A 57671-nucleotide genomic window follows, 5' to 3' on the forward strand; every position below is an offset into this window, starting at 1 on the left:
GGAATGATCTGTGTTAAAAACCTATTGTTTTTTGTTAAATTTTCATCTAATTACAGCAATATAAATTTTGATGATTTTCATCATAATATTTCTTGTTTTTAGCAATAGAGAAAATCTGTTTTATTAATTTATTTGCTAATGCTATCTTAATTACTCTTTCGGGCTTTCCTTTTGCTTTTAATCTTTTATACATCTCAATACAATGTTTATTAACTTTTTTTGCAGACCAAGAACAGAGGTATAATAGTTTCCTTATTTGAGGTTTTCCCATTTTACAAATATGTCCTTTTCCTTTTACACTAGTACCAGATTGATATAGCCTAGGACTAAACCCAACAAAAGCTGTTAACTGTTTATGGCTTTCAAACTTTGTGAAATTATCTGTAATTACACTCATCATTATTGCTGTTTTTATTCCGACACCTGGTATTGTTTTTAACCTTTCTATTGTTTCTTTATATGCTGTAACACCTATCTTTTCTATTTCTTTTTCAAATTTATCAATACGTCTTTGTAACAATATTTCTACTTGTTTTAATTCTCTTTTAAGACTACTGGTTAACAATCCTGTTGCTTGAAAAGATGCTAACTGCCTTTTGGTTTGATGTATTTGTTTTTTAAGTAACTCTAATGCTGTATATAATTGTTTTATTTCTGTACTTGACTTACTCTCTGGGCTCCATTTCTTTAAATCATATTGAGTTCCATATTCTGCAATAGTTCTAGCATCTTTTTTATCTGTCTTTGCTCTGTATAATCTTGTTTGACTGTAACGTCTAATTATTAATGGATTAAGGACACAAACCTTGTAGCCAAAAGCATTTAAATAGCTCGCTAATTGTACATAATAAGGACCACTTGCTTCCATCACAATCCAATCATTTTCTTCTATCAAGTTTTTAAAACAATCAAAACCTTTTAAATTATTCTTAAATATTTTATGTTCCCATTTATCTTTTTTTAAAAAAGAAACATCAAATGTTTGTTTACTAATATCAATTCCTATAATTTTACTCATATCAAATATGTTTATAGAAAAGTTACTACTTTACTTATCAATCCTAAATGCAGACTTTAATGTCTAATGATCTGTTCAAGTTTTTAGTAGTAAAGGGTAAAGTGATTAGCATTCCGAACGGTCTTCTATGACAAATGACAGACTATAATCTTAACCTTTACCCTATACTTTTCTTGTTAATATTAATTTTAAATGTAATTAATTCTAACAAAGTATTTAACACTTGACAAACATAGGATGTCTAATGATCTGTTCAAGTTTTTAGTAGTAAAGGGTAAAGTGATTAGCATTCCGAACGGTCTTCTATGACAAATGACAGACTATAATCTTAACCTTTACCCTATACTTTTCTTGTTAATATTAATTTTAAATGTAATTAATTCTAACAAAGTATTTAACACTTGACAAACATAGGATGACATTACTTTTTTACACTATTGATAAAATTAGTAACCAATTGCTCACCAACATCTGTTAAAATAGATTCTGGATGAAACTGAACCGCAGAAATTGGAAATATTTTATGTTCAATTGCTTGAATTAACCCATCTTCATCTCTTGCTGTTACTTGTATTTCTTCTGGAAAACCTTCGTCTGTTGCTGCCCAAGAATGGTAACGTGCTGCTAAAAATGTTTCTGGAATATCTTTAAAAATAATGGCTGAAGGGTCTGCGACCCTCATTTCTGTGGCAACTCCGTGAAAAACGTCATCTAAATTGATGATAGTTCCTCCAAAAACCTCTGTAATGGCTTGTAACCCCAAACATACTCCGAATATTGGTTTTACACCTGCGTAGGTTTTTATTACTTCTTTTAAGATTCCTGCCTCATCCGGAATTCCTGGTCCTGGCGATAACATGATCATATCGTAGTTTCCTACCTCTGCAATACTGATTTCGTCGTTTCTAAAAACTGCGGGAAAATTTCCTGTAATTTTTTCTACCATGTGAACCAAGTTGTAGGTAAAAGAATCGTAATTATCTAAAATTAATATTTTCATTTTAAAAGCTTTGGGCTCTTTGCTCTTAGCTTTTAGCAAATTGCTAACGACTAACAGCTAATAGCTATTTTTAAATATTCTCTGCTAAAATCAACGCTTTTTTTAACGCCGCTAACTTGTTATTTACTTCTTGTAATTCTTTTTCTTCATCGGAATGAATTACGATTCCTGCGCCTGCTTGCGAATACAAAACGTTGTTTTTACTCACAAACGAACGAATGGCAATGGCTAAATTTACAGAACCATCTATACCGATAATACCTACTGCTCCTCCATAAAATCCACGGGTTTGATTTTCATATTTGTCTATCAACTCCATTGCTTTGTACTTTGGCGCGCCACTTAAGGTTCCGGCAGGAAAAGTGTCTCCAACAATTTCTATTGGGTTTCCTTTAATCTTACCTCTAACCGTAGAAACCAAGTGAATTACGTGGCTAAAATACTGTACTTCTTTAAAAACCTCTACCGTAACTTTATCGGCATGTTTGCTTAAATCGTTACGGGCTAAATCTACCAACATTACGTGTTCTGCCGTTTCCTTTTTATCTTCGGATAATTTTTTACCCAACTTAATGTCTTCTGCCATATCGTCCGTTCTTCTAAACGTACCTGCAATAGGATTGATAGTGGCTTTACCTGCAGAAATTTTAATTTGTGCTTCTGGTGAAGATCCCATTAATTTGAATGAACCGTAATCGAAATAAAATAAATATGGCGACGGATTGATCGAACGCAACGCTCTATAGACATTAAACTCGTCTCCTTTAAATTTTTGTTGAAATTGGCGTGACAAAACCAATTGAAAAACATCGCCTCTTTTACAATGTGATTTTGCTTTTCTAACATATTCTTTAAATTCTTCGCCTGTTGTATTGGAAGTTTCTTCGCCTACAATTTCGAATTTTTGTGTATTAAAAGCTTGTGCATCTATAATAGTCTGAACTTCTTTAATACGAGATGCTGTACCTTCTTCTATGTTTTCTATCAATGTCATTTCATCATTAAAATGATTGATAGCAATAATAAAACGGTAAAAACTGTATTGCATTTCTGGAATTGCAGAAGGTGCTTTTGGGTTTTTAAATTGAATATTCTCAAAATACTGAACAGAGTCAAAGGTTGTATAACCGTACAATCCGTTGAACGATTTTAATTCGGCTGGACACTCTAAATCTATAGCATTGGTAAACTTATCAAACAACTCATAAAAGTTTTTGTTGATAGGTTGCTGATCTAGTTGTGTTCCTTTATGAGAAACAGAAAACTCATAATCGTCCACTTTCATCGTTAAAATGGGCTCTACCGCAATAAATGAGAAACTTTCTTCTTTACTATGATAATCTGAACTTTCTAACAACAAAGTGTTAGCGTATTTGTCTCTAAAACGCAAGTACAAACCAACCGGTGTAACGGTATCTGCAATCTTTGTTTTATGAATTGTCTTAAATTGTAATTTCTTCATTTTATAAAATTAAAAAAGGCTTATCGTGAGATAAGCCTTTTTTTTATATTAATTATATATAGGATTAGTTCTCACTTATTAATTAAGAGAGTTCCACCACCATATGTTTTGTTGTTTCATCATTGAGCTACAAATTTAGAAACCAAAATCTACTTGAACAAATTTTAAGGCACTTTTTTTCTCTTAACTAACAAACAATAAGTATCTAAAGACAAAAATGACAATAAACTTACATTAACAAATTAATTTAAATAAAAAAGTTATTATTTATAACTAATTATTGATTTTATGTTTATTTAAAATACAAATAATCGGTTTTTTGTATTGGAAATAAACAATTACTATAAAAATATAAAGTTATGTGCGGAATTGTATGTGCGTTTGATTTAAAAGAGACATCTGAAGTTTTAAGACCTCAATTATTAGAAATGTCTAAAAAGATTAGACATCGTGGGCCTGATTGGAGTGGAATATATAGCGACGATAAAGTAATCATGTCTCACGAAAGACTTGCTATTGTAGATCCTGCATCAGGACAACAACCTTTATTTAGCGATGATAAAAAATTAATTTTAGCCGCTAACGGTGAAATATATAATCACAGAGAATTGCGCAAACAATTTGATGGAAAATACAATTTTCAGACAGCTTCTGATTGTGAAGTTATTTTAGCTCTTTACAAAGAAAAGGGCGTTGATTTTATTGATGAAATGAACGGTATTTTTGGTTTTGCATTATATGACGTTGAAAAAGACGAATACTTTGTTGCCAGAGATCATATGGGAATTATCCCTTTATATATTGGTTGGGATCAAAATGGAACTTTCTATGTTGCTTCAGAATTAAAAGCACTTGAAGGAATATGTACTAAAATTGAATTATTTCCTCCTGGGCATTATATGTCTAGTAAAGACGGTGAATTTGTAAAATGGTACAAAAGAGATTGGTCTGAATATGAGGCTGTAAAAGAAAACGAAACAAGTATTGCAGAAGTAAAAAAAGCGCTTGAAGACGCAGTTCACAGGCAATTAATGAGTGATGTCCCTTATGGAGTGTTATTATCTGGCGGTTTAGATTCTTCTGTGGTATCTGCCATAGCCAAAAAATATGCACAAAAACGTATTGAATCGGGCGATGAAAAAGACGCTTGGTATCCACAATTGCATTCTTTTGCTGTAGGACTACAAGGTTCTCCTGATTTAGCTGCCGCACAAAAAGTCGCAGATTTTATTGGCACTATACATCATGAAATAAAATTTACAATTCAAGAAGGTTTAGATGCTATAAAAGATGTAATTTATAATATAGAAACTTACGATATTACTACAATTCGATCTTCGACACCAATGTACCTAATGGCAAGAGTTATTAAATCTATGGGAATTAAAATGGTGCTTTCTGGTGAAGGTGCAGATGAGATTTTTGGAGGTTATTTATATTTCCACAAAGCACCAAATGCAAAAGAGTTTCACGAAGAAACGGTTCGTAAACTAGACAAATTACACATGTACGATTGTTTAAGAGCTAATAAAAGTTTGATGGCTTGGGGAATTGAAGGTCGTGTGCCGTTTTTAGATAAAGAGTTTATAGATGTTGCGATGCGTTTAAATCCGAAAGACAAAATGATCAACGGTGAACGCATGGAAAAATGGATCATCAGAAAAGCATTTGAAGATATGTTGCCAGAAAGTGTTGCTTGGAGACAAAAAGAACAATTTTCTGATGGAGTTGGCTACAGTTGGATTGACACCTTAAAAGAAGTTGTTGAAAAAGAAGTTACAGATGAGCAATTGGCAAATGCAAAATTTAGATTTCCAATTCAAACCCCACAAAATAAAGAAGAATTTTACTACCGTTCAATTTTTGAAGAACATTTTCCAAGTGATGCAGCAGCTTTAAGTGTTCCTCAAGAAGCAAGTGTTGCTTGTAGCACTCAAATCGCTTTAGAATGGGATGAAGCCTTTAAAAACATGAACGAACCATCTGGTAGAGCAATTGCCAATGTGCATGATGATTCCTATTAAAAATACATTCTCAAAACTTTAAAACTAAAATTAATTAAAATATAAATTTTCTAATTTAGAGATAAATTAAAATGTGTTTCTTATTTTTATAGAGAATGTTTGCTAACAAAACTCAAAAAAAAAAGACATGAAAATTAAAAAAATACTTGTTGCCAACAGAGGAGAAATTGCCATTAGAATTTTTAGAGCCTGTACAGAAATAAACGTAAAAACAGTAGGGGTTTACACCTTTGAAGATCGTTACTCACTTCACAGGTACAAGGCTGATGAATCTTACCAAATTGGAGAAAACAACGAACCGTTAAAACCGTATTTAAATATTGATGAAATTATTAGAGTTGCATTAGAAATTGGCGCTGATGCAATTCACCCTGGCTACGGTTTTTTATCAGAAAATTCGAATTTTGCTCAAAAATGTGAGGATAATGGCATTATTTTTATTGGTCCAAAAGTATCTGTTTTAAAATCTTTAGGAGATAAAATAACAGCTAAAGAAGTAGCAGTTGCCAACAACATTCCTATTATTAAAAGTAACGAAAAGCCTTTAAATAACGTTGAAACTGCGTTGATCGAAGCTGAAAAAATTGGGTATCCTATTATGCTAAAAGCAGCTTCTGGAGGTGGCGGAAGAGGAATACGTGTTATTAGAAAATCAGAGGAATTAAAAGGAGCGTTTAATGAAAGTAAACGAGAGGCTTTAAATGCTTTTGGCGATGATACTGTTTTTCTTGAAAAATTTGTAGAAAACCCAAAACATATTGAAATTCAAATTGTTGCCGATAATCACGGTAATATTGTACATCTTTTTGAACGAGATTGTTCTGTACAACGTCGTTACCAAAAAGTAATTGAATTTGCTCCTTCATACGGTTTAAAACAAGAGACAAAAGACGCGCTTTACACTTATGCAATTGCTATCTGTAAAGCTGTAAATTACAACAATATTGGAACCGTAGAATTCTTAGTAGACGATGATGGCTCTATTTATTTCATTGAAGTAAATCCTAGAGTTCAAGTAGAACATACAGTTACAGAAGTTGTAACCAACATCGATTTAATAAAAACACAATTATTTATTGCGGGTGGATATCAATTAGGAGACCAGCAAATAAAAATCCCAAATCAGGAGTCCGTAAAAATAAATGGTTACGCTTTACAATGTAGAATTACCACGGAAGATCCTCAAAATGATTTTAAACCAGATTATGGAGAAATTACTACCTATAGAAGTGCCTCGGGTTTCGGAATCCGATTAGACGCAGGAAGCGTATATCAGGGAGCAATTATTTCCCCTTTTTTCGATTCTATGTTAGTTAAAGTAACTGCAAATAGTAGAACTTTAGATGGTGCTTGTAGAAAAGTTAGAAGAGCTTTAGCCGAGTTTAGAATTAGAGGGGTAAAAACAAACATGCCTTTTTTATATAATATATTACAACACGAAACTTTTAGAAAAGGAGAAGTAACGGTAAACTTTATCAAACAAAACCCTGATCTATTTATTTTTAAAGCACCTAGAAACAGAGCTACAAAATTAGTCACCTAACTAGGTAATGTTATTATAAACGGAAATCCAGATGTTAAAAAAATAGATCCAACAAAAACTTTTGTAAAACCAGAAGTGCCTAAGTTTGACATAAACGCAAGTTTCCCTAAAGGAACAAAAGATTTACTCACAGAATTGGGGCCGGATAAATTTTCTCAATGGTTAAAAAATGAAAAAAAGGTTCATTTTACAGACACTACCATGAGAGATGCTCATCAAAGTTTGCTAGCTACAAGAATGCGTACCTACGACATGTTAAAAGTAGCTGAAGGATACGCAAAGAACAACCCAAATATCTTTAGTATGGAAGTTTGGGGAGGCGCAACTTTTGATGTTTGTATGCGCTTTCTACAAGAAAACCCTTGGGAAAGACTACGTTTATTAAGAAAAGCAATGCCAAACGTATTATTTCAAATGCTCATTAGAGGCTCTAACGGTGTTGGTTATACAGCATATCCAGACAACTTAATAGAAAGTTTTGTGCAACAATCTTGGGAAAATGGAGTCGATATTTTTAGAATTTTCGATTCTTTAAATTGGATGAAATCTATTGCACCTTGTATCGAGCACGTACGAAATAAAACCGAAGGATTAGCAGAAGGTTCCATCTGTTATACAGGCGACATATTGAATCCAAAAAACAGCAAATACAACCTTAAATATTATACAACTTTAGCCAAAGACATAGAAAACGCTGGTGCCCATATCCTAGCTATAAAAGATATGGCTGGTTTATTAAAACCGTATGCGGCTTTCGAATTGGTTTCAGCATTAAAACAAGAAATTAATATTCCTATTCACCTACACACACACGACACGTCATCGATACAATCTGCAACGTATTTAAAAGCAATTGAAGCCGGAGTAGATGTTGTTGATGTAGCACTCGGTGGTTTATCTGGATTAACATCTCAACCTAATTTTAATTCGGTTGTAGAAATGATGAGATTTAATGAAAGAGAAAGTGACTTAAATATCGATTCTTTAAATGAGTACTCTAACTACTGGGAAACTGTTAGGGAATACTATTATCCATTTGAATCTGGCTTAAAATCTGGTTCTGGTGAAGTCTTTAAACACGAAATTCCTGGAGGACAATACTCTAATTTAAAACCCCAAGCACAAGCTTTAGGTTTAGAAGACAGATTTCATGAAATTACTAAAATGTACGGTGATGTTAACTTACTTTTTGGAGATATTGTAAAAGTAACCCCAAGTTCTAAAGTAGTTGGAGACATGGCACAATATTTAGTAAGTAATAATTTAACGGTACAAGATGTTTTAGAGCGTGGCGATACTATTTCGTTTCCACAATCCGTAGTAAGTTTCTTTAAAGGAGATTTAGGTCAGCCAGTTGGTGGTTTTCCAAAAGATCTTCAAAAGTTAATTTTAAAAGATCAAAAACCATATACCGACAGGCCAAATGCACATATTGAGCCTTTAGATATTGAGGCAGCATATAAAGCTTTCAGAAAAATATTTGAAAACGATTTAAGCAGACCTATCGATTTTACAGATTTCTTATCGTATAAATTATATCCAAAAGTTTTTACAGATGCGTATAACAAGCATTTAAAATATGATAGTTTGATTAATTTACCAACCAAAAATTTCTTTTACGGAATGGAAAGAGGTGAAGAGATTATTATCGAATTAGACAAAGGTAAAACTCTTTTAATCACTTTAGATTCTATTGGCGAACCAAATGAAGACGGAATGGTTACCGTTTATTTTAAAGTTAACGGACAAGGAAGAGCGGTTCAAATAAAAGATGAATCCGTTAAAATTAACAAAATAGAACATGTAAAAGCAGACAAAGCAAATAGTAAAGAAATTGGAGCTCCTTTACAAGGAATGCTATCTAGTATTTTAGTGAAGAAAGGTGAAAAAGTAACTAAAAATCAACCATTATTTATTATTGAAGCCATGAAAATGGAAACAACAATTACCGCAACCGAAAATGCGACGATAAAACAGTTAATTCTAAAAGCAGGTGTAATGGTAAATTCTGAAGATTTAGTGATTAAATTAGCCTAAAAACACATTTTCTATAAACTAAAAATCTCGCTTTTCCGAGATTTTTAGTTTTATCAACTCCTACATCAACATTAAAAAATAGCAATTTTAAAATTAAAGTAGTTTTTAAGCGATTTAAGGCACTTTTTTCTTTTTAACAAATGTTGATAATTTTAAACCTCACAAACTTAAAAGCTTTTATTTAATGTTTTAAAAACGTAAATTTGCTACAAATCAAATCGTCTTACAAAAAGATGATTATGTTGCTTCTGGTTTCAATTTCAACAAATAAAACCTACAGAAACAACCATACGTTTAACTTAATTTAAAATAATGAGCGAAGACAATAAAAACAATTATGATGCTTCCAGTATTCAGGCATTAGAGGGAATGGAGCACGTAAGAATGCGTCCATCAATGTATATTGGAGATGTTGGCGTTAGAGGTTTACACCATTTAGTATATGAAGTTGTAGATAACTCTATTGATGAAGCAATGGGAGGTTATTGTGATACTATTGATGTTACAATCAATGAAGATAATTCTATTACGACAAAAGATAATGGTCGTGGAATTCCTGTTGGAATACATAAAAAAGAAGGCGTTTCTGCACTACAAGTTGTAATGACTAAAATTGGTGCCGGTGGTAAATTTGACAAAGATTCTTATAAAGTTTCTGGTGGTTTACACGGTGTTGGGGTAAGTTGTGTTAATGCATTGTCAGATCACTTAAGAGCAACAGTACATAAAGAAGGAAAAGTTTGGGAGCAAGAATACGAAAAAGGAAAAGCTCTTTATCCTGTTAAAACTATTGGAGAAACAGATTTCACGGGTACCATTGTTACTTTTTTACCAGACAAATCTATTTTCGCACAAACAACAGAGTATAATTATGAAACGCTTGCAACTCGTATGCGTGAATTAGCTTTCTTAAACAAAGGAATTACCATCACTTTAACTGACAAAAGAAATACTGACGATGAAGGAAACTTTATTTCAGAAACTTTTCATAGTGACGAAGGTTTACCAGAATTTATTAAATACTTAGATTCTACTCGCGAGCAATTAATTGGCTCTGTAATTTCTATGGAAGGTGAGAAAAATGGCATTCCTGTAGAAGTTGCTATGGTTTACAATACTTCTTATGCAGAAAATTTACATTCTTATGTAAATAACATTAACACTCACGAAGGAGGAACACACTTATCTGGTTTTAGACGTGGTTTAACAGGTACTTTAAAAAAGTATGCTGATGAATCTGGTTTACTTAAAAACGTAAAATTTGATATTGCTGGTGATGATTTCCGTGAAGGACTAACAGCAATTGTTTCTGTAAAAGTACAAGAACCACAGTTTGAAGGACAAACCAAAACAAAATTAGGAAACAGAGAAGTTAGCTCTGCAGTATCTCAAGCAGTTTCAGAAATGCTAACTGACTATTTAGAAGAAAATCCTAATGATGCAAAAATCATCGTTCAAAAAGTGATTTTAGCAGCAACTGCAAGACATGCAGCACGTAAGGCCAGAGAAATGGTACAACGTAAAACAGTGATGTCTATTGGTGGTTTGCCTGGTAAATTATCTGACTGTTCAGAAACAGATCCAGCACAATGTGAAATTTTCTTAGTTGAGGGAGATTCGGCAGGTGGTACTGCAAAACAAGGTAGAGATAGAAACTTTCAAGCCATTTTACCACTTCGTGGAAAAATTTTGAACGTAGAAAAAGCCATGCAACATAAAGTCTTTGAAAACGAAGAAATCAAAAATATGTTTACGGCCCTAGGTGTTTCTATCGGAACAGAAGAAGACCCAAGAGCTTTAAACTTATCAAAAGTACGTTATCACAAAGTAGTTATTATGTGTGATGCCGATGTAGATGGATCACATATTGCTACCTTAATTTTAACGTTCTTCTTTAGATATATGAGAGAAATGGTAGAGCAAGGTTATATTTACATTGCTACTCCACCTTTATATTTAGTTAAAAAAGGACAAAAAAGAGAATATGCCTGGGATGATAATCAACGTGATTTAATTGCACAGCAAATGGGTGGCTCTGTAAGCATTCAAAGATACAAAGGTCTTGGAGAGATGAATGCAGAACAACTTTGGGACACCACTATGAACCCTGAATTTAGAACTTTACGTCAAGTAGTAATTGACAATGCAGGGGAAGCTGATAGAGTTTTCTCTATGCTAATGGGAGACGAAGTTCCTCCTCGTAGAGACTTTATAGAACGAAATGCCAAGTATGCAAATATAGATGCATAATACACTTAAAAACAAACAAACCATACACACTCTAATTCTTAGAGTGTGTTTTTTTTTATATATTAGCTAACATAAAAAACCAAACAACTATTAATTAAAATTCAATAAAATGAAAAAGTATATTTTTTTTTTCTTATGCATATTTTCTTTGTCATTTAATACAAAAGCACAAGATGGCTTAGAAGCATTACTTTTAGCAGACAATGCAGATAGAAGTAAATTAATTAATGCATATGTTAACCCCGCAATGAAAGGTTTAATCTACGGTATGAGTAGCGGATGGTATCATACAGCAAAAGTTCACAAATCATTTGGCTTTGACATATCTATTGGTCTTAATGCATCTATTGTTCCAGAAGCTGATGAAATGTTTAAATTTTCTGATTTAAATTTAAGCTCTGTAACCTCAGTCTCATCTACCGCAGCCACTGTTGCAGGTTCTGAAGATCAAAAACCGATTGCTTTAGTTTCTTTCCAAGAAGGAGGAAATACTTACACAACTCAATTTACAATGCCTGGTGGAGCCAAAGAAAGTTTACCTTTAAATGCAATTCCTACCCCAGCAGTTCAAGTAAATTTAGGTTTACCTGGAAAATTTGAAGCTAATTTACGTTTGGTTCCTAAAGTAGGAAATGATGATGTTAAAGGAAGTCTTCTAGGAATTGGGATTAAGAAAGAAATAACTAGCTGGTTTGGACCTATGGAAAAAACACCTTTACACGTTTCATTATTAGCTGCGTATACCTCAATGAATGTAGATTATGATATACAAAATGGTAGTTCTGTTTCAGGCTCAAATCAAGCTGCGGAATTTAAATTGAATTCATATACAGTACAAGCATTAGCTTCTTTAAATTTTCCTATTATAAATATTTATGGAGGATTAGGATACACTAGCGGATCTTCAACATTAAAAATGCTAGGTACCTATAAATTAGATTATAACGGAGGCCTTACAAGAACACTTACAGATCCTTTAAACTCTAAATTTAATGCAAGTGGCTTCACCACAACAGTCGGAGCTAGATTAAGTTTAGGTTTCTTTAAAGTTTTTGGCTCTTATTCATTACAAGAATACAACACAGCTAACTTAGGTATAGCTTTTAGTATTAGATAAAATTTGTTTTAAGTTTATGAAAAAAAAGACATCAAAATTGATGTCTTTTTTTGTTTGCTCAATCACTTAAATATTAATCTATTATCGTATTTTTGCTAGATAAAATTATTCAACACAATAAAAATATAAAAACATGAAAGTTACAGTAGTTGGTGCAGGTGCAGTAGGCGCAAGTTGTGCAGAGTATATCGCAATTAAAAACTTCGCATCTGAAGTTGTCATTCTAGATATTAAAGAAGGTTTTGCAGAAGGAAAAGCAATGGATTTAATGCAAACCGCTTCATTAAATGGATTTGACACAAAAATCACTGGAAGCACAAACGATTATTCTAAAACTGCAAATTCTGATATTTGCGTAATTACCTCAGGGATTCCTAGAAAACCAGGAATGACTCGTGAAGAATTAATAGGCATTAATGCAGGAATCGTAAAAATGGTATCTGCTAGTTTAATTGAGCATTCTCCAAACACAATTATCATTGTAGTTTCTAATCCTATGGATACAATGACCTATTTAGTTCATAAAACTACAGGATTACCAAAAAACAGAATTATTGGAATGGGTGGTGCTTTAGATTCTGCTCGTTTTAAATACAGGTTAGCAGAAGCTTTAGGAGCTCCTATTTCTGATGTAGACGGAATGGTAATTGGAGGACATTCTGATAAAGGAATGGTACCGTTAACAAGATTAGCAACAAGAAATTCTGTACCTGTTTCTGAATTTATTTCAGAAGAGAGATTAGAACAAGTTATGCAAGACACTAAAGTTGGTGGAGCAACATTAACCGGTTTATTAGGCACTTCTGCTTGGTATGCTCCGGGTGCTGCTGTAAGCGGATTAGTACAAGCAATTGCTTGCGATCAAAAGAAAATTTACCCTTGTTCAACTTTATTAGAAGGTGAATATGGATTAAATGACTTATGTATTGGAGTTCCTGTTGTTTTAGGTAAAAACGGAATTGAGAGCATTGTAGAAATTAATTTAAGTGATGCTGAAAAAGCACATATGCAAGAATCTGCTGCTGGTGTATCCAAAACCAATGGTTTGTTAGATTTATAAAAAATATCATTTTTTTTATAAATAATAATTATAAAAAAATCCAGCCAAAAGGCTGGATTTTTTTATGTTAAAATACCTACTTGTAGGTATTTTTTTTACTTATAAAAATAATTAGCTTTGAATTTTAAAATATAAAATTATGAAAAAAACGATTCTAGTTTTAACCTTGTTCTATTTAAATATAACAAACGCTCAACTAAAATTAGCTATAAAAGATGCTAAAACAAATGAAACAAAAATTAATTTAGTTGAATATAAATACGCTATGATTCATCCCAAAGAGATGAGTGGAACATATTTACTAAAAAAAACAAGTAGTTTTGGCAGCACTAATTTCAACTATGAATATGAAATCAATTTAAACGCTGACGGAACTTGTAAAACCAGATATTACAAGAGCAATATGCGAGTTGGCCCTAAAAACAAAACAACAAAATGTAAATGGGGAATATCTATAGATTCAAAAACAAAAAAACCTAAAACAAAAGAAAAAGAAGGAGAAGTTTGGTATGAAATTATTATAGAATCAACAGAAGGAGATAAAAAGCTACAATATTATGATAGAACAGCATACTATGATTATGTTATTCTAAATTCAAATAAAAAAGCCGAATTACGTTTAATTTTTGCAAACGAAAAAGACGGTAGAATTAAAAAACAGTAAAGGATATAAAATTTCCATAATTACAAAAACCACAAACCCAAGTTAAATAACTCGGGTTTGTGGTTTTCATTTTTTATTTAACGTTAAGACAATCCAGAAATAACTCCATTATTATCTATCGTCATATTTTCTGAAGCAGGACTTATTGGTAACCCTGGCATACGCATCATCTTTCCTAGAATAGGAATTAGAAACTGTGCACCAGCAGCTATTTCAATTTCTCTAACCGTCACAGTAAAACCTTCTGGTCTTCCTATTAAAGATTCGTTATCTGAAAAAGATTTTTGCGTTTTTGCCATACAAACAGCAAAATCGTTAAAACCTAATCTATTGATTCTTTTCAAATTCAACTGAGCTTGTTTACTATACTCCACAGCAGTCGCTCCGTAAATTTCTTTTGCAATAATTTCTATTTTATCTGTTACTGGCGATTTCCAATTATACAGAGGTTTATATTGTGTTGCTTTATTCTCTACAATATCAACAACAGCTGCTGCCAACTTCATTGTACCTTCTCCTCCTTTGGCCCAACCTTTAGACAACACAGCATGAACACCTAAACTAGCACATTTTTCCACTACAAAACTAACTTCTTCTTCAGAGTCTGAAACAAAAGAATTGATTGCCACTACAGGTTCTATATTAAATTTTCTAATATTTTCTATGTGTTTTTCTAGGTTCTTAAATCCTTCAGTAACCTTGCTTAAATTAGGAGTATTATAATCCTCTTTTTTAGCGCCACCATGATGACGTAAAGCTCTAATTGTTGCAACTAAAACAACACATTTAGGATTTAAATTTGCAAATTGAGATTTTATATTTAGAAATTTCTCAGCTCCTAAATCCGCCCCAAAACCTGCTTCTGTAACAACATAATTAGATAATGAAAGCCCCATTTTTGTAGCAATTATCGTATTTGTTCCTTGCGCAATATTTGCAAATGGCCCACCATGAATAATTGCTGGATTTTCTTCTAAAGTTTGAACTAAATTAGGTTTAATAGCATCTTTCAACAAAATAGCCATGGCATTTTCGGCTTTTAAATCTCGTGCAAAAACAGGTTCGTTTTTATAAGTAAGTCCGATAAAAATATCTCCTAGACGTTTTTTTAAATTCTCAAAATCCGAAGCCATACATAAAATTGCCATCACCTCAGAAGCTGGAGTAATATTAAAGCCATCCTGTCTTGGAACACCGTTTGCCGTTCCCCCCAATCCAATTGTAATATCACGCAAAGCCCTATCATTCATATCAATAACTCTTTTCCAAAGAATGGTTCTAGGATCTATATTTAAGTTATTTACTTTATTCTGAATATTGTTATCAATTAAAGCAGACAATAAATTGTTTGCTTTTTCTACAGCATTAAAATCTCCTGTAAAATGCAGATTGATATCTTCCATGGGTACAACTTGCGAATATCCACCACCCGCGGCACCACCTTTCATTCCAAAAATAGGCCCTAAAGAAGGCTCTCTTAAAACAACTGTTGCTTGTTTTCCTATTTTATTCAACCCCTCTGTTAAACCAATAGATACGGTTGTTTTACCTTCTCCCGCAGGAGTTGGTGTAAGTGCAGTAACTAATACTAAATTATTATTTTCTATTTTATCATCATCAATCAAAGACAAAGGGAGCTTGGCCTTATATTTTCCAAACATTTCTAAATCAGCCTCATTAACATCTAATTTTGCCGCAATCTCTCTTATATGTTTTAATTCTTTTGCTTGTGCAATTTCTATATCCGAAAAATGTGTCATTTTAATATTTTAAGTATTGTTTTTTTATCATTTTAAAAAAATAAATATAATCATTTTATAGAGTTGTTAATATCATTAAAATTTAATTTAACAGAAACTTAAAAAAGTCCTCATAAAATATAACAAAACAATTGTTTACTCTACTTTGAAAGAGTATATTTGCACGTTTTAAAAAAAAGAAGTCGACAAAAAATAAAGAACATGCAAAACAAAGGACTTATTAAATTATTCGCAATCCTTTTTGGATTAGTGAGTTTGTACCAATTATCATTTACATTTTTAGCCAACAAAGTTGAGGATGACGCAAAAGTATATGCTGAAAACAAAGTAACTGATAACAACGCAAGACAAAAAGCTACTTTTGAACAAAAGTATCTAGACAGTGTTGCCAACAAAGACATTATAGACTTAGCTGTTACAAAATATAGCTACAATGATGTAAAAGACAAAGAGATGAACCTTGGTCTTGATTTAAAAGGAGGTATAAACGCTATTTTACAAGTATCAGTAAAAGAAGTTTTAAAAAGTTTATCTAATGATTCTAAAAACGTTGCTTTTAACAAAGCCTTAGGCGCTGCAGATGAAGCTCAAAAAAACAGTAATGCTACGTATTTAGACTTATTCTTTGAAGAATTTGAAAAAATTGCTGGCGATACTAAATTAAGTGACCCTTCTATTTTTGGAACAAAAGCTTTAAGTGAGAAAATTTCATTTAACGAAGAAAACAAAACTGTAAAGGTAACTTTACAAGAAGAAATTAACAGTTCTATTGGTACAGCTTTTGAAGTTTTAAGAAGTAGAATTGATAAATTTGGTGTTACACAACCTAACATACAAAGAATTGGAAATTCTGGAAGAATTCAAATTGAATTACCAGGAGCTAAAGATATAGAACGTGTTACTAAATTAATTACTAGTAAAGCTGAATTACAATTTTGGGAAGTTTATACAAATGCAGAAGTTCAAAATTTCTTTTTCTCTGCAAATGCTAAAGTTGCCGAATTATTAAAAGATGACACTGTTTTAGAAAAAGAAAAAGACTCTTCAAAAAAAGACGATATTGATGATCTTTTAGGTGAAACTACAGATTCTACGAAAGTTCAAAAAAATCTTTTTACTTATTTATATCCTAACGTAGCACAATCTCAACAACAATTAAGTTCTTTAGTAGCACAAGCAAAAGTTCTTGATACAGCAACTGTTAATAGCTTATTAGCAAAAAAAGAGGTTAGAGCATTATTACCTGCAGAATTAAGATATGTAAAATTCTTATGGGATTATAAAACAATAACACCTACTAAACCAGCAAACGCCGGTGATGATTATGAAGCAACAGAACTTATAGGTTTATATGCTATAAAAGGAAATAGAAATAACAAAGCCACAATAGATGGTGATGTTATTTTAGATGCTTCACAAGTATTTGACCAATTAAACAAACCAGAGGTTAGCATGACAATGAATGCTTCTGGAACTAAACAATGGGCTAAAATGACTGCAGATAATGTGGGGAATTTTGTAGCAGTTGTTTTAGATGATTATGTTTATACTGCTCCTTCTGTAAACCAAGCAATTACTGGTGGTAGAACTTCTATCTCTGGAGGAACAATGACAGTTGCAGAAGCAGAAGATATTGCAACAGTTTTAAAAGCGGGTAAATTGCCTGCAACAGCTAGAATTATACAAATTGAAGTTGTTGGACCTTCTTTAGGTCAAGAAGCAATAGATTCAAGTTTCTTATCATTTGGTTTAGCAATTATCTTTGTTTTACTATGGATGATTTTATACTATGGAAAAGCAGGTTTATATGCTGATATTGCTTTAGCTGTAAACATCTTATTTATTTTTGGAATACTGGCATCTTTTAACGCTGTGTTGACATTACCTGGTATTGCAGGTATTATCTTAACAATTGGTATGTCTGTAGATGCAAACGTAATTATCTTTGAAAGGATTAAAGAGAGTTTAACTTCTATGAAAGGATTAAAACAATCTGTTGAAGAAGGTTTTAGTATAAAAGGAGCTTTATCTGCAATTATAGATGCAAATATTACGACATTATTAACGGGTATTATATTATATGTTTTTGGTACAGGACCCATTAAAGGTTTTGCATTAACGTTAATGATTGGTATTGCTACTTCATTATTTACAGCAGTATTTATTACTCGTATTTTAATTGATAAGTCAATTAGCAAAAACGCTAACTTAACATTTAACACATCTATTTCTAAAGGATGGTTCCAAAACATCAATGTTGAATTCTTAAAGAAACGTAAAGTTGCATACATCATTTCTGGTACAATTATTATAGCAGGAATTGTTTCTATATTTTCTATCGGATTAAAACAAGGAGTCGACTTTAAAGGAGGACGTTCTTATATTGTTCGTTTTGATCAAACTATGAATGCTACCGAAGTTGCTTCAACATTAAAAGATGCATTTGGTACCGCACCAGAAGTAAAAACCTATGGTTCAGATCACCAATTAAAAATAACGACTGTTTATAAAATTGATGAAGAAGGGCAAGAGGTTGATGAAGAAGTACAAAGTGCTTTATTTACAGGATTAAAATCATACTTAGGAGACACCACATATGAAAACTTTAAACCTGGTTTCGAAAAACAAGGGGCTGGTGTTATGAGTTATATGAAAGTAGAACCAACCATTGCAGATGATATTAAAACATCAGCATTATATGCAGTTTTCGGTTCTTTATTAGTTGTTTTCTTATATATCTTATTACGATTTAGAAAAGTTTCTTTCTCTATTGGAGCTGTTGTTGCTGTTTTCCATGATGTATTAATTGTATTAGGTGTATTCTCTATTACTTATAGCTTTATGCCTTTTGATATGGAAATAGGACAATCATTTATAGCCGCCATATTAACTGTGGTCGGGTACTCTCTGAATGATACCGTAGTAATCTTTGATAGAATTAGAGAATTTACAGGAACACGTCCAGATTGGAAGTATAGTGAAGTTGTAGACAAAGCCTTAAGTTCTACTTTAGGAAGAACCATAAACACTTCTTTAACAACATTATTAGTAATGTTAGCAATCTTCTTATTCGGAGGAGATTCTATTAAAGGATTTATGTTTGCTTTAATTGTTGGTGTAGCAGTTGGTACTTATTCATCATTATTTGTGGCAACACCAATAATGTATGACACTTCTAAAAAAGAAGAAAAGAATAAATAATTCTATTATAACATAATCATAAACCGTTTTCTTGTACTTATAAGAAAACGGTTTTTTCATTACACATGTAGGCCTTATATTTGCAGTCTTATGAAAATTATAAAACTTCACGATTTATACTTTAAACCTTATATAAATAAGGAAGAAATTTTAACGATTGTAAAACAACTTGCTATACAAGTAAAGGCTGATTTACCAAAAGACGAAGCTCCACTTTTTGTAGGTATCTTAAATGGCTGTTTTTTATTTGCTGCAGACTTTATTAGAGCGTTTAACGGAGACTGTGAAGTTTCATTTGTAAAACTAGCTTCGTATAAAGGTACTGCCTCTACAGACAATGTTAAACAGCTCGTAGGAATTAATGAGGATTTAACAGGAAGAACTGTAATTATATTAGAAGATATTATTGATACAGGAAACACACTTCAAGAAATTTATAATATATTTAAGGACAAAAATTTAAAACAACTAAAAGTTGCAACATTATTTTTTAAACCAGATGTATTTAAAAAAGAACTGCCAATAGATTACATCGGAAAAAGCATAGAAGATAAATTTATTGTTGGTTACGGATTAGATTACAATGGCTTTGGAAGAAATTATGCAGATATATATCAACTAACAACACAACCTAAAATGAAAAACATCGTATTATTTGGTCCTCCAGGAGCAGGAAAAGGAACACAAGCCGAATTTTTAAAAGAAATGTATAATTTAGTACATATTTCTACAGGTGATGTATTTCGTTTCAACATTAAGAACCAAACAGAACTTGGATTGTTGGCTAAAAAATATATGGATGAAGGAGATTTGGTTCCGGATGAAGTTACTATAAAAATGCTAAAAGCAGAAGTAGCAAAAAATGCAGAGGCGAAAGGATTTATTTTTGATGGTTTTCCAAGAACAGAATCTCAAGCAGAAGCTTTAGATACTTTTTTAGCTGAAAAAGGTGAACAAATAAACGGAATGATTGCTTTAGAAGTTCCAGAAGATTTACTTGTAGAGCGCTTATTAGAACGTGGTAAAACAAGTGGAAGAACAGACGATACTGATGAAGGAAAAATTAGAAATCGTTTTAATGAATACAATACAAAAACAGCTGTTTTAAAAGATTATTTTGATGCTCAAAATAAATATTATGGCATTAACGGAGTAGGTTCTATAGAAGAAATTACCCAAAGAATTGCTAAAGTATTTGATACTTTATAAAACGTTGAATCGTTAAATAGTTTATTTATTTTTACATAAGTAAACGCATACAGAAAGAAAATGACTGAAGGAAATTTTGTCGATTACATAAAAATTTACGCCTCTTCTGGAAAAGGAGGGCAAGGTTCTGTGCATTTACACAGAGAAAAATATATTACCAAAGGAGGTCCAGATGGTGGTGATGGTGGACGTGGTGGTCATATAATTTTACGTGGAGACAAAAATATGTGGACGTTATTTCATTTAAAATTTAAACGTCATTTTAGAGCAGATCATGGTGGTGCAGGAAGTAAAAGTAGAAGTACTGGACATGATGGCTCAGATATATATATTGATGTGCCTTTAGGTACAATTGTACGAGATGCTGATACCGATGAAGTTATTGTAGAAATTACAGAAGATCAAAAAGAAGTCATATTGTTACAAGGAGGAAAAGGAGGTCTAGGAAACTGGAACTTTAAATCTTCTACCAACCAAACACCAAGATATGCACAACCAGGAATAGATGGTTTAGATGGTTGGTTTCGCTTAGAATTAAAGTTATTAGCAGATGTAGGTTTAGTTGGATTTCCTAATGCAGGAAAATCAACTTTATTATCGGTTTTAACCTCTGCAAAACCTAAAATTGCAGATTATGCTTTTACTACTTTAAAACCTAATTTAGGAATTGTAGAACACAGAAATTCGCACACTTTTGTTATTGCTGATATTCCTGGAATCATAGAAGGAGCTGCAGAAGGAAAAGGTTTAGGACATCGTTTTTTACGTCATATAGAGCGTAATTCTACTTTGTTGTTCTTAATTCCTGCAGATAGTGATGACATTAACAAAGAATATGAAATTCTTTTAAATGAGCTAAAAAAGCACAATCCAGAATTATTAGACAAAGAGCGATTATTAGCCATTTCTAAAACAGATATGCTAGATGATGAATTAATAGCAGAAATTAAAGCTGATTTACCAAAAGGTGTTGAAACTATATTTATTTCCGCTGTTGCTCAAACGGGTTTACAAGAACTAAAAGACAAACTTTGGCAAATGTTGAATTAAGGAAATGTCCTTCCTTTATTTATCATTCTGATAACCTAAAAATACTAACATCCCGTTTTGTCATTTTAACTTTAGAAGAAATTTCATAAGACTGGCAAAATGTTAAAATAAAATTGAGATTCTGACATAAATTCAGAATCTCTTTAGTTTGCAGCAATTTTTATTACGACAAACCTTCCCTAAAAAACTAGATAAAAAGATAATGAGATTCCTCCGTCTTAAAACATAGGATGATAGAAAATAGTTATTCAGTTAACTGAATTTTAATTGGCAATCTATATTTTGTTGTTACAGGAATTCCTCTTTTAATTGCAGGATGAATAATTGGCAATTTCTGTACACATGCTCTTAACAAGCTATCTAGTTCTGGTAATTCTTTTTTTATGTTTTCTGAAGATTGAACCTCCTCTAAAATAATAAGTCCCTTAGAGTTGATCATCATATTAACATATACAGTTTCAGAAATAGCATTTTTAATTATAAAAGAATGTTTCAACAACTCTCCTCCTATTTTTTGATGAATAGAAGTTCTAAAACAATCTGTTTTTTTTGTTTTATCAATAATAGAATCACAAACTTTAAAAGACGGAGACACATCAACAGAAGAAAGATCTACAATTGTATCTAAAGTAATTGTTTGTGAGTTATTTGTAAATGAGAATTTATCACACGAAGTGAAAAAAACGATTACAATTATAAAAGTAAAAACACGCAAAAACATAGTTTTATTTATTGCGTGAATTTACTAAAATTTGTTGAATTCTTAATCTAAACTTTCTTCTGTTAAAAAGTACTCTTTTTTGATCTCTTTTACTCTTCTTTTTACAAAAGCTGTCATAACCTCATCCCTGTCTTGAAAACGATCTAAATATCTAACATAATGTTTGTAGGCTATCTTTTTTTCTTTATAATAATCATCTGATAATTTAGCTAATTGAAACAATGCTCTGTAATTATTGTAATTTTCTTTGAATGCTTTTTCAAAATTATCAATTGCTTGTTTAGGTTTTTTAGTTTCGTAAAACATCATTGCTAAACCATAAAATTCTTCGTCTCGTTTTTCCTTTCCTTTTCTTGTTGCTATTGTATAATTCATCATCGCAGACATGTATTTCTTTTCTTTCATTGCAATGTGCCCTAAATATGTATTTGCTTTAAAATCTTCTCTATCTTTAAAAGATAGTTTTGTGAAATACTTTTTTGCAATTTCTAAGCTATCTAAATTATAATAAGACTTTCCTAACATTGATAAACTATAGGTGTCTTTTTTACTTATGCTATCTAAATTTAATAAAAGCGGAATTGTTTCTAGATATTTCTGTTCTCTAAATAATTGATTGATTTTTAACTTATTGAGATTCACATCGTCCTTATTTATAAGTAAACCTTTTTCTACAAATAATTTTGTAGAGTCTATATCTCTTAACTTATTAAAACTAATGGCTAATCTAGAAATGGCTTTTAAATGAAGTGTGTCTTTTTTATAGGTATCAATAAAGCTATTGATCATTCTATCTCTATCATTTTTAATCGCAAAAGCCAAAGCTAGTTGATAAGAATAATGTGCATTTAATTGGTCTTTACTTATTAAATACTCAAATATTGAAATTGCTTTATCTGCATTTTTTGTAACAAGATATAGTTTTCCTAATTGATATTTTAAAATCAAATTTAAAGAATCTATCTCTAAAATGTCTTCATAAATAGATACCGATTTATTTGATTTTTTTAATCGTAAATAAGCTTTTGCTAATTTTAATTTTGATTGATAATCTTCTTTAAAAACCAATGCTTTTTCTAAATACTCTGCCGTTTTTTTATAATTATCTATAGATTCGTAAATAAGTGCCTTTTTATAGTTTGATAAAAAAGAAGGCTCTTCCAATTTGTCTAATGTTTCTAAAGCTAATCTGTATCTTCCTTTTTCAAACAAACTATCGGCAACAGAAAAAGTTGAAGTTTGTGCTTCAACTTTTATCATACAAAATAATAAGACAAGTAATATTTTTATCTTCATAGATAATCTCTTTTTATTTAACAACTATTACAAAAGGAATTGAATATTTTACACCCACTTTTTCTCCTTTATGTTCACCAGGAATCATCTTAGGTAATCTATTCATTACTTTTAGAACCTCTTTCTTAATTTCTTCATGTGGAGCTCTTGCTTGAACGTCTACAACATTTCCTTCTTTATCTACTTTAAATCCAATATAAATCTTTTTTCTACCTGATGCTAAGCCCAATGTATTAGGTAAATCAGAATCAAAATTTTGTATAAAATGCTTTTGAATCATATTAGAAAAACATTTTTTATCACCTTCTTCACAACCTGGAAAAGTTGGTGCTTTGTCTATGATCATAAATGAAACTTCGTCGCTATAATTAACTGTTTCCTTTCTAGATTCTGTAGTAACAACATATGGCTCTTTATCTCTTAACGAATTTAATTCTTCTAACAATTCCTTAATTCTTTCCTCTTTACTTTGTGGTTCTTCTTTTAAATCTTCCGTTGTACATCCAACATAAAATAACATACTTGCCAATACAGGTATTATTACTAAATACTTTAATTGATTCCTTTTTTTTGATTGTGTTTTTTTCATCATAATAATTCTTTTTTTAATTAAGGTTTTTCTATAAAATTGATTGACAAAAGCAATGTTTTCAACTTGAAAAAAGTTGGATAATAAATTATTTATATACGTTTCTTTTGATGCTGATTTTACTACAATTTGATCAGAAATATACTCGTGTATTAAAGTGATTCTTTTTTGATAGAAATAAATCATTGGATTAAACCACATCACAATTTTTAGCATTTCAAAAAACAATAAATCAAAAGAATGCTTTTGTTTACTATGTACAAACTCATGTGCTATAATTTGATTTTGTTGTGAAACTGGAATTTCCTTTCCTAAAAAGATAAAATGAAAAAATGAAAATGCTTTTGTTTGATGAGGAATTAGTACTAATGTAAAGGCTTTCTTTTTTTCGATTTCTGATTTTCTAATTAAATTAAAAATTTTGATAAGTTTAATTAAGAATAAGATTGCAAACAAGCTTACCCCTACTAAAAACAAGATGTTTACATAATTTATTGACTGATAAAATGTAGTATCTTGAATTATTTTTTCTGGCGATAAAACAATTTCTGGTAAATAAATAATAAACTCTTGTGGTATTGCTTTTTGAAACGTTGGTATTTTAATAAACGGAATTAAAAAAGACAATATAGGTATGCTTAATAAATACCACCTGTTTTTTGTGAAAAAAGTTTCTTTACTTAAAAAGAAATCATAAATCGCTAAGAATAATACCTGAAATAAAATGACTTGTAAAATATAATTAATCATAATTTTTAGATTTGACTGTAAATTGCAACTGTTAAACTGCTTACTTTTTATCTTTATTCACTTCCTTTAAAATAGATTCCAATTCAGAAATATCCATTTTGTTTTCTTTTACAAAAAAGGAAACCATACTTTTAAATGAACCATCAAAATATCCATTCATTAACTTATGTAAACTTTGATTACTATAAGTTTCTTTATCAATTATAGGATAATATAAAAAGCCTCTTCCAAGAGGTTTATGATTAACAAATTCTTTTGTTTCTAATATTCTAACAATTGTAGAAACAGTATTATATGCTGGTTTTGGTATTGGTAATTGATCTATTACTTCTTTTACAGAGGCTTCTTGTAAATCCCACAAAACTTGCATAATTTGTTCTTCTGCCTTTGTTAACTGTTTCGCCATAATTTTAACTAAGTTTTTAGTTCTACATCACAAATATAACTAAAAAATTAGTTTAAACTAATTTTTTAGTTGAAAAATCTTGTAACAAATCAAATATAAACTCGTCTAATTTGTATAAAACCTTTACTAATATTGGTTTTAGAAACTATAAATAAAATGGATATTTTTTTATTACTTCTTGGATTTATTTTTATTTGCTTAGGTATTATTGGATCTTTTTTACCCATATTACCTGGACCTTTAACAAGTTGGGTTGGACTTTTACTATTACATTTTACCAACATTGTCCCTAAAGATTGGAATTTCTTAGGTATTACCTTAGCCGTTGCAATTTTAATATGGATTTTGGATTATTTCATCCCTGCAATGGGTACAAAACGTTTTGGGGGCACCAAGTATGGAGTTTATGGAACAACAATAGGACTAATTATTGGTTTGTTGTCTCCTATTCCTTTTGGTATGTTGTTAGGTGCTTTTTTTGGAGCATTAATTGGAGAGCTCCTTTATGACAATAAAGATACAAACAGAGCTTTAAAAGCATCTTTTGGAGCTTTTTTTGGTTTTGTAGCTTCTGCCACTATAAAATTTTCTATAGCCATTATTTATTTTGTCCTTTTTATAAAAGAATTTTGGAAATACAAAGGAGAGTTCTTTTAATAAGAAAAAGCAAGAAATTTAACTCTTTATAAAGCAAAAAAAAAGCGTCCCATCTCAGGGAAGCTTTCCATTGGTTAACAAAACCATGACACTTTTACGAAAGTGCCAAAACAACACAACTAAATACTGATTTTATAAAAAATCAGCCTGCAAATATACAACGTTTTTAGATATTCACAAATAAATATATTCTTTTTTCCTTTTTTCTCAATTGTCTATTCGTTCAATAGATTGTATCTTTGCACACTTTAATAAACACAAGAAAAATTAGACATTAAATGCAATTATCAGAACAAGAAGTTGTACGTAGAGAAAAGCTAGCAAAATTACGTGCTTTGGGCATTAACCCTTATCCAGCAGATTTATATCCAATCGATTCAAATTCGACAATAATAAAGAAGGATTATATTGAAGGAAAAAAGGTAATTATTGCTGGTAGATTAATGTCTATCAATATACAAGGAAAAGCTTCTTTTGCACAACTACAAGATGGTGAAGGTAGAATACAAGTGTATTTTAACCGTGATGAAATTTGTTCTGGTGAAGATAAATCGTTGTATAATGATGTTTTTAAAAAATTATTAGATTTAGGTGATTTTGTAGGTATTGAAGGAGAATTGTTTACCACCAAAGTGGGAGAAAAAACAGTGCGTGTTAAAAATTTTAAATTATTAAGTAAAGCTCTAAAACCATTGCCTTTACCAAAAATAAAAGATGGTGTTACTTATGATGCTTTTACAGATCCTGAATTACGTTACAGACAACGTTATGCAGATTTAGTGGTAAACCCACACGTAAAAGAAGTATTTATTAAAAGAACAAAGTTGTTTAATGCCATGCGTTCTTTCTTTAATGATGCTGGTTATTTTGAAGTTGAAACTCCGGTTTTACAACCAATTCCTGGAGGTGCAGCAGCAAGACCTTTTATAACACATCACAACTCTTTAGACATTCCATTATACATGAGAATTGCTAATGAATTGTATTTAAAAAGATTAATTGTTGGTGGTTTTGATGGTGTGTATGAATTCTCTAAAAACTTTAGAAATGAAGGAATGGACAGAACTCATAACCCTGAATTTACAGCCATGGAAATCTATGTATCTTACAAAGATTACAATTGGATGATGGATTTTGCTGAGCAACTTTTAGAGCATTGTGCTATTGCTGTAAACGGAACTTCGGAAGCTACTTTTGGCGAACACAAAATAGATTTTAAAGCGCCTTACGCAAGAGTTACCATGGCAGATTCTATTAAACATTTTACTGGTTTTGATATTACAGGTAAAACGGAAGATGAAATTAGAGAAGCTGCAAAAGGCATGAATATTCCTGTGGATGAAACTATGGGTAAAGGAAAATTAATTGATGAAATCTTTGGTGAAAAATGTGAAGGAAACTACATTCAGCCAACTTTTATTACCGATTATCCTAAAGAAATGTCTCCGCTTTGTAAAGAGCACAGAGACAACCCAGAATTAACAGAACGTTTTGAGTTAATGGTTTGTGGTAAAGAAATTGCCAATGCTTATTCTGAATTGAATGACCCAATTGATCAAAGAGAACGTTTTGAGCATCAATTAAAATTGGCGCAAAAAGGTGATGATGAAGCAACAGAATTTATAGATCATGATTTCTTAAGAGCTTTAGAATACGGAATGCCTCCAACCTCTGGAATGGGAATTGGAATGGACCGTTTAATTATGTTTTTAACCAACAATCAATCCATACAAGAAGTACTTTTCTTCCCTCAAATGAGACCCGAGAAAAAAGCGGCGTCAGTAGAATTGAATGAGGATGAAAAAGCGGTTTTAGCAATCATTACCAAAGCAGAGAAAATAGATTTAAACGACTTAAAAGTAAAATCCGGTTTATCTAACAAGAAATGGGATAAAACCATTAAAGGTTTAACAAAACATAAAGTTGCTAAGGTTTCTAAAACTGATGAAGGTTTGTTTGTAGAAACAATATAAAAATTTATATTTAAATGATTTTTAAAAAGGAATTACAGAAATGTAGTTCCTTTTTTTATCTTTGGTAAATTATGAAATGTAAGAACTGTCAAAAATCACTACTAGTAGAAGCAAATTTCTGCAATAATTGTGGCGCCAAAGTTATTAAAGAAAGAATAACTTTAAAGCTATTATTGCTTGAATTTTTTATTACTATTTTTGGTATTGACAGTAAATTTTTCTTGACTTTAAGAAAAATGATTACTCATCCTCAAGACGTAATTCATGAATATTTAAATGGAGTTAGAAAGCGATATATAAACCCTTTTGCATTCTTAGCTATTGGCGCAGGTTTGTCTGTAATTGTCTTTAATTATTTTGCTGATGATTTTATAGCAATTCAAAATTCTATGAATTCAGAACAAATTAAAAACCTAAAAGAAACAGCAAATAAAGATATTTCAAGTCTTAAAAACTTATCTAAAGACGATGTTAAAAAAATAGAATTTGAACAGAAAAGTGCTCAATTACAATTAAAATTAATGGATGGTATCTGGGACTTTATGTTAAGATATTATAATCTATTAACTTTTGTTTTTCTTTTTATATATGCCCTTTTAAGTAAATGGACATTTTTAAAGCCTCATAATTTTGGTGAACACGTTATTATGAATGGTTATATTTATGGTTTTACAACTTATTATACTCTTGTTGCATTTATCTTTGCTATATTAATTCACCCTTCTATATATGTAATTAGTATTGTTGGCTCTATCATATATTATATGTATGCATTTGGTAAAATTTACAAACTTTCTATTGGTAAAAATATTTTAAAATTATTGCGCTTTTTTATAGGGTTGATTTTTATCTTTATTCTCATTTTAATACTAGGTACCATAGTGGGTATAATTATTGGTTCACTCGGGTTAATTAAATAAAAAAACGATCCTCTTTTAAATTCATTCCTAATTGCAGCATTTTTATTAGTTTTTAAAGATTTTATTTCAAAATATCAGAATTAAAATGCTCTTAGTTTCTTAAAGAAGCAACAGAGCTTGCTAGCTTCAAATAATTAGTGTAAAGTTGTAAATTATCATGATCCATTTATCTCATACCGAAAATCAAATTCAACAAGTTACAAATTTTAACGAGCTTGTTTCTATACCCTTTTCTAAAAAAACGAATGCAATTTGCTGGACTAGAAAACTGATAGGTGATTTTTCTGAAATTGTTAAAAAAGTAGCTTTAAATGAAAATATGGTAGAACTTAAACTTGAAGAACTTCGTGAACTTCAATTAAGCGAACAAGGGCAACTAGCTCGTGAAGTTCTTCTAAATGATTTTAAAGTATTGAAAGAGCATGGTGCATCTCCAACACTTAATTTGATTCAATCTTATGAAAGAGATGATATCTTTCCGTTTTTACCAACCGATGTTTACTCTTTTCATGTAGATCGATCTCCTATACCAACCGACACTTTTTTATGTACATACCATGGTGAATCAAGTGATATTCTACCAAACTCACAAGCCATACAAAAAGTACTTATTCCTGAAATACGTACAGAACTCAAAAAACTATATGGCGGAACAGATAATGGTTTTGAATCCTTTTTAACTGAACACTTTTTTGACCTACATTATCAAGCGAAACCAGAAGCACAACCGATCAACTTAGGCATTGGTCATTTATGGAAATTAGCTATTGATCATCCAGAGAGTAAAGTTCTACCTTGTATTCACCGTGCTCCAAAAGAGAAAATAGGTCAACACAGATTATTGATGATTTGTTAAAATGCTTACTCGTTACTATCAGCCTGTGTAACGTTTTGAAATGTAGGGAGACTCTCTGTAATACTTCCAGCACCTTTCTTATTAATTTTAAAAGTAACATCCTTTGTTGTGGTAAATAACAACACAGAAAAAAAAGATTTCTTAAGATAAGGTTTCAAAAGCTCATAGGTTTCTTCTAAAGTCAGTTTAGTTTCAACATCTTCAGTCTCTTTAGATCGGTAACGAAACTTTACCAAGACCTTAAACCCATCTCCAGAAAAAATGGGTCTAACAAATATATTTTTTAAATCCGGTTTCCCAATGGTCTTTGCCATGGTTAACTTAGCAAATCGACCTTCTTGAACACTCTCTTTTACCTGTTCCCAGAAAAGTACAAATACATCTTGATACTCCATAAACTAAAATTTGATAGTAAAATATTCTTAAAAATTAAATTTTATAAAAAACAGCTGCTAACATGTGTTTAAAAGCTATCCTTTAAATTTCATTCCTAAATGCACCACTTTTTTAGTTTCAAAAAAAGGTTCATCAAAGTAATCTGGCAAATCAAAAATTGTTGCAGAAGTATACAACTTTAACTCTTCAGATAAGTCCCCTCCTTTTAAATACAAGATTCCATTTTTTAGATCGTGATTTTGTTTTTTAGCAATTTTTCCTTTTGTCCAACGCACAAAAGTTTCCATTTGAGCAACAGCTCTACTAACAATAAAATCGTAAGTATCTTTTACGTCTTCTACTCTACCATGAGTAGTTTTTACATTTAGCAAACCTAATCCTTGTACAACTTCATCAACAACTTTAATTTTTTTTCCAATAGAATCTACCAAATGAAATTGTGTTTCTGGAAATAAAATTGCCAATGGAATCCCTGGAAAACCACCACCTGTTCCAACGTCCATAACCTTAGCGCCTGCTTTAAATTGCATCACTTTAGCAATCCCTAAAGAATGCAAAACATGACGCAAATACAACTCATCGATATCTTTTCTAGAAACAACATTTATTTTCAAATTCCAATCTTGGTACAACTCTTGCAGTTTACTAAATTGTTGAATTTGAGATTCTGATAAATTTTTAAAATATTTTTGAATAATATCCATTTAAGAAAGTTTGAAATGCAAAAATAGTTATTTGTTAACAAACAATTAGCAACAAAAACTGACGTTTATCATATATAGCAAATTCAAAAAGCATATTTTTGTACAATATTTAAAACAATACATGAAAACAATAAATTTTTCTAGAGTAGATAAAGCTAAATTTTTTAGAACTCTTAACAAAAGAGTAAATAGCTACTTTAAAGAAAACAACATAAAAAGAACTGGAAACTGGAAATTATATACAAAAGCAATTGTAATGTTTTCTTTGTTTTTAGTGCCATTTATTTTAGTTCTTACTATTTCAATGCCTCAATGGATGATGGCCTTATTAATGGTGATTACAGGAATTGGAATGGCAGGAGTGGGTATGAACGTGATGCATGATGCCAATCACGATTCTTTTTCTAAAAGAAAATGGGTAAATAAATTGATGGGAAGCAGTATTTATATACTTGCCGGAAATGTATATAATTGGAAGGTACAGCACAACGTTTTGCACCATACTTTTACCAACGTAAAAGACCATGATGAAGATATTGATGCTGGTAGAATCATCCGTTTTTCTTTACATTCTAAATGGCTAAAAATTCATAAACTTCAAAAATATTATTCAATATTCCTATATGGATTATTAACCATTAACTGGGCAATTACTACAGATATTAAACAAATGCACAGTTATTTAAAACGTAAATTATCTTACGGTAAATTTCCAAATCCAGCAACAGAATGGACAAAATTGGTGATTTCTAAAGTTATTTATTATACCCTTTGGATTGTTTTACCAATTCTAGTTTTAGACATTTCTTGGTGGAAAGTTTTGATTGGTTTTTTTGTAATGCATTATACAGCGGGTATGATTTTAAGTTTGGTTTTTCAACTGGCACATATTGTTCCTAATACAGAAATGCCAATTCCAGATAAAGATGGAAATTTAGAACACACTTGGGCAGTCCATCAATTATATACTACATCTAACTTTGCACCTAGCAACAGATTGGTAAATTTCTATACTGGTGGTTTAAATCATCAAGTTGAACATCATATTTTTCCACATATTTCTCATGTACATTATGATAAATTAGCTAAAATTGTAAAAGAAACAGCCAAAGAGTTTAATTTGCCTTATAATGAATACGAAACAATGCGTAAAGCAGTAATAGAGCACTTTAGACATTTAGGCGTTTTAGGACAAAAACCTGAATTAGCATAAAATAACAACACAACTAACAGTAAAAATGACACATCCATTATCGGACAGAATTAACAGTTTACCTGTATCTCAAACCTTAGCAATGGCTGCTAAAGCAAGAGAATTAAAATTTCAAGGAGTAGATATTATTAGTTTAAGTTTGGGAGAACCCGATTTTAATACACCCGATTTTATTAAAGATGCAGCAATAGAAGCCATCAATCAAAATTATAATTCTTACACTCCCGTAGATGGTTACGTAGAGTTAAAAGAAGCTATTTGCAAAAAGTTTAAACGCGATAATGATTTGGTTTATCAACCCAACCAAATTGTAGTTTCTACTGGAGCAAAACAATCTATTGCAAACGTAGCTCAAGTTTTACTAAATCCTGGAGATGAAGTTTTATTACCAGCTCCATATTGGGTTAGTTATTCTGCCATTGCAATTTTATGCGAAGCTAAATTTGTGGAAATTCCATCTTCTATAGATGATGATTTTAAAATTACACCCGCTCAATTAGAAGCTGCAATTACCCCAAAAACTAAAATGATCTTTTTTAACTCGCCAAACAATCCTAGTGGAAGTGTTTACAGCGAAAAAGAATATAGAGCATTGGCTGCTGTTTTAGAAAAACATCCACAGATATATGTTTTATCTGATGAAATCTATGAACACATCAATTATGGCTACAAACCTTTTAGTTTTGCTGCTATAGAAAGCATGTACAATAGAACAATTACCGTAAACGGATTGGCAAAAGCATTTGCTATGACTGGTTGGAGGATTGGATACATTGGCGCTCCAGAATGGATTGCTAAGGCGTGTACAAAGATGCAAGGACAAATTACCTCTGGTGCAAACTGTATTGCTCAAAGAGCTGCTATAACAGCTGTATTGGCTCCTGTAGAGAAAATTCAGTATATGGTAGACGAATTTAAAACTCGTAGAGATATTGTAATTGGGTTACTAGAAAAAATAGACGGATTTAAAATTAACGAACCAGAAGGGGCATTTTACGTTTTCCCAGATATTTCTTATTTCTTCGGAAAAACAATAGATGGAACGACGATTCAGAATGCAAACGATTTTTCTTTATTCTTATTAGAAAAAGCAAATGTTGCTACAGTAACGGGTGATGCCTTTGGTGCTCCAAACTGTATCCGATTATCTTATGCCGCATCTGAACTTCAATTACGTGAAGCAATAAAACGAATCAAAGAAGCAGTAAGCTAAAAATACTGCAATAATACTATATAAAAAATCCGTCTTTTTAGATGGATTTTTTTTTGCTTTAGCGTGCCCTTTCAGGTCAGGCTTTTCGCACTCGCTTTTTGTTCATACTTCACAAAAGAGCTCAAACAAATGCTTCAATCCTTCACGCATCCAGATTTGCAAAAGCTAGTTACGAGATATAATCCTTTTACTTTTTTAAAATGAAATCACAATAATTGCAATTACAAATAAAGAAACTTGTAAAATGGTTCCAGTTTGACTTTCAAGTTTTCCTTGATGATTTAAAACTAAAGATTTAATTCTAGACAAAGATTTACGTTTAGCAATTCTTATATCTCTTTTTATTTCTTCTTTATAAGTAGAAGTTAAAATTCCTCTTTCAATCCCTGATGTTGTGGTAGTATATTTCATGATATTTAAATTAATTGATTATACAAAATAGACGATGAGAAATATCATTTGTTACACATTAAAAAATCAGAAAACATTAAAAAAATTCATTTTTCTAGCATTGATGGTTTACGACAATTAGAAAAAAAATAACAATATTTCATGATTTTTTATTAATTCTGAAATATTGTTACAAAAATAAAAACCCATATCATTAAAAAATGATGTGGGTTTTTTATGAATTGAATCTTTATTGATTTGTTAATCTACATTATCATGTAAAAAAGAGTTATTAGATTTAAAATCGATCTTATCTTCATCTTTTTGAATTGCCGTTTTAGAATTGCTTATTGGAGCATCTAAATTTAAATCTATCCCTTGTCTTTTATATGCAGGTTGACTGGAAATCTCATCTACATTCTTACTCAACTGATCGTTAAACTTGTAATTAAAAGCTTTCATTTTATTACGTCTATCTTTCGTTGTTTTTCTAACTTCACTAATGGTTAAGTCTAAAGGAGTGATTTCTTCACTTGTCATTTCAATTTTATTAATTTCAGATTGTAGAGAAGCTGTTTTTAACTCAAATGTTATTTCTTCCTCTTCTATAGTTGTTTTATTTTCAACAATATGAGAACTTTTACCAATAGTAGGTTTTGCATCAAAATCTTCTAATACATAACGAGTTTCTACTTCTTTCTTTTCAAAAACAATCTCTTCAGCACCAAACACTTCTATTTCATTTACATTCTTTTCTTCATTTAAATTGAATTTAATTTCTTCATCAGCTTTTACTTCTGTATAAGAATTTAAAGGTAAATCAAATAACAAATCTGCTTGTAATTGTTGTGGTTCTTCTTTTATTTCTTCTTTAACAGGAGTTATATCTGTTATAATAAAATCATCTTCAGCAATTGTTTCTAAATGAATTTCATCATAAGTTACAGGCATATTTGCAATTAAATCAGAAGTTTGAATTAAATCCATTTTAGGCAACTTCTCTTCAACTTCTTCTTCTAGTGTATGTACAATTTTTTGTTCAACGGGATTTATAGGTTGATTTAATGTTGGAGCCTTGGTAATTGTTTTATCAGAAAAATCATAAGTTGCCTTTTGTTCATCTTCTAGAGTATGTACAATTTTTTTTACTTCTGTATTGGTGATTGTACTTTGTTGATCTGCCGCAAATCCTGTAGCCACAATCGTTACAGAAATTGCATCGCCTAGATTTTCATCTTCACCAATTCCCATAATAATATTTGCATCGTAACCAGCTTCATCTTGAATATAATCGTTAATTTCTCCGATTTCATCTAATGTAACTTCGTTAGATCCTGATACAATTAGCAACAAAACATTTTTAGCTCCTGTAATTTTATTATCGTTTAACAAAGGAGAGTCTAATGCTTTTACGATAGCATTTTTAGCTCTGTTTGTACCTTCTTCTTTTGCAGATCCCATAATAGCAGTTCCACTATTAGAAAGTACTGTTTTAGCATCATGTAAATCTATATTCTGTTTATAATGATGTGTAATTACCTCTGCAATACCTTTAGATGCAGTAGATAAAACTTCGTCAGCTTTAGAAAAACCTGCTTTAAAGCCAAGGTTTCCATATACTTCACGTAATTTATTATTATTGATAACAATTAAAGAATCAACATTTTGACGCAGTTGGTCGATTCCTAATTGAGCTTGTTTTGAGCGCATTCTACCTTCAAACTGAAAGGGCATTGTTACAATACCCACAGTTAAAATGTCCATATCTTTTGCAATTTTTGCAATAATTGGTGCTGCACCAGTTCCTGTTCCTCCCCCCATACCAGCTGTAATAAATACCATTTTTGTTTGAGTATTTAACATTTGCTGGATTTCTTGCAAACTCTCTTTAGCTGCTTTGGCTCCTATTTCTGGATTTGCACCTGCACCTAAACCGGAAGTTAAATTTGCTCCTAGTTGAATTTTATTAGGGATTGGACTATTTTCTAAAGCTTGTGCATCTGTATTACAGATTACAAAATCTACTCCTTTTATATGTTGTTTAAACATATGATTTACTGCATTGCTACCTCCACCCCCAACACCAATTACTTTTATGGTATTAGATTGTGTTTTAGGCATGTCAAATGAAATGTTATCGAATTCTGCGCTCATAATAACGTATCTATTGTTTATTTTTATAATTTGTTTATTCTTTTTCTCTTATTCTGCGTTGTCTAAAAAATCTTTTAATCCTTCTACAAATTTTTCGAAAAACGATTTCTTTTTTGGTTTTGATTTTTCTACAACAATTGGTTCTTCTTCTACTTCTACACTCTTAGAATCATCAATAAATTCTTCTTCAATTTTTTCTTCAATGCATTGCTTATCCAAACCTTCCATTAATAAACCAACAGTAGTAGCAAAAGCAGGGCTCGATAATATTTCATCAGAATCTCCCGCCAAATGTTCGTTTGGATATCCAATTCTAGCATCCATACCTGTTATGTATTCTACCAATTGACGTAAATGTTTTAATTGTGCACCACCACCTGTAAGAACAATTCCTGCAATTAATTTTCCTTTTGCAGTTTCATGTCCGTAATTTTTTATTTCTAAATATACTTGCTCTATAATTTCTTGAACTCTTGCATGTATAATTTTTGATAAATTTTTTAATGTAATTTCTTTAGGTTCTCTTCCTCTTAATCCTGGTATAGAAACAATTTCAGTTTCTTTATTTTCTCCTGGCCATGCAGAACCAAATTTTATTTTTAATAACTCTGCTTGTTTTTCTATAATTGAACAACCTTCTTTGATATCATCTGTAATTACATTTCCACCAAAAGGAATGACAGCAGTGTGTCTAATTATTCCATCTTTAAAGATTGCTAAATCGGTAGTACCACCTCCTATATCAATTAATGCAACTCCTGCTTCTTTTTCTTCTTGACTTAATACTGCAGCCGCAGATGCTAAGGGTTCTAATGTAATATCACTTAATCCTAATCCAGCACTTTTTACACAGCGTCCAATATTTCTAATTGAAGAGACTTGCCCAACAACTACGTGAAAATTTGCTTCTAGGCGTCCACCATACATTCCAATTGGTTCTTTAATATCTGCTTGAGAATCTACTTTGTACTCTTGTGGCAATACATGAATAATTTCTTCTCCAGGTAGCATCACTAATTTATGAACTTGGTTTACAAGATTCTCTATATCTACTTCATCAATTACTTCATCTGCGTTATTTCTTGTGATATAATCACTATGGTGTAAACTTCTAATATGTTGACCAGCAATACCTACGACTACATTTTCAATTTTCTCACCAGAAATACTTTCTGCTTCCTCTACTGCTTGCTGAATCGATTGTATGGTTTGTGTAATATTGCTAACAACACCTCGTTTAACTCCTAAGCTTTTTGCCTTACCAATACCAATCACCTCAATCTTGCCATATTCGTTCTTACGACCAATCATTGCAGCGATTTTGGTTGTACCAATATCTAAACCAATTGCTATTTTATTGTTTTCCATTTTGATTTATTTTGCGCACACAACTTGGTTGTGATATTTTAAATTAATCGTTTTATAATTCTGAATCGTTTTATCTTCAAATGTTTTGTTATAAAACGCTTTTAACTTCTTAAATTTTATATCAAGCTCTGTTAATTTTCCGAAATTAATTTTATAACCTCCACTTCTCACGGAAAATTGATACTCATCCTCTCCAAATTTCTGCACACTAACAATTTCTTTTTTAAGAAAATCATCTTGTAAAATAGCAGAAATTAATGGTTTAATTTGGTTGATTTCTTTGTCATTATTTATTCCAAAAACCAACAAAACTCTTGCTGAATGATTATCAGACAAAGGAACCTTTACTCCTTGTTTATCAATATAATAAGAACCTTTTTCATTTAGAATTCTTGCTATTGGTGTGCGCTGTTTTACAATCGCTTTTACAGTCCCATCAACCGTTAAAAAAACCGAAGCTTTTTCTACATAAGGGTTTTTTAAAACATTATTCTCTAAACCGTATAAATTTATCACAGATTTTGCTTGGTTTTGTATGGTTTCATTATTTTGTATTAACAATTTATTAACCATAGAATGTGATAAAAAATTATTGTCACCTGCCTCAAATTCCACAACAATATTTGTAACTTTCTTATTAAAATTTCTTTTAGAAGAAAAACCATACAAAAAGCCTAAACTTATTGTTAACACTACAAATAACAGGTATTTTAAAATCCTCTTAAATCTCATTTTTACGGGTATTTAAAAAATGTTTTGTAACCTCTTCTATCATAACACCAATGTCTCCAGCCCCCAACATGGTAACCACTTTTGCAGATGAATTATTAATATCTTTTAGTAAATTATTTTTTTTAGACATTTTTTTCTGCTTACTATTAATCTTACTCAACAGCCACTCTGAATTTACCCCTTCAATAGGTAATTCTCTTGCGGGATAAATATCTAACAAGATAACTTCATCAAATTTTGATAAAGCAGCAGCAAAATCATCAATAAAATCTTTTGTTCTAGAAAATAAATGTGGCTGAAAAACTACTAATACTTTTTCATTAGGATACATTTCTCTAACCGAATTTTCTACAGCATTTATTTCTGTTGGATGATGTGCGTAATCATCAATTAAAACAAAATCATCTGTTTTAATTTTATATGAAAATCTTCGTTTCACTCCCTTAAAAGAAGCCAAACTTTCTTTTATTTTCTCTAAAGAAATTCCATAAACATCTGCCATTGCTAAAGCCGCTAAAGCATTCATAACATTATGTTTTCCTGGTAAATGGAATTCTATATTTTTTATTGTTGTTGATGGAGTTTGCACATCAAAAACATATTTTCCACTTTCAATTTTTAAATTAAATGCTTTGTAATCTGCCTCTTCATTTACAGCGTAGGTTAAGCCTTTTAAAGGCAAGCCTTTTGCAACAATTAAAGTGTCTGAAACTTTTTGCGCAAATTCTACAAACGATTCTGTTAAACTTTCAGAATCTCCATAAATATCTAAATGATCTGCATCCATAGAAGTTACACATGCAATATTGGGTGCTAATTTTAAAAAAGATCTATCAAATTCATCTGCTTCTACAACGCTAATTTTGTCTTCACCTAAAATTAAATTCGAATTGTAATTTTCTGCAATACCTCCTAAAAATGACGTTGCATTTTCTTCTTGCATTATATGTCCTAAAATAGAAGAAGTAGTGGTTTTTCCATGCGTACCTGCAACAGCCAAACAAAAAGTGTTTTCTGTAATTTTACCTAAAACTTCGGATCTTTTTAGAACTGTAAAACCATTTTCTATAAAGTAATTTAATTCTGCATGGTTCTTAGGAATTGCGGGTGTATATACAACTAAAGTCTTTTCGTTATTTAAAAAAGGCAAAGGAATTTCTTTTACAGCATCTTCATAATGAATTTTTGCTCCCATTTTCTCTAGCTCTTTAGTGAGTAAAGTTGCCGTTTTATCATAACCCGCTACCTGTTTTTTATTTACAACAAAATAACGCGCAATAGCACTCATACCGATGCCTCCTATTCCGACAAAATAAACGTTATGTATACTCTTTAATTTCACCCCTTTAATAACTTTTCAATTTCATTTACAATATCTGTTGTTGCACTTGGCAAGGCTAATTCTTTTATATTTTCTGATAAATTTTGTCGTTTCCCTTCATCTTTTATCAATGTTTCAAAAACAATAGGAAACGTATCCAATTCACTTTCTTTCAACAAAATAGCAGCGTGTTTGTCTGCAATAGATTTAGCATTTTTTGTTTGATGATCTTCTGCCACATTTGGTGACGGAATAAACACCACTGGTTTTCCAACAATACACAACTCCGAAACCGAACTTGCACCTGCTCTAGAAATTACAATATCAGAAGCAGCATATGCAAAATCCATTCTATTTATAAATTGATGCACTTGCACATATTTTAGCGCATCATATTCTTTATACTCATCAAAATATAATTTACCACATTGCCAAATAATTTGAATTTCTTGACTCTTAAAAAACTCTAAATTACTTTCTATCAATTGATTAATCCTTCTTGCCCCTAAGCTTCCTCCTAAAATTAAGACCGTTTTCTTTTCACTATCTAATTTAAAAAAAGTTTTTCCTTCTTTTGTTTTAGAATGAATAGACAACAAATCTTGGCGAACAGGGTTTCCTGTTTTCACAATTTTATCAATAGGAAAAAAACGCTCTAAATGATCGTAAGCAACACAAATTCTATTTGCTTTTTTACTTAACAGTTTATTAGTGATTCCCGGAAAAGAATTCTGCTCTTGTATTAATGTTGGAATTCCTTTTCGATTTGCCATCATTAAAGTTGGTCCACTTGCAAAACCACCTGTTCCAATTGCTACATTTGGTTTAAACTTTCTAATAATTTTTGAGGCATTCCATAAACTACTAATCAGTTTAAAAGGAAATAATAAATTAGTTATCGTAAGTTTTCTTTGAATACCAGAAATCCACAAACCTTTAATTTGATATCCTGCTTGTGGAACTTTTTCCATTTCCATTTTATCTTTAGCTCCCACAAACAAAAAATTTGCATCTGGAAAACGCAGCTTTAATTCGTTTGCAATTGCAATTGCTGGATAGATGTGTCCACCTGTTCCTCCTCCAGAAATTAGTATGTTAATCGATTGTTTCATGCAAAATATCTAAAGGGTTATCATCTAAAATATCTTCTTCGGTTTCTTGTTTTGATGCACTTACACTTAAAATCATCCCCAACGCAAAACAGGTCATCCAAATAGAAGTTCCTCCGCTACTTATTAAGGGCAACGTTTGCCCGGTAACAGGAAACAAATTTGTAGCAACTGCCATATTTATTGTAGCTTGAAAAATAATTGGAAAACCAACACCAAGTACTAATAACGTACCAAAAATTGTAGTTGTTTTTTTAATAACAACAAAAATTCTGAACAGTAATAAAAAATATATTGATATAATTATAACGGCTCCTAACAAACCATATTCTTCTATAATAATTGCAAAAATAAAATCTGATGAAGATTGTGGTAAAAAGTTTTTTTGCACGCTTTTTCCTGGACCAAGACCTACCGTTCGGCCTGTTGCAATGGCTATTTTGGCTTTTTCAACTTGATACGCTTCTTTAGCTCCATCACCAGAAAAGCTCTCAATTCTATTTTGCCAAGTTTGAACTCTATTTGGCATTGCATCTGGAAAAGCTTTTGCTACTAATACAAAAAATGCCAATCCAACAATTCCTGCCCCAATTATAAAACCAATATATTTTAATGGATAACCTCCAATAAAAACAAGTAATAAAATCATTGAAAAGATAATGGCCGTGGTAGAAAAATTTGCAGGTAAAATTAGTATTAAAACAGCTCCAACCGGTAACCAAAGTTGTAACAAACTCTCTTTAAAATTAATTTTCTTTTCTTTATTTTTTGCTAAATACCTTGCCACATATACCATTAACACCAAACCTGCCAAAGTAGATGTTTGAAAACCAATACCTGCAAAACGAATCCATCTACTAGCATTTGCGCCGCCTATTGTGGTTCCTTGTGCTAATGTAACAACCAATAAAATAATAACTACAGGTAACATCAATACAGAACCTCCAGAAAAATACCTGTATGGAACTTTATGAACTCCATAAATTATTGCAAAGCCCATTATTAATAAAACCATGTGCTTAACTAAATACCCTAAAGTAGATCCTGCACCCACAACATACACCAAATTTGTACTTGCACTATACACAGGCATAAATGAAAATATAGCCAAAACAGCAACAATTGCCCAAATGGTTTTATCTCCTTTTATATGTTGAAAAATGGTTTTCATTATTCTATTCTAATTTCTTCCAAAGAAGGGAACACACTATTGTATTTTCTCTTTTACCCTTATTTTTATTTATCTTATTTTTTTACTCATCTCTATAACCTGTTAATTATTTCAATTTTAGAAAGGCTGTAATGAGATGTTTTTTATAGATTTTTCACCGCATTCTTAAATTGAATTCCTCTGTCTTCATAATTCTTAAACAAATCGAAACTTGCACAAGCAGGTGAAAGCAAAACAGTTTCACCTCTTTCTGCCAATTTATGAGAAACTTTAACGGCTTCTTCAGCTCCAACCGTTTCGACAATAATATCAACCACATTGCCAAAAGTGTTTTTAATTTTTTCATTATCAACACCTAAGCAAACAATTGCTTTTACTTTTTCTCTTACCAAAGGAAGTAAATCATTATAATCATTTCCTTTATCTACACCACCAACAATCCATACAGTAGTTTTATCCATGCATTCTAAAGCATAAAAAGTAGCATTTATATTTGTTGCCTTAGAATCGTTGATATACTCAACTCCCTTAACTTTAGCCACCTGTTCTAATCGGTGTTCTGCTCCTTCAAAATCTTCTAAGCTTTCTTTTATAACTTGCCTTCTAGCTTTTAATAATTGTGCAGTCATGGTTGCTGCCATTGCATTTTTAGTATTGTGCTTTCCTTTTATTGTTAAAGTTGATAGTGGCATATTAAATATATCTTTATTAATGTTGATTATTATGTTGTTTTTTCTAATAAAAGCACCAAATTCTAATTCTCTTTCAATAGAAAATGGAATTAATTTTGCTTTTGTTTTATTCTTTTTTAACCAATTATTGATAGCTTCATCATCCGCATCATAAATTAAATAATCGGTTGTTTTTTGATTTTTTGTTATTCTAAATTTTGATGCTATATAATTATTAAAATCATACTCGTATCTATCTAAATGATCTGGCGTAATATTGGTAATTACAGCAATATGTGGAGCAAAATCTTGAATCCCGTCTAGTTGAAAACTACTTAATTCTAAAACATAGTTATCAAAATCTTGTTCTGCCACTTGTTGCGCAAAACTATCTCCAATATTTCCTGCAACTCCAACATTAAAATTGGCATTCTTTAAAATATGATACGTTAATAATGTTGTTGTTGTCTTTCCATTTGAGCCAGTAATTCCAACAATAGTTGCGTCTGTAAATTGAGCTGCAAATTCGATTTCTGAAATAACAGAAATTGAGTTTTTTTTCAATTTTTGAATTAAGTCAACTTTATCTGGAATTCCAGGAGATTTCATGACTACATCTGCATTTAAAATTTTGCTTTCTGTATGATTGTTTTCCTCAAATTCAATTTTATTATTTAAAAGAACTTCTTTATACTTTTTAGCTATTTTTCCTTTGTCAGAAACAAAGATGTCATACCCTTTTTTCTTACCTAAAATAGCTGTTCCTACACCGCTCTCTCCTCCACCAAGAATGACCAATCTTTTCATTTATCTTAATTTCAAGGTAACAATTGTAAATACCGCTAGCAAAATTCCAACAATCCAAAAGCGAACAACAATCTTACTTTCATGATAATTTAACTTCTGATAATGATGGTGTAAAGGCGACATTTTAAATATTCTTCTTCCTTCACCAAATCTTTTTCTGGTATATTTAAACCAAGAAACTTGCATGATAACTGATAAGTTTTCTATTACAAAAATCCCTGCTAAAACTGGTAACAATAATTCTTTTCTAACAGCAATTGCAATAACTGCTATAATTCCTCCGATTGTTAAACTTCCTGTATCCCCCATAAAAACTTGAGCAGGGAAAGTATTATACCAAAGAAAACCAATTAAGGCTCCTGCAAAGGCAAGAATAAAAACAGTCATTTCTCCAGAATTTGGGATATACATTACATCTAAATAATCTGCAAAAACAATATTTCCAGAAACCCAAGCAAACATAGCAAGTGTTATCACCATAATTGCAGAGGAACCCGCTGCTAAACCATCGATTCCATCTGTTAGGTTTGCCCCATTAGAAATTCCCGTTACTATAAAAACAACAATGAAAATGAAAACAATCCAACCATATTTTTCATAGCCATCACCCAAGAAACTTAAAGCTTTAGAATAATCTAATTCGTTATTTTTAAAAAAAGGAACTGTAGTTTTTGTAGACTTATGAGCATCACCAAAAACCATTTTTTTTCCGCTTTCATTAACAATTTGCTGATTGCTAGGTAATTGTTCTTTTATGGTCACTCCATCATTAAAATATAACATTGAGCCTACAATAATCCCTAAACCAATCTGACCCAATACCTTAAACTTACCGCTTAAACCACCTTTGTCTTTTTTGAAAACTTTTATATAATCATCTAAAAAACCTATTAACCCCATCCAAACCGTAGTGATGATCAAAATAATTACATAAATATTATCTAATTTTGCTAATAACAAAACTGGAATTAAGGTTGCAAAAATAATGATGAGTCCACCCATTGTTGGGGTTCCTGACTTTTGTTTTTGTCCGTCTAAGCCTAAATCTCTTACCGTTTCACCAACTTGTTGTTTTCTTAAAAAATCGATAATTCTTTTACCATAAATTGTTGAAATCAATAATGACAAAATAAATGCGGCAGCAGCTCTAAATGTGATAAACTGAAACAATCCAGCTCCAGGAAAATGCGTTTGACTTTCTAAATATTGAAATAAATAATACAGCATTCTAGTTCTTTTTTAGTTGATTAAAACAATTCATTACTTCTTCTAAATCATCAAAATGAGAGCGAACTCCATTTATTTCTTGGTAATTTTCATGCCCTTTTCCTGCAATAAGAATAATATCTGCAGTTTTAGAAAACTTACATGCTGTTTTAATAGCCTGTTTCCTATCTAAAACCGTTAACGTTTTCTTGTAATTTTCTGGAGAAACGCCTACTTCCATTTCGTCTAAAATCGTTTGAGGATTTTCTGTTCTTGGATTGTCAGATGTAAAAATTACTTGATTACTTAATTGTGAAGCAATCTGAGCCATTTTTGGTCTTTTAGTCTTATCTCTATCACCTCCACACCCTACAACTGTAATTACATTTTCGTTTCCTGTTCTAATATCATTTATTGTTTCTAATACATTTTTTAATGCATCTGGTGTATGTGCATAATCTACAATTGCTGTAATACCATCTTCAGAAATCACGTATTGAAACCGACCACTAACACTTTCTAATTGACTAACAATTGTTAAAATTTCTAGTTTTTCTAAGCCTAATAATTCTGCCGTAGCAATAATTGCCGTTAGATTGTAAATATTAAAAACACCTATTAGTTTTGTCCAAACTTCTGTTCCATCAACATTTATCAATGTTCCTGATAGTTGTTTCTCTAAAATTTTTACTTTAAAATCTGCCAATGTTTTTAAAGCATAGGTTTTCTTTTTAGCCTTCGTGTTTTGCAACATAAAGTCACCATTCTTATCATCAATATTTGTTAATGCAAAAGCAGATTTTGGTAAAGCATCAAAAAATGATTTTTTAATATTTCTATATTCGGCAAATGTTTTATGATAATCTAAATGATCATGAGATAGGTTGGTAAAAATTCCTCCTGCAAATGTTAAGCCTTCTGTTCTTTTTTGATGAATTCCGTGAGAACTCACTTCCATAAAACAAAAATCTACACCTGCATCAATCATTTTATCTAAATACAAATTGATTGTTACAGAATCTGGTGTTGTATGCGTTGCCTTAAATTCGGTTTCATCAACTACAATTTTTACAGTTGAAAGCAAGCCTACCTGATAACCTGCTTTTTTAAATAATTGATACAACAGTGATGCAATCGTTGTTTTTCCGTTTGTGCCTGTAACACCTATTAACTGTATTTTTTTAGATGGATTTTCATAGAAGTTAGAAGCCATAATTGCCAAGGCAACATTTGCATCAGCAACCTGAACATAAGTAATTCCTTCTTTTTTATTTAACGGAAGATCTTCACAAATAATAGCAATAGCACCTAAAGAAACAGCCTTCTCTATATATAAATGACCATCAACAGAGACTCCTTTTTGAGCCACAAAAACATCCTTCTTTTCAATTTTTCTTGAATCGAAAACAAGTTGATTCACATCAATATTTGTATTACCAAAAACTTGACGTATAGAAACCTGATATAATATGTCTTTTAATTTTTTCAGTTTAGGATAGATTTAAAATAATTGTTTCTCCTTTTTTTAGTTTTTCTCCTTTTTTTATGGATTGAGATTTTACCCTACCAATACCAGAGATTTTCACTTTTAACCCAATATTTTCTAACAACGAGAGAGCATCCATACTAGACATTCCTGTAACATTTGGAACTTTTGTATAACTTTTATTTAATTGCTGATCGTATTTTGAATATTCATTATCTATAGATGCAAATTGTGTTTTATCATCTACAGATTGGTAATCTATTGGAGTAGTCGTATAAATTTTCTGCGCAATTTCTTTAAACACAGGTCCTGCAACCGTTGCCCCATAATATCCTTTTTCTTTCTTTGGATCATGAATTACAACTATGCATGAATATTTAGGATTATCCGCTGGAAAAAACCCTGCAAACGATGCCACATAATGTTTTGTAGAATAATGCCCAGCAATCGTTTCTCCTTTTTCATTTTTATGTCTTGGAATGTATTTTTTAGCAGTTCCTGTTTTACCCGCCATAGAAAAATTAGGCGAATATATATTCTCTGCAGTTCCCTTAACAACTACATTTTCCATCACTTTTCTTAGTTTTAACAGCGTTTCTTCTGATGCTATTTTAGGGTTCACAACCTCTGTTTTGAAAACTTTTTCTACTTTTTCCTGTCTTCTTAATTCTTTTATAAATCTTGGTTTAACCATTACCCCGTTATTGGCAACAGCATTGTAAAACATTAAAGTTTGCATTGGCGTTATTGAAATTCCATATCCCCAAGACATCCACTCTAAAGATATTTTGTTCCATCTTTTTTTGTCTTTTGGATTTGGTACATAAGGAACCCCTTCTCCTTTAATAGAAAACCCTATTGGCTTTGTAAAACCATATTCTTCTATCTTATCATAATATTTTTGAGGATTATTGTCGTAATGCTTTTTAATCATTTTTACAATTCCTACATTGGATGATACTTCAAAAACCCTAGCCACAGAAATTTCACCAAAACCACCTCTATGAGAATCTTCAATTTTTCTATTATGTATGAATATCTTTCCTTTTTCTGTATCAATTACAGTTGATGTATCCACAACTTTATCATCTAAAGCAATCATTAAACTTGCTAGTTTAAATGTAGAACCGGGTTCATGACTTTCCCAAACCGCATAATTCCTTTTCTCGTAATATTTTCCTTTAGAAGTTCTTCCTAAATTAGAAATTGCTTTAATTTCTCCCGTAGCCGTTTCCATAACAACTGCACAACCATGATCGGCTTCAAAATACTCTAACTGACTTAACAATGCATGATGTGTTATATCTTGAATATTTACATCTATCGTTGTAATAATATCATGACCATCAATTGGCTCTTTTTCATTAACATCATTAATAGGTTTCCATTGATTTTTTGCTATTTTTTGTTTCCAACGCAAACCATTTTCACCTTGCATATAATCTGCAAAAGCACCCTCTATACCAGCTTCACCTCTAAAATCGTCATAACCAATAGTACGTTCTGCAATTTTACCAATAGGATGAGCACGCACTGTTTTATGTTCAGCAATAAATCCACCACCATAAACTCCCAATTTAAAAATTGGAAATTTTTTCATTTTTAGATAATCATTATAACCAATGTTTCTTGCTATTAACAAATACCTGTTTCTTCGCTTTTTTGCCGATCTTAATTTTCGCTGATAATACTCAGGAGAATTTCCTAACATTTTAGAAAGTTCTTTAGATAAACCTGCGATATTTTTTTCAAAAACTTTATCATCAACTGCAACAACATCCATTCTAATCGTAAACTTAGACATTGATGTTGCCAACAAATTTCCATCTGCAGCATACACATTGCCTTTATTGGCGTAAACTGTGTCGTGTTTAATTGTTAACTCCGTAGAAAGTTTTCTGTATTTTTCTCCTTGATAGTATTGAATATTTACAACCCTTACAATTATAGCCAGCAAAAAAAGCGTCATAAAAGCAGCTACCAAGTAGAATTTTGTAAGTATGCTTTTTTTCTGAGTTGCCAATTGTTTTAATCTTTAATAGTTACTTTTATTTTTTTTGGAGGGATCTCTGATGGTTGTAATCCTCTAGTTTTTGCTTGTTCTCTGATATTCGATTCCATTTTCATTCTCATTAAAATAGTACCTGTATCTACATATTCTGCTCTTAACTCTCTTTTCTTTTTATTTAACTCTGATATTTTTATTACTTTCTTATCAGCACTATGTGCACTGGAAATCATAATCAGTAAAAGTGCAACTACAAAAATTATTATCCGCCAGTTTTTAAAAGCAGATTCATCATCTGTAAGGAAACTTCCTCTTAGAAAACTATAAACTCCTTTTTTTACTTTAGACATTGTTGTGCTTTTACTTTTTTGGTGATTTTAATTCTGCGATTCTTAATTTAGCACTACGCGCTCTATTGTTTGTTTTAATTTCTTGCGAATTTGGCACAATCAACTTTCCAACTTTTTGTAAAGGCACATCACTATTTCCAAATACATCCTTTTCTGGCTCACCACGAAACAAACCTGTTCTTATAAATCTTTTCACCAACCTATCTTCTAACGAATGGTAAGAGATTACACTTAATCGACCGTCTTCTTTTAACAGATTAGGAACTTGTTCCAAAAACTCTCTTAAAACATCTAGCTCTTCGTTTACTTCTATTCTTATTGCCTGAAATATCTGCGCCAAAATTTTATGTTCTTTTGCTTTTGGCAAGTATTTTTGCAACAATTCTCTTAATTGAAAGCTTGTTTCTATTTTTTCATTCTCCCTAGACTCAACAATTGTTTTCGCTATATTTCTAGAATTTCTTAACTCACCATATAAAAACAATATTTCAGCCAATTTTTCTTCCGAATAATTATTAACAATTTCTTTTGCAGAAACTTTCGATTTTTGATTCATTCTCATATCTAAATCACCATCAAATCGAATAGAAAAACCTCTTTCAGCTTCATCAAACTGATGAGATGACACACCTAAATCAGCTAAAATTCCATCAACTTTTTTAACCCTATGAAATCTTAAAAACCTAGAAATAAAACGAAAGTTTTCCGGTATTAAAACAAAACGTTCATCATCTATAACATTCTCTAAAGCATCTGGATCTTGATCAAAACCAAACAATTTTCCGTTTTCACCCAATCTTTTCAAGATTTCTCTCGAATGACCTCCGCCGCCAAAAGTTACATCTACATAAACACCATCTTCTTTGACATCTAATGCATCTACACTTTCTTGTAATAAAACTGGACTATGATAATTCATCTACTTCTGTGTTACCCATTACTTCTTCAGCCAAATCTGCAAAATCAATCGCTGCATCATCAATTGCTTTTTCGTACTTATTTTTATCCCAAATCTCAATAATATTTACTGATGATGACATAACAACCTGCTTTTGTATTCCTGCAAAATCACATAAATCTTTCGGAATTAAAATTCTTCCAGAAGCATCTAATTCTACTATTTTTACACCCGCAGTAAACCTTCTTATAAAATCATTATTCTTTTTTACAAATCTGTTTAACTTGTTGATTTTCTCCATCATTAAGCTCCATTCTTTCATTGGATACAATTCTAAACAAGGCTGAAAAACAGCTCTTTTTACAACAAAACCTTCTTGCAATACAGAAGACAGCTGCTTTTTAAACGCCGATGAAAACATCAACCTTCCTTTAGCATCTGCTTTACACTCGTATGTACCAATTAGGTTTACCACTTAGAAAACAATTTTATAGATATCAAAAATATACAAAATTTACCACTTTTTACCACTTTTTACCACATTGTTAATAAAAACTCAGCTTTCCTTTTAATAAAGCGAGTTTTCTCATTGTTAAGAAGATAGAAATCTAGTTTTTTAAAAGAATAACTATGTTATAAAAAAGAATTACATTTGCGTTTAAGTGAAATGAAAAATAATCAATGACTGACAAGTTAATTACAGAAGGAAAATTTACATATGCAGAAGCAGGAGAAGGATCTTCAATCATTGTTTTACATGGGTTAATGGGAGCTTTAAGTAATTTTGACGCTACTTTTAATCATTTTTCTAACAATGGCTATAAAGTTTTAATTCCAGAATTGCCTTTATACTCTCTACCCTTATTAAAGACCAATGTTAAAAACATGGCTAAATTTTTGTACGATTTTATTGAACACAAAAAATTAGAAAATGTAATCCTTTTAGGAAATTCGCTTGGAGGACATATTGGTTTATATTTTACAAAACATTATCCAGAAAAAGTGGGTGCATTGGTATTAACCGGAAGTTCTGGTTTGTACGAAAAAGCTATGGGAGATAGTTTCCCTAAGAGAGGAAATTACGAATACATTAAAGAAAAAACCAGAGCTGTTTTTTACGATCCAGAAATTGGAACAAAAGAAATGGTAGACGATGTCTTTAAAATTGTAAACGATAGAAGTGCTGTTATTAGAACTTTATCTATAGCTAAAAGTGCCATTAGACATAACATGGCAAAAGATTTACCAGAAATGAAGCAACCTACTTGTTTAATTTGGGGAAAACAAGACACTGTTACACCTCCAGAAGTAGCAGAAGATTTTAATAGATTGTTACCAAATTCTGATTTATTTTGGATTGATAAATGTGGGCATGCTGCAATGATGGAAAAACCAGAAGAATTTAATAAAATTCTTCTAGACTGGTTTATCTCTAAAAAGATATAATTCTCTTAACTGAGAATTTAAAAAAATTGAATTTATTACAATGAAAATTAAAGCTGCTGAGTTTATAATGAGTAACAGTAATGTTACCAAAGCTCCAAAAGACAGACTTCCAGAATATGCTTTTATTGGACGTTCTAACGTTGGTAAATCATCATTAATCAACATGTTAATGGAGCGCAAAGATTTGGCAAAAATCTCTGGAAAACCAGGAAAAACACAACTAATTAATCATTTTAAAATAAATAACGAATGGTTTTTGGTAGATTTACCTGGTTATGGTTATGCACAAATTTCGAAAAAGAAAAGAACTATTTTTCAATACTTTATAGAAAACTATTTTAAAGAAAGAGAGCAGCTTGTTTGTACCTTTGTTTTAATTGATTCAAGACACGATCCTCAAAAAATTGACTTAGAGTTTATGCAGTTTTTAGGTGAAAACCAAATTCCTTTTTGTATTGTTTTTACCAAAGCAGATAAATTGGGAAGTTCTAAATTGAACAAGCAAATTACATCTTACAAAAAGAAGTTATTAAACACTTGGGAAACTTTACCAATGACTTTTTTAACCTCATCTTCTACAGGACTTGGTCGTAAAGAATTTTTAGACTTTATTGATGGTGTTAATAAAGATGTTGCCAAAGATTTTAAATAATCAGAATGCAATCAACCAAAGAAAGTTTAGAGGTTTTATTTGAAGATAATCACATCATTATTGTCAATAAAAAAGCTGGTGATATTACACAAGGTGATAAAACCGGAGACAAACCCTTAAGCGATGTTGTAAAAGAATACGTAAAAGACAAATACAACAAACCTGGTAATGTTTTTATTGGAACCGTACATCGATTAGACCGACCCACTTCTGGCATTGTAATTTTTGCAAGAACTTCTAAAGCTTTAGAGCGTTTAAATAAAATGTTACGTGATAAAACCATCAACAAAACCTATTGGGCTATTGTTAAAAATAAACCTCAAAAAGAAAAAGACACTTTAACTAATTTCTTAAAAAAAGACACTAAGAAAAATAAATCTTTTGTCTATAAAAAAGAAATTGAAGGAAGTAAAAAAGCAACTCTTCATTATACAGTTATCAAAAAACTAGACAATTATTCTTTGTTAGAAATTGATTTAGAAACCGGAAGGCATCATCAAATAAGAACTCAACTTTCCCATATTGGAAGTCCTATAAAAGGCGATTTAAAATATGGTTTTGACAGAAGCAACAAAGACGGAAGTATCAGTTTACATGCTAGAAAAATAGCATTCATACATCCTGTTTCAAAAGAAAAAATTTCAGTCATTGCTCCAACACCTAATGATGTAATTTGGAACGCCTGCCATTAATTTTTAGGTTTTAAAACCAATACATTTTTACTTTGTTCTATTTCAGTTTGATTTAATTTCATTTTCACAAACTCTCCATCTAAATATTTTTGCGCTTGATCTTTGTAATGTTTACTAAAGACATTACCAGACTGCCCAGTTGGTAAAATCCCTAAACTATTATCAACATCAGAAAAATCTACAATTCTTCTTGTAGAAGGTCCTGCTTTGATTTTATAAACCCCTGTAGAATCTAAATCGTAAACTTGATTGTTAATTACCTGATCTCCTCCAGTGGTTTTGAATGGTCCAACATTAAAATATTTTCTTAACAAAGCAACTTCTCCTACAGCATGTTTGTATTCTACAGAAAGTACTCTTTCCCACTTCCAATCCTCAACATTTTCTCCTAATTGATTGACTAGAAAAGAATACATTTTTAAAAAGGATTTAGTAATTATTTCTTCTTTAGTTTCAATCTTATTTTTTGTTGAAATATCATCCCACCAAATCGATTTTTCTTTTTTTACCTGAACAGGCAAAACTTTTTCTACGAAAGGTGTATTTACAAATTGATTATATGCTTCTCCCATTTCATCTGCAAATGTGTTTTTTTGAAACTCATACACCAATCTATTGTAGATTACTGGCCCAACTTCTTGCTTTTTAAAATTCCCTTTCCAATTTTGCAGCAAAGCAATTGCCTTTTTTTGACTAGCAGTTAACTCGTTTTTGCGAATTGATTTTACAAAATCGGCAATAATAATTGGAGCATTTGGTGAAGTAACATCATAAATCATTTCTGCAACATCTTCTTTTGTCCAATCATCTTTTGGTTCTAAAAGCTGTACTATTCTTTTTGCTCTATCTTCATTTAAATAATAACCAGGATAGAGACCTCCCACAATAGAATCTGGTTGATTATTAGCGGTATATACATAACCATCCGTAGGATTTATAGCTTGAGGATTCTCTTCAAAATCTAAATATGCTGTAATTTCATCATTGCCAGATGCACCATTTAAATATGTTTTAGTATATAAAGAATCTCTGTGTTTGTACAACTTTCCAGAAGCAAACCAAGCAATATTATTTTTTGCATCACCATACATCATATTTAAACCAGGTGCATGTAATTTACTAGCTCCTTTTTTAAAATCTGACAAACTCTTTGCGTGAGAAATTCGATAGGCTACATCTAAAATTTCATTATCAACTTTAGTATAAATCCACTGCATTGCAATAGGTCTTTCATCATCTATATGATCAATAATCCCATTCATTACTGGCCCATGTTTACTTACTTTTATTGTGTAAACAGAATCTTTTTCACCTTTAATTTTAATACGTTTTTCAACTAAATCATAATTTACATATCCGTTAGGAGTTTTGTATTGGTTTGGATTTTCTGGATTTTCTTCTTCAATATAAAAATCTATATCATCATTTTCAAACATTGTTAAACCGTAGGCATAATTCTTATTATGTCCTAAAAGAGGAAAAGGGACTAATGCCAAATGGAATCCATAAATTTCAAATTCAGGAGTTTTTACATGAGCTTGGTACCAAACTGAAGGCTGAGAAAAACCAATATGTGGATCATTTGCAAAAATCACTTTTCCATTTTTGGTTTTATCTGCACCAATAACCCAAGAATTACTTCCTATAAAAGGTGAAATTGGCAATTGCTCAAACAAATTGTGCATCTCTTTCGCAAAGCTCCCTTTCATTACTGCATTCTTTTCGTTTTTTAGAAGTGTTAAGTTTTCTTTTTCAGCACCTATCAATTCGTTAAAATAAGCAGCTCCAAGTTTTTCTTTTATCTCTGTTAAAAGCGGATCTATTTTATGAGCCGCAGCAAAACTAAAAGCCATATAACCAAACACATTGTACATGTCTTTAATTGTATATTTTTCTTTCTCTACACCAACTAAACTATATTCTATTGGTGTTTTTCCATCTTCAATAAATTGGTTTACACCATCAAGATATGCTAAAGCTAATTTGTACCTATCAGAATTTTTATTTAAATTTTTAATAGTCTTAACAGACGCTTCTTCTATCCCTAACCCAGAGAAAAACTTGTCTGTTCTAATTAATTTTTTTCCAAAAATTTCAGACAATCTTCCCGCTGCAAGCCTTCTAATCAATTCCATTTGCCACAACCTATCTTGCGCATGTACATACCCCAAAGCTGTATAAGCATCTTTTTGATTTGTTGCGTTAATATGAGGTACTCCAACCTCATCAAAATAAACAGTTACTTCATCCGTTAAATTTTTTATTTCTAGCTCACCATCATAATTAGGATGATAGGTTTTAGAATAAAACCAACCAAAAACAACAATTAATAAAACAAGTATGATTACAATTTTAACAAACTTCTTAAGATATTTCATGAAAAAAATGGATTTTCATCAAAGATAAGAGAATTATTATTTATGAATAAATTAAAAAACATTCAAACTTAGTTTTGTATTTTTGATACATCAAAATTCATTACATGAAAAAAATTCAAATGGTAGACCTACAAGGTCAGTATCAACAAATAAAAGAAACAGTAAACACATCAATACAAGAAGTTTTAAACTCTTCATCATATATAAACGGACCTTTAGTTCATGAATTTCAAGCTGATTTAGAGAAATATTTAGATGTAAAACACGTAATTCCTTGTGCCAACGGTACCGATGCTTTGCAAATAGCAATGATGGGCTTAGGCTTAGAACAAGGTGATGAGGTTATTACTGCAGACTTTACTTTTGCCGCAACTGTAGAAGTAATTGGTTTGCTAAAATTAACTCCTGTTTTAGTTGACGTAGAACCCGATACTTTTAACATAGATATAAATGCCTTAAAAAAAGCTATAACCCCTAAAACTAAAGCAATTGTTCCTGTTCATTTATTTGGTCAGTGCGCAAATTTAGAAGCTGTTTTAGAAATTGCTAAAGAACACAATCTATTTGTAATTGAAGACAATGCCCAGGCTATTGGTGCAGATTATACTTTTAAAGATGGAACAAAAAAGAAAGCTGGAACTATTGGAAACGTAGGTACAACCTCTTTTTTTCCTTCTAAAAATTTAGGTTGCTATGGAGATGGAGGTGCTATATTTACAAATGATGATGAACTTGCTCATATACTTAGAGGGATTGTAAATCATGGGATGTATACACGCTACTATCATGATGTAGTAGGTGTTAATTCTAGATTAGATTCTATACAAGCAGGAGTACTAAAAGCAAAACTACCTTTTTTAGACACATATTGTGATGCAAGAAGAACGGCTGCAAAATATTACTCAAATGCATTTGCAGAGAATACAAATATTATCACTCCAAAAATTAGTGATTTTTCTACACATGTTTTTCATCAATACACCCTACAAATTACAAATGGAAAAAGAGATGAATTACACAAACATCTACTAGAGAAAGGGATTCCTAATGCTATTTATTACCCAGTAGCATTACATGCTCAAAAAGCATATAAAGATATTCGTTACAAAGAAAGTGATTTCCCTGTAACCAATGAGTTGATAAAAACAGTGATTTCGCTACCAATGCATACAGAATTAGATACTGAACAATTAGAGTTCATTACAAAAACAATTTTAAATTTTGTAAACTAAAAAAAATGAAAAAGAAAAAGATTTTAGTTACGGGAGGCTTAGGGTTTATTGGATCTCATACAGTAGTAGAATTACAAAACGCAGGTTTTGAAGTTATTATTATTGATGATTTATCAAACACCACAATTAGTGTACTAGATAGTATTACAGAAATCACAGGAACAAAACCAGATTTTCATCAAATAGATTTACGCATTAAAAATGATGTAAACACTTTTTTTGAAAATAATAACGTTGATGGAATTATACATTTTGCTGCCTTTAAAGCGGTTGGAGAAAGCATACAAAAACCTTTAGATTACTATGAAAATAACATTGGAAGCCTTGTATATCTTTTACAAGAAATGAGAGATCGAAAATTAGATCATTTTATTTTCTCTTCTTCTTGTACTGTATACGGACAAGCTGATGAACTACCTATTACAGAAAATGCACCTGTAAAAAAAGCCGAATCTACCTACGGAAATACCAAACAAATTGGAGAAGAAATTATTCAAGAAGCATGTAAAGCTCATCATTTAAATGCCATTGCTTTGCGTTATTTTAATCCTATTGGCGCACACGAAAGTATTAAAATAGGAGAACTCCCTTTAGGTGTGCCTCAGAACTTAATTCCTTTTGTAACCCAAACTGCAGCTGGAATAAGAAAAGAATTATCTGTTTTTGGAAATGATTACGATACCGAAGATGGAACTGCAGTACGTGATTATATTCATGTTGTTGATTTAGCAAAAGCACACATTGCTGCTTTACAACGTTTGATTCGTAAAAATAATAAAGAAAATTTCGAATTTTTTAATATTGGTACAGGAAAAGGAAGTTCTGTTTTAGAAGTTATAAAAGCTTTTGAAAAAACTTCTGGCGCATCTTTAAACTATAAAATTGTTGGTAGAAGAGAAGGAGATATTACTGCTGCGTATGCAGACACAACTATTGCCAACAAAGAATTGAACTGGAAAACAGAAAAATCCTTAGAAGATGCCTTAAGATCTGCGTGGAAATGGCAACAAAAACAATAATTTTAAAGAACAATCTTAAAATGTAAAAAACTCAAACGAAATAAAGTTTGAGTTTTTTTTTAACAGTATTTTTCAATATTCCTCAATTCCTTTTAGTAATTTTCTCTTTTTAAAAATCAACCCAAATGAAAAAAATATACATTGCTTTTTTAGCAATTACAAGCTTTTTGGCCTGTGACAATTCTTCAAAAGAAAAAATTCCAGAACTAAGTATTAATTACCAAAAAATAGAATTAGATAACGGATTAGACGTTATTTTTCATGTAGACAAATCGGATCCAGTTGTTGCAGTTGAGTTAATGGTTCATGTAGGTTCTGCAAGAGAAACTGAAGGAAAAACTGGTTTTGCACATCTTTTTGAACATTTACTATTTTTAGAATCTGAAAACCTAGGAAAAGGTGGCTTAGATAAAATGAGTGCAAAAATTGGAGGTTCAGGTGCTAATGGATCTACTTCTAGAGACAGAACCAACTATTTACAAACGGTTCCTAAAGACGCTCTAGAAAAAATGATTTGGGCAGAAGCAGACAAGTTAGGTTATTTTATAAACACTGTTACAGATCCTGTTCTAGCAAAAGAAAAACAAGTAGTTAAAAATGAAAAAAGACAAAGTATAGATAATGCACCTTACGGACATAATCAATATGTTATTGGTAAGAATTTATACCCAAAAGATCATCCGTACAATTGGCAAGTTATTGGTTCTTTAGATGATTTACAAAGTGCAAATTTACAAGATGTAAAAGACTTTTATAAAAAATGGTATGTTCCAAACAATGCTACTTTGGTTTTATCTGGAGATATTGATGTTGAGCAAGCAACTAAATGGGTTCATAAATATTTTGATGAAATCCCTAAGGGTGATGAAATTCCTGCCATAGAAAAAAAACCTGGAATTGTTAAAGAAACTAAGTATTTATATTACGAAGATAATTTTGCAAGAGTTCCTCAACTCACCATGGTTTGGCCAAGTGTAGAACAGTACAATAAAGACTCCTATGCATTAGAAGTTTTAGCTCAATATTTAACAGACGGAAAATCTGCTCCTCTAAATCAAGTTTTAGTTGACGATTTAAAGGTAACCTCAAGTACAACAATGTATAATTACACCTCTGAAGTAGCAGGAGAAACACAGCTAATTGTTAGAGCTTTTAATGGTACAAATTTAGACAAGGTAAAAGCAGGAATAGAAAAAGGTTTTGCAAAATTTGAATCAGAAGGCATTTCGGAAAAAGATTTAAAAAGAATTAAAGCAGGACAAGAAACACAATTTTATCTTAGTTTATCAAGCGTTTTAGGAAAAGGAACCAACTTAGCTTCCTATAATACTTATTTAGGAAATCCTGGTTTTGCAACAGAAGATATTAAAAACACATTAGCAGTAACAACAAAAGATGTAATGCGTGTTTACAATACATATATTAAAAACAAAAATTATATTGCAACAAGCTTTGTTCCTAAAAGTAGTGCTGAATTAGCTTTAAAAGGTTC

The 57671-nt window shown here is 31.0% G+C and carries 45 protein-coding genes and 1 pseudogene (1 of these 46 running past the window's edge); 21 read left to right on the plus strand and 25 right to left on the minus strand.

Going from position 1 to position 57671, the window contains the following annotated elements:
* Positions 1-46: 46 nt before the first annotated feature.
* From MC378_RS13335 to MC378_RS13345, 3 genes are all read right to left on the minus strand, one after another.
* A complete protein-coding gene (locus MC378_RS13335) occupies positions 47-1018 on the minus strand; it encodes an IS110 family RNA-guided transposase (RefSeq protein ID WP_242179266.1) in 972 nt (323 codons plus the stop codon).
* 421 nt (positions 1019-1439) lie between these two features.
* Positions 1440-2018, minus strand: coding sequence for an anthranilate synthase component II (locus MC378_RS13340; RefSeq protein ID WP_242179267.1), 579 nt, complete (start codon positions 2016-2018; stop codon positions 1440-1442).
* 70 nt (positions 2019-2088) lie between these two features.
* Complete coding sequence (locus MC378_RS13345; protein ID WP_242179268.1) at positions 2089-3480, minus strand: anthranilate synthase component I family protein; 1392 nt, start codon at positions 3478-3480, stop codon at positions 2089-2091.
* 359 nt (positions 3481-3839) lie between these two features.
* Here MC378_RS13345 and asnB point away from each other — a divergent pair, with 359 nt between their 5' ends.
* The 6 genes and pseudogenes from asnB to MC378_RS13375 all read left to right on the plus strand — a co-directional run bounded on the left by asnB (position 3840) and on the right by MC378_RS13375 (position 14175).
* Complete coding sequence (gene asnB / locus MC378_RS13350) at positions 3840-5504, plus strand: asparagine synthase B (protein WP_242179269.1); 1665 nt, start codon at positions 3840-3842, stop codon at positions 5502-5504.
* A gap of 127 nt (positions 5505-5631) precedes the next feature.
* Positions 5632-9084, plus strand: a pseudogene (locus MC378_RS13355) (pyruvate carboxylase).
* 312 nt (positions 9085-9396) lie between these two features.
* Entirely contained in the window at positions 9397-11334 is a 1938-nt protein-coding gene (gyrB, locus tag MC378_RS13360) for a DNA topoisomerase (ATP-hydrolyzing) subunit B (RefSeq protein ID WP_242179270.1), read from the plus strand.
* Between the two features lie 109 nt (positions 11335-11443).
* Positions 11444-12451, plus strand: coding sequence for a DUF6588 family protein (locus MC378_RS13365; RefSeq protein ID WP_242179271.1), 1008 nt, complete (start codon positions 11444-11446; stop codon positions 12449-12451).
* Between the two features lie 133 nt (positions 12452-12584).
* Positions 12585-13511, plus strand: a complete 927-nt coding sequence (gene mdh / locus MC378_RS13370) for a malate dehydrogenase (RefSeq protein ID WP_242179272.1) — start codon at positions 12585-12587, stop codon at positions 13509-13511.
* A gap of 139 nt (positions 13512-13650) precedes the next feature.
* Entirely contained in the window at positions 13651-14175 is a 525-nt protein-coding gene (locus tag MC378_RS13375; RefSeq protein ID WP_242179273.1) for a hypothetical protein, read from the plus strand.
* A gap of 83 nt (positions 14176-14258) precedes the next feature.
* On the opposite strand, the gene MC378_RS13380 is transcribed toward MC378_RS13375, so the two are convergent.
* Positions 14259-15935, minus strand: coding sequence for a formate--tetrahydrofolate ligase (locus MC378_RS13380; protein WP_242179274.1), 1677 nt, complete (start codon positions 15933-15935; stop codon positions 14259-14261).
* Positions 15936-16136: 201 nt separating this feature from the next.
* Between MC378_RS13380 and secDF the strand changes: the two genes are divergently transcribed.
* The 3 genes from secDF (at position 16137) to obgE (ending at position 21395) form a co-directional block, all read left to right on the plus strand.
* On the plus strand, positions 16137-19136 hold the full coding sequence (gene secDF, locus MC378_RS13385) for a protein translocase subunit SecDF (protein ID WP_242179275.1): 3000 nt from the start codon (positions 16137-16139) through the stop codon (positions 19134-19136).
* A gap of 90 nt (positions 19137-19226) precedes the next feature.
* Positions 19227-20345, plus strand: coding sequence for an adenylate kinase (locus tag MC378_RS13390; protein WP_242179276.1), 1119 nt, complete (start codon positions 19227-19229; stop codon positions 20343-20345).
* Between the two features lie 60 nt (positions 20346-20405).
* Positions 20406-21395, plus strand: coding sequence for a GTPase ObgE (gene obgE, locus MC378_RS13395; protein ID WP_242179277.1), 990 nt, complete (start codon positions 20406-20408; stop codon positions 21393-21395).
* A 244-nt stretch (positions 21396-21639) separates the two neighbouring features.
* Here the strand turns inward: obgE and MC378_RS13400 are convergent, their stop codons facing one another.
* The 4 genes from MC378_RS13400 to MC378_RS13415 are packed head-to-tail and all read right to left on the minus strand — an operon-like array spanning position 21640 to position 25157.
* Complete coding sequence (locus MC378_RS13400) at positions 21640-22116, minus strand: hypothetical protein (RefSeq protein WP_242179278.1); 477 nt, start codon at positions 22114-22116, stop codon at positions 21640-21642.
* Between the two features lie 42 nt (positions 22117-22158).
* Complete coding sequence (locus tag MC378_RS13405) at positions 22159-23412, minus strand: tetratricopeptide repeat protein (protein ID WP_242179279.1); 1254 nt, start codon at positions 23410-23412, stop codon at positions 22159-22161.
* Positions 23413-23425: 13 nt separating this feature from the next.
* A complete protein-coding gene (locus tag MC378_RS13410; RefSeq protein WP_242179280.1) occupies positions 23426-24751 on the minus strand; it encodes a M56 family metallopeptidase in 1326 nt (441 codons plus the stop codon).
* A 40-nt stretch (positions 24752-24791) separates the two neighbouring features.
* On the minus strand, positions 24792-25157 hold the full coding sequence (locus MC378_RS13415; RefSeq protein WP_242179281.1) for a BlaI/MecI/CopY family transcriptional regulator: 366 nt from the start codon (positions 25155-25157) through the stop codon (positions 24792-24794).
* Between the two features lie 156 nt (positions 25158-25313).
* Between MC378_RS13415 and MC378_RS13420 the strand changes: the two genes are divergently transcribed.
* From MC378_RS13420 to MC378_RS13435, 4 genes are all read left to right on the plus strand, one after another.
* Positions 25314-25814, plus strand: a complete 501-nt coding sequence (locus MC378_RS13420) for a DUF456 domain-containing protein (RefSeq protein WP_242179282.1) — start codon at positions 25314-25316, stop codon at positions 25812-25814.
* Positions 25815-26092: 278 nt separating this feature from the next.
* On the plus strand, positions 26093-27787 hold the full coding sequence (lysS, locus tag MC378_RS13425; protein WP_242179283.1) for a lysine--tRNA ligase: 1695 nt from the start codon (positions 26093-26095) through the stop codon (positions 27785-27787).
* A gap of 71 nt (positions 27788-27858) precedes the next feature.
* A complete protein-coding gene (locus tag MC378_RS13430; protein ID WP_242179284.1) occupies positions 27859-28707 on the plus strand; it encodes a DUF3667 domain-containing protein in 849 nt (282 codons plus the stop codon).
* Between the two features lie 157 nt (positions 28708-28864).
* On the plus strand, positions 28865-29563 hold the full coding sequence (locus MC378_RS13435) for a hypothetical protein (protein ID WP_242179285.1): 699 nt from the start codon (positions 28865-28867) through the stop codon (positions 29561-29563).
* A 5-nt stretch (positions 29564-29568) separates the two neighbouring features.
* On the opposite strand, the gene MC378_RS13440 is transcribed toward MC378_RS13435, so the two are convergent.
* Both MC378_RS13440 and rsmG read right to left on the minus strand, forming a co-directional pair.
* Positions 29569-29958, minus strand: a complete 390-nt coding sequence (locus tag MC378_RS13440) for a hypothetical protein (RefSeq protein WP_242179286.1) — start codon at positions 29956-29958, stop codon at positions 29569-29571.
* 75 nt (positions 29959-30033) lie between these two features.
* Positions 30034-30663: a 16S rRNA (guanine(527)-N(7))-methyltransferase RsmG gene (gene rsmG, locus MC378_RS13445; RefSeq protein WP_242179287.1), complete on the minus strand. Its 630-nt coding sequence runs from the start codon at positions 30661-30663 to the stop codon at positions 30034-30036.
* 121 nt (positions 30664-30784) lie between these two features.
* Between rsmG and MC378_RS13450 the strand changes: the two genes are divergently transcribed.
* Together MC378_RS13450 and MC378_RS13455 are read left to right on the plus strand one after the other, a co-directional pair.
* A complete protein-coding gene (locus tag MC378_RS13450; RefSeq protein WP_242179288.1) occupies positions 30785-31876 on the plus strand; it encodes a fatty acid desaturase family protein in 1092 nt (363 codons plus the stop codon).
* 25 nt (positions 31877-31901) lie between these two features.
* A complete protein-coding gene (locus MC378_RS13455) occupies positions 31902-33089 on the plus strand; it encodes a pyridoxal phosphate-dependent aminotransferase (RefSeq protein ID WP_242179289.1) in 1188 nt (395 codons plus the stop codon).
* A gap of 195 nt (positions 33090-33284) precedes the next feature.
* Here MC378_RS13455 and MC378_RS13460 read toward each other — a convergent pair whose 3' ends face one another.
* From MC378_RS13460 to mraZ, 14 genes are all read right to left on the minus strand, one after another.
* Positions 33285-33500, minus strand: coding sequence for a hypothetical protein (locus MC378_RS13460; protein ID WP_242179290.1), 216 nt, complete (start codon positions 33498-33500; stop codon positions 33285-33287).
* 240 nt (positions 33501-33740) lie between these two features.
* On the minus strand, positions 33741-35633 hold the full coding sequence (gene ftsZ, locus MC378_RS13465; RefSeq protein WP_242179291.1) for a cell division protein FtsZ: 1893 nt from the start codon (positions 35631-35633) through the stop codon (positions 33741-33743).
* 48 nt (positions 35634-35681) lie between these two features.
* A complete protein-coding gene (gene ftsA / locus MC378_RS13470; protein ID WP_242179292.1) occupies positions 35682-37001 on the minus strand; it encodes a cell division protein FtsA in 1320 nt (439 codons plus the stop codon).
* Between the two features lie 6 nt (positions 37002-37007).
* The gene (locus MC378_RS13475; protein ID WP_242179293.1) at positions 37008-37733 is read right to left on the minus strand and encodes a cell division protein FtsQ/DivIB; all 726 of its coding nucleotides are present in this window, start codon (positions 37731-37733) and stop codon (positions 37008-37010) included.
* Complete coding sequence (gene murC, locus MC378_RS13480) at positions 37723-39075, minus strand: UDP-N-acetylmuramate--L-alanine ligase (protein ID WP_242179294.1); 1353 nt, start codon at positions 39073-39075, stop codon at positions 37723-37725. The genes MC378_RS13475 and murC overlap by 11 nt, the downstream gene beginning before the upstream one ends.
* Positions 39072-40166: an undecaprenyldiphospho-muramoylpentapeptide beta-N-acetylglucosaminyltransferase gene (gene murG, locus MC378_RS13485; RefSeq protein ID WP_242179295.1), complete on the minus strand. Its 1095-nt coding sequence runs from the start codon at positions 40164-40166 to the stop codon at positions 39072-39074. The genes murC and murG overlap by 4 nt, the downstream gene beginning before the upstream one ends.
* Complete coding sequence (locus MC378_RS13490) at positions 40150-41334, minus strand: FtsW/RodA/SpoVE family cell cycle protein (protein WP_242179296.1); 1185 nt, start codon at positions 41332-41334, stop codon at positions 40150-40152. Before MC378_RS13490 ends, murG begins: the two co-directional genes overlap by 17 nt.
* 143 nt (positions 41335-41477) lie before the next feature.
* A complete protein-coding gene (murD, locus tag MC378_RS13495; protein ID WP_242179297.1) occupies positions 41478-42812 on the minus strand; it encodes a UDP-N-acetylmuramoyl-L-alanine--D-glutamate ligase in 1335 nt (444 codons plus the stop codon).
* Positions 42813-44039: a phospho-N-acetylmuramoyl-pentapeptide-transferase gene (gene mraY / locus MC378_RS13500; protein WP_242179298.1), complete on the minus strand. Its 1227-nt coding sequence runs from the start codon at positions 44037-44039 to the stop codon at positions 42813-42815. It lies immediately after the preceding gene.
* A gap of 1 nt (position 44040) precedes the next feature.
* Positions 44041-45507, minus strand: a complete 1467-nt coding sequence (locus tag MC378_RS13505; RefSeq protein WP_242179322.1) for a UDP-N-acetylmuramoyl-L-alanyl-D-glutamate--2,6-diaminopimelate ligase — start codon at positions 45505-45507, stop codon at positions 44041-44043.
* Between the two features lies 1 nt (position 45508).
* Positions 45509-47473 (minus strand): penicillin-binding protein, encoded by a 1965-nt coding sequence (locus MC378_RS13510; protein WP_242179323.1) that lies wholly within the window; start codon positions 47471-47473, stop codon positions 45509-45511.
* A gap of 59 nt (positions 47474-47532) precedes the next feature.
* Entirely contained in the window at positions 47533-47862 is a 330-nt protein-coding gene (locus tag MC378_RS13515) for an FtsL-like putative cell division protein (RefSeq protein WP_242179299.1), read from the minus strand.
* 10 nt (positions 47863-47872) lie between these two features.
* Complete coding sequence (gene rsmH, locus MC378_RS13520) at positions 47873-48781, minus strand: 16S rRNA (cytosine(1402)-N(4))-methyltransferase RsmH (RefSeq protein WP_242179300.1); 909 nt, start codon at positions 48779-48781, stop codon at positions 47873-47875.
* Positions 48768-49235: a division/cell wall cluster transcriptional repressor MraZ gene (mraZ, locus tag MC378_RS13525; RefSeq protein ID WP_242179301.1), complete on the minus strand. Its 468-nt coding sequence runs from the start codon at positions 49233-49235 to the stop codon at positions 48768-48770. Before mraZ ends, rsmH begins: the two co-directional genes overlap by 14 nt.
* A 206-nt stretch (positions 49236-49441) precedes the next feature.
* Here mraZ and MC378_RS13530 point away from each other — a divergent pair, with 206 nt between their 5' ends.
* The 3 genes from MC378_RS13530 to MC378_RS13540 are packed head-to-tail and all read left to right on the plus strand — an operon-like array spanning position 49442 to position 51550.
* Positions 49442-50206: an alpha/beta fold hydrolase gene (locus MC378_RS13530; protein ID WP_242179302.1), complete on the plus strand. Its 765-nt coding sequence runs from the start codon at positions 49442-49444 to the stop codon at positions 50204-50206.
* 40 nt (positions 50207-50246) lie between these two features.
* Positions 50247-50858, plus strand: a complete 612-nt coding sequence (gene yihA / locus MC378_RS13535) for a ribosome biogenesis GTP-binding protein YihA/YsxC (protein WP_242179303.1) — start codon at positions 50247-50249, stop codon at positions 50856-50858.
* 5 nt (positions 50859-50863) lie between these two features.
* Positions 50864-51550 (plus strand): RluA family pseudouridine synthase, encoded by a 687-nt coding sequence (locus tag MC378_RS13540; RefSeq protein ID WP_242179304.1) that lies wholly within the window; start codon positions 50864-50866, stop codon positions 51548-51550.
* Here MC378_RS13540 and MC378_RS13545 read toward each other — a convergent pair.
* Positions 51547-53928: a penicillin acylase family protein gene (locus MC378_RS13545; protein ID WP_242179305.1), complete on the minus strand. Its 2382-nt coding sequence runs from the start codon at positions 53926-53928 to the stop codon at positions 51547-51549. The genes MC378_RS13540 and MC378_RS13545 overlap by 4 nt on opposite strands.
* 104 nt (positions 53929-54032) lie before the next feature.
* On the opposite strand from MC378_RS13545, the gene MC378_RS13550 reads away from it, so the two are divergent.
* The 3 genes from MC378_RS13550 to MC378_RS13560 form a co-directional block, all read left to right on the plus strand.
* Positions 54033-55160 (plus strand): DegT/DnrJ/EryC1/StrS family aminotransferase, encoded by a 1128-nt coding sequence (locus MC378_RS13550; RefSeq protein WP_242179306.1) that lies wholly within the window; start codon positions 54033-54035, stop codon positions 55158-55160.
* A 5-nt stretch (positions 55161-55165) separates the two neighbouring features.
* Positions 55166-56179 (plus strand): UDP-glucose 4-epimerase GalE, encoded by a 1014-nt coding sequence (gene galE / locus MC378_RS13555; RefSeq protein ID WP_242179307.1) that lies wholly within the window; start codon positions 55166-55168, stop codon positions 56177-56179.
* Positions 56180-56304: 125 nt separating this feature from the next.
* Positions 56305-57671 carry the start of a M16 family metallopeptidase gene (locus MC378_RS13560; protein WP_242179308.1) on the plus strand. It continues 1468 nt past the right edge of the window, so only the first 1367 of its 2835 coding nucleotides appear in the window; its start codon is at positions 56305-56307; its stop codon lies beyond the right edge, outside the window.

This window comes from Polaribacter marinus (genome assembly GCF_022662535.1).
Taxonomy (GTDB): domain Bacteria; phylum Bacteroidota; class Bacteroidia; order Flavobacteriales; family Flavobacteriaceae; genus Polaribacter; species Polaribacter marinus.

Coding starts and splice junctions, on each gene's coding strand:
- obgE (WP_242179277.1), top strand. CDS start 20,406: ATGACTGAAGGAAATTTTGTCGATTACATAAAAATTTACGCCTCTTCT.
- MC378_RS13410 (WP_242179280.1), bottom strand. CDS start 24,751: ATGATTAATTATATTTTACAAGTCATTTTATTTCAGGTATTATTCTTA.
- galE (WP_242179307.1), top strand. CDS start 55,166: ATGAAAAAGAAAAAGATTTTAGTTACGGGAGGCTTAGGGTTTATTGGA.
- MC378_RS13345 (WP_242179268.1), bottom strand. CDS start 3,480: ATGAAGAAATTACAATTTAAGACAATTCATAAAACAAAGATTGCAGAT.
- lysS (WP_242179283.1), top strand. CDS start 26,093: ATGCAATTATCAGAACAAGAAGTTGTACGTAGAGAAAAGCTAGCAAAA.
- rsmH (WP_242179300.1), bottom strand. CDS start 48,781: ATGAATTATCATAGTCCAGTTTTATTACAAGAAAGTGTAGATGCATTA.
- MC378_RS13460 (WP_242179290.1), bottom strand. CDS start 33,500: ATGAAATATACTACCACAACATCAGGGATTGAAAGAGGAATTTTAACT.
- MC378_RS13455 (WP_242179289.1), top strand. CDS start 31,902: ATGACACATCCATTATCGGACAGAATTAACAGTTTACCTGTATCTCAA.
- ftsA (WP_242179292.1), bottom strand. CDS start 37,001: ATGGAAAACAATAAAATAGCAATTGGTTTAGATATTGGTACAACCAAA.
- MC378_RS13420 (WP_242179282.1), top strand. CDS start 25,314: ATGGATATTTTTTTATTACTTCTTGGATTTATTTTTATTTGCTTAGGT.
- ftsZ (WP_242179291.1), bottom strand. CDS start 35,633: ATGAGCGCAGAATTCGATAACATTTCATTTGACATGCCTAAAACACAA.
- MC378_RS13550 (WP_242179306.1), top strand. CDS start 54,033: ATGAAAAAAATTCAAATGGTAGACCTACAAGGTCAGTATCAACAAATA.
- murD (WP_242179297.1), bottom strand. CDS start 42,812: ATGAAAAGATTGGTCATTCTTGGTGGAGGAGAGAGCGGTGTAGGAACA.
- MC378_RS13490 (WP_242179296.1), bottom strand. CDS start 41,334: ATGAAAACCATTTTTCAACATATAAAAGGAGATAAAACCATTTGGGCA.
- MC378_RS13450 (WP_242179288.1), top strand. CDS start 30,785: ATGAAAACAATAAATTTTTCTAGAGTAGATAAAGCTAAATTTTTTAGA.
- MC378_RS13340 (WP_242179267.1), bottom strand. CDS start 2,018: ATGAAAATATTAATTTTAGATAATTACGATTCTTTTACCTACAACTTG.
- MC378_RS13435 (WP_242179285.1), top strand. CDS start 28,865: ATGATCCATTTATCTCATACCGAAAATCAAATTCAACAAGTTACAAAT.
- MC378_RS13545 (WP_242179305.1), bottom strand. CDS start 53,928: ATGAAATATCTTAAGAAGTTTGTTAAAATTGTAATCATACTTGTTTTA.
- MC378_RS13415 (WP_242179281.1), bottom strand. CDS start 25,157: ATGGCGAAACAGTTAACAAAGGCAGAAGAACAAATTATGCAAGTTTTG.
- asnB (WP_242179269.1), top strand. CDS start 3,840: ATGTGCGGAATTGTATGTGCGTTTGATTTAAAAGAGACATCTGAAGTT.
- MC378_RS13390 (WP_242179276.1), top strand. CDS start 19,227: ATGAAAATTATAAAACTTCACGATTTATACTTTAAACCTTATATAAAT.
- MC378_RS13365 (WP_242179271.1), top strand. CDS start 11,444: ATGAAAAAGTATATTTTTTTTTTCTTATGCATATTTTCTTTGTCATTT.
- MC378_RS13510 (WP_242179323.1), bottom strand. CDS start 47,473: ATGACGCTTTTTTTGCTGGCTATAATTGTAAGGGTTGTAAATATTCAA.
- MC378_RS13405 (WP_242179279.1), bottom strand. CDS start 23,412: ATGAAGATAAAAATATTACTTGTCTTATTATTTTGTATGATAAAAGTT.
- MC378_RS13530 (WP_242179302.1), top strand. CDS start 49,442: ATGACTGACAAGTTAATTACAGAAGGAAAATTTACATATGCAGAAGCA.
- MC378_RS13335 (WP_242179266.1), bottom strand. CDS start 1,018: ATGAGTAAAATTATAGGAATTGATATTAGTAAACAAACATTTGATGTT.
- secDF (WP_242179275.1), top strand. CDS start 16,137: ATGCAAAACAAAGGACTTATTAAATTATTCGCAATCCTTTTTGGATTA.
- MC378_RS13400 (WP_242179278.1), bottom strand. CDS start 22,116: ATGTTTTTGCGTGTTTTTACTTTTATAATTGTAATCGTTTTTTTCACT.
- mdh (WP_242179272.1), top strand. CDS start 12,585: ATGAAAGTTACAGTAGTTGGTGCAGGTGCAGTAGGCGCAAGTTGTGCA.
- murG (WP_242179295.1), bottom strand. CDS start 40,166: ATGAAACAATCGATTAACATACTAATTTCTGGAGGAGGAACAGGTGGA.
- gyrB (WP_242179270.1), top strand. CDS start 9,397: ATGAGCGAAGACAATAAAAACAATTATGATGCTTCCAGTATTCAGGCA.
- MC378_RS13540 (WP_242179304.1), top strand. CDS start 50,864: ATGCAATCAACCAAAGAAAGTTTAGAGGTTTTATTTGAAGATAATCAC.
- mraY (WP_242179298.1), bottom strand. CDS start 44,039: ATGCTGTATTATTTATTTCAATATTTAGAAAGTCAAACGCATTTTCCT.
- MC378_RS13430 (WP_242179284.1), top strand. CDS start 27,859: ATGAAATGTAAGAACTGTCAAAAATCACTACTAGTAGAAGCAAATTTC.
- yihA (WP_242179303.1), top strand. CDS start 50,247: ATGAAAATTAAAGCTGCTGAGTTTATAATGAGTAACAGTAATGTTACC.
- MC378_RS13475 (WP_242179293.1), bottom strand. CDS start 37,733: ATGAGATTTAAGAGGATTTTAAAATACCTGTTATTTGTAGTGTTAACA.
- MC378_RS13380 (WP_242179274.1), bottom strand. CDS start 15,935: ATGACACATTTTTCGGATATAGAAATTGCACAAGCAAAAGAATTAAAA.
- MC378_RS13375 (WP_242179273.1), top strand. CDS start 13,651: ATGAAAAAAACGATTCTAGTTTTAACCTTGTTCTATTTAAATATAACA.
- MC378_RS13440 (WP_242179286.1), bottom strand. CDS start 29,958: ATGGAGTATCAAGATGTATTTGTACTTTTCTGGGAACAGGTAAAAGAG.
- MC378_RS13515 (WP_242179299.1), bottom strand. CDS start 47,862: ATGTCTAAAGTAAAAAAAGGAGTTTATAGTTTTCTAAGAGGAAGTTTC.
- rsmG (WP_242179287.1), bottom strand. CDS start 30,663: ATGGATATTATTCAAAAATATTTTAAAAATTTATCAGAATCTCAAATT.